Origin of the sequence: Gracilibacillus massiliensis, assembly GCF_001458115.1 — a bacterium.
In the GTDB taxonomy this organism is placed as follows: domain Bacteria; phylum Bacillota; class Bacilli; order Bacillales; family Amphibacillaceae; genus Gracilibacillus; species Gracilibacillus massiliensis.
This window is the reverse complement of record NZ_CZRP01000012.1, coordinates 922,744-978,933: the sequence shown is the minus strand read 5'-3', so window position 1 is coordinate 978,933 and position 56,190 is coordinate 922,744. Positions and strand designations below refer to the sequence as shown.

The window sequence follows — 56,190 nt, the reverse complement described above, 5'->3', positions numbered from 1 at the left end:
CTTTAAGCCGGTATTAGCCCCGGTTTCCCGGGGTTATCCCAGTCTTACAGGTAGGTTGCCCACGTGTTACTCACCCGTCCGCCGCTCGTTCCACGAACTTCCTCCCGAAGGATTCCGTTCGCTTCCCGCGCTCGACTTGCATGTATTAGGCACGCCGCCAGCGTTCGTCCTGAGCCAAGATCAAACTCTCAATAAAGTTGTCTTGCGCACAGTTTATCAAACTGGCTTGTTTCATGTTTCTATCATACTGGTTGTTTTGTTCAGTTTTCAAAGATCAATGTTGCTGTCTTTTGCGACAGCTTTTATATCATATCATCCTCATCGGTTGATGTCAACAACTTTTCTTTAAGAAGTTTTCCATTCATTTTGTTGTTTTTAAGATGATATTTTTTGGTGTGTCGTTTTCAGCGACGATTAATAATATACCACGTTTAGCAATATAGTGTCAACAACAAATTCAATATTAATTAATTTCACCAACAAAAGCAGTATATGCCTATTCTAATAGATAGGTGACACCTTTTTCAAAAATAAAAAAAAGCAGAAGCTGGATAGCTCCTACTTCTTATTTGCATCATTTACTTGATACTTTCTGTGACGTATTGTTTCACTTTTGGTTTCTTCCAATATAACTTCAATAATTTCTTTTGAAACAAGATATTCCACCATACTAACCAAATCATACTTATAAGGAGCTACATCAGGATGTGTCTTCAATTCACCAAATCCCCATGGTTCCTGACTTTCCTTCATTACATTAATTAAATGTGCTGCACATGTATCCGTTCGTTTGTTTATAGCAAAATCGATGGCAAGCAACATTAATTCTACTCTTTTTTTCGTTTCTTCTGTACTCCGAACGAGTTCTTCATATAACTTATATACTTCTGGATCAATTCGTTTCACCTGACTCCATACCATTACTTCGGGATGATAACCTTTTTCTAAAATAGCGATTCTTCCTAAATAATGTAACGAACGTAACAATCGGCTATAAGCATCCAGATAATGACCAGTTTCATATAGATTACGTGATTCACTATAACTTCTAGTTAATTTTGAGAATTCTATTGCTAGACGCAATTTTCGTTTTTCTAGAGGAAAGATTCGAAGTGTTTCTTTCAGTTGAGCAATATATTCATTACGATCATAGATAATTCTTCCATTAATGATCCATTCGACTGCTCTGCGGTATGTGCTTGTTTCTATCCATTCTTGTAACAAATCACAATCGATGACATGGAGTGCTGCTGATTGTTCTTTAAATTCATAATGTTTTACTAGCCATTTTTCTTCTAATTCCTTAACAATCACTAATAAAATCGAATCAAAATTATCCGTTTCAGGGCTAATCGTTCTCTTTTTTTCCATGATTAAAATCCCTAATGTATTTCGGTTACTTGCCCGTTCTTGATAAATAGGACGTAATAAATCTTCCAATAGCTTCTCCCCCTCTAAATACATATAATTATTATTTCGATAAAAATAGCCTATTCCCTCTAATTCAAAACACATTTTTTGCTTTTGTTACTTTTTACCCAAATCAGCACCATTAGAAACATAAGTGCTTTTCTCTATATACTTCGTGACAAGCAATTCCAATACAAATATGCTATACTACATTCATTAATAGATTACGTTTTTGGAGGAAGTTGTATGGCGGATATAACATATAAAAATAAAATAAATCGAATTAGAACCTTTGCTTTAGCATTAGTTTTTATCGGGTTCGTTATTATGTATGTAGGGTTAATCTTTAAAGATATTGAATGGTTAATGCTGATTTTTATGGTATTAGGGACTTTATCTATTGTGTTTAGTACGGTAGTTTATTTTTGGATCGGTTTACTATCGACAAGGGCTGTCCAGATTATCTGTCCAAATTGTGAGAAGCCGACTAAAATGCTAGGACGAGTTGACGCATGTATGCATTGCAAAGAACCTTTAACATTAGACAAGAGCTTAGAGGGGAAAGAATTTGATGAAAGTTATAATTCTAAAAGGAAACGTCGCTAACTAATTAGCGGCGTTTTTTTAGAAGTCCATAATTAATCAATAAAAAACACACGTGCAAATTTGCGACGTGTGTAAATATTTAAACGATTTGTTTTTTGTCTTTCTTGCATTCTTGGCAAACACCATAGACTTCCATTCGATGATGACTTACATCAAACCCTGTAATTTGCTCTGCCAATGATTCCACTTCATCAAGACTTGGGTAGTGAAAGTCAACGATTTTTCCGCAACTTTCACAAATAATATGATAGTGCTTTGAAGTATTACAATCAAAACGACTAGAAGAATCTCCATACGTTAATTCACGAACTAGGCCGATTTCTCGGAAGACACGTAAATTATTATATACGGTTGCAACACTCATATTAGGAAATTTTCCTTCTAACGCTTTATAAATATCATCAGCAGTAGGGTGAGTCTCAGCATTTAATAAAAACTCCAACACCGCATGACGTTGTGGTGTAATTCGAACGCCTGAAGATTTTAGTTTATCCACCGCTTCTTGCAGCATATGATCAGACACCGTCATGCACCTCACTTTCTCCTACTATATTGTAATAAACATATGTGTATCAACTGTTATTTACAATTGAAACAGTATTAACACAATTATTACTTTGTAATTCTTATAATTAGTGTACTCCTAAGATGCTTATTCTGTCAATATAAGTATACGAGTTCAAGACGATTTTATGCTTGATCGCTTAAATATCCGCTTTAAGATTAAGTTCATCCACTTTTAATTGATGATTCACTGTCCTTGCCACAACAAAAAGATAATCAGATAAACGATTTAAATATTTTATCGCTAATGATTCTCCTAATTCCTCTTGTAAATTAACCGCTATTCTCTCTGCTCTTCTTGTGATCGTTCGTGCATGATGAAGAGAACTTGCTGCGATATGTCCTGACGGTAATATAAAATTTCGTAATTCCGGTAAACTTTTTTGCCATTGGTCTATCTGATCTTCCAGTTGATCAATATGGCGTTGCTCCAATTTCCAGGTTACTTCTTTGCCTTTTGGTGTGGCAAATTCTGAACCTACATGAAATAAAATCGTCTGAACATAATGTAATTCTTCTATTAATTTTACTTTGTTTTGAAATTCCGTTTGCTCGATGTAACTAATTGCCTGCCCAATCACCGCATTTACTTCATCACACGTACCATATGCTTCGACACGCATGTGACTTTTAGGTACGCGTTGTCCATAAATAAGTGATGTTTCTCCTTTATCACCTGATCTTGTATATATTCGCATCTAATCCATTCCTTTCTATGAAAAAACACTTAGATTTTAATTTTACAAACGTGCAAAAAAAGTGCAAGCACTCCTAATGCTTACACTTTTCGTTCTATTTAAAGCTCTTCACGAATGTAATTTAATGCTTTTTCAACATGCCCTTTTACTTGAACATTGCGATATTCTTGCTTTAGTACACCATCTTTATCGATAATAAAAGTGGAGCGCACAATTCCCATATATTCTTTACCGAATTTGTTCTTTAATTGCCAAACACCGAATTGTTCTGCTACTTCTTTTTCTTCATCTACTAATAATTCGAATGGAAGATCGTGTTTGTCGATGAATTTTTTATGGCTTTCTTCAGAGTCAGGGCTTACGCCTAAAATTACAGCGTTTAGGTCTTGGAAGCTTTCGTAATTGTCACGGAAATCACATGCTTCTGTTGTACATCCTGGTGTGTCATCTTTCGGGTAAAAGTAAAGTACGACATGTTTACCTTTATAATCAGAGAGTTTTACGGTTTCACCTTGATTGTTCGTTAGCTCGAAATCTTGTACTGCTTGTCCTACTTCGACTGTCATTATTAAATCCCTCCATCAATCATTTGTTACCTTTAGCGTATATGAAATGAAGACAACTCTCAACTAATATACATCTCTTTCACCTTTTCCCTGCCATATTTTCAAGAAAAAGGCTGGTGGTAAAATATAACCAATCAAGGCTTCGATCAATGCTAACAACCGGCCCCATCCGACTGGTGTAATATCGCCGTAACCTACCGTCATTAATGTCACACCACTAAAGTAAAAGGAGTGTGCTAATGTTTCGAATGCTGGAAGCTCTTTTAATTTTCCATCATCCAACAGCAATACACCTTGAAACGACAGTACAAAATACAAACATGCAAAAGAAGTTAGCACTGTTAAGTAAACGGCAAGTAATGTATAAAAAATTTCATATGAAAAATAACTTCGTTGATGTGCTTTACCAAAGATAAAAGCATACAGACTGCCAGATAACAGGACGACAATGAGCAGAATCGAGATAACAGCAACCATGAGTTTCCTCCGCTCTTTCTTATTTATTTTTCCCTATTTTTAGTATACGATGGACAAGTAGGAGTGATGACTAAATGATGCGTATCTATATCGTAGAAGACGATCCAAAAATACGAGATATTCTAGAAGATTTCTTAGGGAAATATGATTATCAGCTAAAAACAGTTGAAGACTTTGACCAGATCTATCAGGAATTTTCTGAGTTTGAACCACACCTTGTCCTGTTAGATATTAATTTACCTAGATTTGATGGTTTTTATTGGTGCAGGAAAATTCGTACTGCCAGCAATTGTCCGATTATTTTCATTTCTGCTAGAGACAATGGCATGGATCAAGTGATGGCAATCGAAAATGGTGCAGATGACTACATAACCAAACCGTTTCAATTAGAAGTTGTCTTAGCTAAAATTAAAAGTTTGTTGCGCAGAGTTTACGGAGAGTATCGAACAGATAAAACGTCAACCGTTATCGATGTCGATGGGTTAAGTCTAGATCCTGCTACTTTCCTATTATCCTTTCAACAACAGCAAAGCTTGTTAACCAAAAAAGAATGTTTGTTAGCACAAGCCTTTTTAACACAAGTAGGACAAATTGTATCAAGAGAGTTTTTGTTAGAGCGGTTATGGGATGACCAGGATTTTGTCGATGATAATACTTTAAGTGTCAATATCACTCGCTTACGTAAAAAGCTTCTGGATCTTGGTATCGAAAATCCGATCAAAACCATTCGTGGCGCAGGATACAAACTAGAGAAAACATGGGAGAGTTAATCGATGAAAGCTTATCTCAAAGATCAAATAGGAATGATTCTTTTCTTTTATTCACAAATAGCCTTAGTGATGATTGTTGCTAGATTAGCTAGTGGTGTCAATGGAGCAGCAATTAGTAATAGCAACTTAGTATATATGCTTGTGATCGTTACTTTCTTTCTGATCATCTACCATATTTTCCGTTACAATAAATATCGAGATACGTATCACTATACAGTACAGGAAGAAAGTGAATCCGCTTGGTTACCAGAACCACCTGATCAATTAACCAGCCAGTTAAAAGATCATTACGAAAAACAATACCATAGCTATAAACAGCAAGTAGAAGAACTCCACGCCGAAAAGCGACAAGAAAATATTTTTATGCAGCAATGGATCCATCAGATGAAAACACCGTTATCAGTCTTGGGATTAACATTAGAAAAAGAACAACAAAACCTTCCCAACCATCTCAAACAATCAATGGAGGAAGAGTTGGATCGAATCAAACATGGACTACAGCTAGCTTTATATCAATCTCGGCTCCAACAGTTTGAGAGGGACTTCCATGTAGAAAAGATTTATCTGAAGGAACTTGTCCGTTCTCTCATTCAAGAATATAAATCAAGCTTTATTCGAAATAAAGTTTATCCTAAAGTAGAAATCGATCAGGATTTATATGTATATTCTGATCAAAAATGGCTTGGTTTTGTCTTAGAGCAAATTATCAATAATGCGATTAAGTATGCGAGTCAAACAAATAGTCATATTACCTTTTCTACTGATATATGGTACGGTGCGGTCAATTTAAGCATTAGTGATCAAGGTATTGGGATTCCAAAGCAGGATCTGACACGAATATTCGATCCCTTTTTCACCGGAGAAAATGGCAGGCATTATCGTGAGTCGACTGGTATGGGATTATTTTTGGCAAAACAGATTTGTAATTCCTTAGAACATAAGCTTGAGGTCACCTCAGAAGTTGAAAAAGGAACAACGATTTCGATCGAATTTAATCCTTCCTAACTGAAATCTTACAAAAATGTAAGATTTCTTTTTTATTTTGAAAGAATAATCAATATGTAATCGACAAATCAGGCTCTATAATAGAAGCATAGTATTCAATCAAGAAAGGGATGAACGAAATATGAGCCTTTTACAGGCAACAAACATTTCAAAAGTATATGGAAGTAAACGCGGGATTGAGCACAAAGCGATTGATAACATTTCGCTTTCAATAGAAAAAGGAGAATTTGTTGGGGTAATGGGACCTTCTGGTAGTGGTAAAACCACCCTGTTAAACATGCTATCGACGATTGATCGCCTATCTGCAGGCACATTGACGATTAATGACGAAGAAATCACTCGTCTTTCAAAAGGAAAACTTGCAAAATTCAGACGGAGAGAAATGGGTTTTATATTTCAGGATTTTAATTTATTAGATACATTAACGATTGCCGAAAATATAATGCTGCCGTTAACGTTAGATGGTTGGAAGGTAAAAGATATGGAAAATAAATTAGCGCATGTCGCCAATCAGCTAAGTATCGACACAATCTTACGAAACCGAAGTTTTGAAGTTTCCGGTGGTCAAATGCAACGTGCCGCTATTGCCCGGGCAATAATCCATGAACCAGCAATTATTTTTGCAGATGAACCGACAGGAAATTTAGATTCAAAGGCTTCTCGACAAGTAATGGAGGCTCTCGCTCATTTAAACCGTGAAAAGGAAGCAACAACGCTAATGGTATCGCACGACCCATTCGCTGCGAGTTTCTGTGAGCGCATCTTATTTATCAAAGATGGCAAAATATTTAACCAATTAAATAAAGGGGATAATCGCCAAACCTTTTTCCAAGAGATCTTAAACGTACAGTCGATGCTAGGAGGAGATAACGATGACCTTCAGACAGTTCGCGTTTAATAATGTAAAGCGAAATTCCAGGCAATATATGAGTTATTTCTTTAGTTGTATGTTCTCGGTTGCGGTCTTCTTTATTTATGCCGTAATTATGTTTCACCCGGAAATCGAAGGGCACGAATTTCGTGAGACGGTACAACGCGGGATAATAGCGGCCGAAATTATTATTTTCGCTTTCTCCTTTTTGTTTGTGATGTATTCAACAGGAGCTTTTGTTAAATCCCGCAAAAAAGAATATGGATTATTGATGACATTAGGGATTAGTAAAGGGCAACTGAACCGCTTATTAATTATTGAAAATACGATTATCGCGATTGTCTCCATTGTAGCAGGTGTGTTGGTCGGGATTTTGTTTGCCAATTTATTTATTATGGGCTTTTCTCAAATTTTAGGTTTGGATGGTTCATTAGGATTCTATATCGCACCTAAAGCTATCTTGCTGACCGTAATCGGGTATTTTATTATGTTTGAAGTTAATTCGTTGTTTGTGGTGTGGACATTACGTACAAATGCAGTGATCGATTTGTTCCGCGGAGCTCGTGCACCGAAACGAGTACCTCGATTTTCCTGGATTTTAAGTATTATTGGTCTTGGCTTAGTGGGGGCAGCCTATTATATCGCCTGGACCGCTGAATTATATAACATTTTCATGAGAATGTTACCAATCATTGGTTTGATTGTCCCTGGAACTTATTTGTTATATACACAATTCTCAGTAGCCTTTATGAATTTGTTAAAGAAACGAAAGTCACTCTATTTTAAACAGACGAACCTTTTAACAATTTCGGAACTAAGTTATAAATTAAAGGACCATGCCCGTTTATTATTCTTTGTGACGATATTGAGTGCCGTTGCTTTCACTGCTTCAGGGGTTTTATTTGGAGCATTAAAAAGCGCTGAAACAGAGGCTACTGCATTTGTACCTCAAGATATGACATTATTAAGTAAAGGCGAAGGAAATATTAGTAAGATGGATGGAGAAGTGCAAAAAGTAACCGATCATCTGGATGAAGAAAACATTAATTATACAACAGTCACGATCGATCGCACACAGGCGATGTTTACCGAGGATGGCAATGAGAAATGGCTTGACATGATTTCATATTCAGACTACAAAACGTTAGCAGAGTTGAATGGAACAGAGGTAACAAAAGCACCAGCTGATGACGAAATTTTCGTTATGCTACCAAATGTGGTTTTACCTGCTGATATGAATTTCCCGGAAACGATTGAGATGAGTTCTGAGAACAATCAACAACAAGTAGCCGTTCAAACAACGGAGGCTGTGTTCGCAACCAATAGACATACTACCTATTCTGGAGTGATATCCGATCAATTATATGAGAAATTCGCATCTCAAGCACAAGCGAATGAGCGTTATCGAACGGTTGTCTTTTCGATCGATAATTGGACACAAAACGCAGAGGCAATTGTCGAAAGTATGACAACAGTGGACCGTGAAATTATTTCTGGAAGAGATGCTAGTGCTGATTTCTATTTGTTGATGAAAAATTCGTTATCTCACGCGTTATTCTTTGGTTTATTTATTAGTGTGCTATTTTTCTTAGCCGCTGGATCAATTCTTTATTTCAAATTATACCAGGATCTTGATAAAGATGTGGCACAATACAAAGCGCTATACCGGATCGGCTTAACGGTGAAAGAAATGAAAAAGGTAGCGACAAAACAGGTAGCATACTTATTTTTCATACCATTTACTGTAGCCGTGATTCATGCGAGCTTCGCATTTAAGGCATTACAAAATATGTTGCAGTCTTCTATTATTTTACCAAGTGTCAGCTTAATCAGTTGTTATTTCTTGGTTTATGCCATCTATTTCTTTTTTATTAGAGGCTTATACATTTCTAAAATGAAGCAAGTGATGTAAGCCATTTTTCCCTCTATGATGGAAAATGCTATAATGTTGTAAGGTTCTTGTTATTGAGGATCATACTGAAGCATTTTCTATCATGGAGGTATTTTTTATGCAATTTACAAAGTCAGAAGCTTTACATAAAGAAGCACAGGAGCATATTGTAGGTGGGGTTAATTCGCCTTCACGTGCGTATAAAGGAGTAGGCGGAGGATCGCCAGTTTATATGGAAAGAGGAAAAGGCGCCTATTTTTGGGATGTAGATGGTAATAAATATATCGACTTTCTCGGTGCTTATGGTCCGATTATTACTGGGCACGCTCACCCTCATATAACAAAAGCGATTCAGAAGGCCGCAGAAACTGGTGTTTTATACGGAACGCCGACAAAACTTGAAAATATTTTTGCCCAAAAATTAAAAGAAGCGATTCCTTCGATGGATAAGGTCCGCTTTGTTAACTCAGGAACCGAAGCGGTGATGACGACGATTCGTGTCGCTCGTGCCTATACCGGTCGGGAAAAAGTGATCAAATTTGCCGGTTGTTATCATGGTCATTTTGATGCTGTGTTAGTTCAAGCGGGCTCTGGTCCAGCGACATTAGGTAATCCCGATTCAGCTGGGGTTACGAAAGCAACTGCGAAAGAAGTAATTACTGTCCCTTTTAATGATAAAGAAGCTTTCCGGGAAGCGTTGGATCAATGGGGAGATCAAATCGCTGCCGTATTAGTGGAACCGATTGTTGGTAACTTTGGAATTGTCGAACCTGTAGAGGGCTTTTTACAGGAAGTCAACGATCTTACACACGAAGCAGGTGCGCTTGTGATTTATGATGAGGTAATTACCGCATTCCGTTTCACCTATGGATCCGCGCAAAAAATCGTTGGTGTCAAACCAGATATGACTGCGCTCGGAAAAATCATTGGTGGAGGATTACCGATCGGGGCCTATGGTGGTAAAAAGGAGATTATGGAGCAAGTTGCCCCACTTGGCCCTGCTTACCAGGCTGGCACAATGGCAGGAAATCCTGCTTCAATGTCTGCCGGAATTGCCTGTCTGGAAGTATTAGCAGAAGACGGTGTCTATGAGAAGTTAGATCAGTTAGGTGCCATGCTTGAAAAAGGCATGTTGGAAGCTGCTGAAAAGCACGGAATCAAAATAACAGTTAATCGCCTAAAAGGAGCTCTTACTTTATATTTTGGTTCTGAAAAAATCACCAATTATGCACAAGCGGAAGCATCTGACGGTGAAAAGTTCGGACAGTTTTTTAAATTAATGTTGAAACAAGGTATCAATTTGGCACCATCCAAATATGAAGCATGGTTTTTAACCATTTCTCATACGGAAGAAGATATTAAAGAAACGGTAAAATGTATCGATCAAGCCTTTGCTGAAATGAAATAAAGTGTTTATCTCTTTGTTAGCATTGTGATAATTTTATAATATCGAGTAGGGACAAAGTGTGAACAATACGCTTTGTTCCTTATGCTAATTCACATGCCGACTTTTAAATAAATATCGGTGAAGAAAATATTCCACCAACGTTAATATAGCAGATAACACTAACGATACCACGAATGAAATATAAGCACCTTCCAGCATGTTTGAAATAAAGTAAAGTATAATAAATGATGCTAAAAAATCCAATATCACACTAAACCAAAACAGATTATTTTTTAATACAATATATTCTAATAATAAGCCACTTCCGATCAATAATAAAATAATGAATACAGGTTGCCATACTATCTCATATTGAATATGATTAGAGACGTTTATCGCTATAAACAGCACTAATGGAACATGTACTAATTTGACAATTAAACTATTCATAATACTCTCCTCCATCTTCTAGCATTTCTCCATGGTTGGTTTCTATACTTTTAATGAATACTTACAAAATTTTAACAAACACTAAAAAAGATAAAAAAAGGAGGAGAGTATAACATGGGAATTTTATCAGGAGACCCAAAAAAACAACCATTACATTACGGTGAAGTGTTTAGCATTTGGTCCTATCTGTTAGTAGCAAAAGGCAATTATGCTGCCTATCAAACATTTTTAAATCATAGTGGTGATCACGATTTGAAAAAGCAATTAGAGGATGGTATTTCTTTAATAAAACAGGAAAGTGAACGAATTGAAGAAATATTAAAAGTGAATGGTATTGCTTTACCGCCATCCCCACCTGAACGTTCTTATGCTACATTAGAAGATATTCCAGTGGGAGCAAAGTTTAATGACCCTGAAATAAGTGCTACTATATCTGCCAACATAGCGAAAAGCTTGGTAGCATGCAGCGCAATTATGGGTCAAAGTGGACGTGAAGATATTGCCATGCTCTTTGGACAATTCCATATGAACCAAGCGCAGGCAGGTGCAAAAATGTTGCGATTAAATAAAGAAAAAGGATGGCTTATCACTCCTCCCTTGCACACCAAAATACCTACACAACACTAAGAAAAGCGCAGAGCGCCTGCTTAGAAACGTAGCGACTTCAGAATCGTCTGAGATAAAGGAATCACGGTGAGTTTACGAACCGATGATGACTTTCACCTGAAGGCATAAGTGCGACTAAGCCTTTGGTTTCACCAATCGGCAAGTCTTCTTTATCGTAGGACAATTCGTGAATTCGCCTAGTTTCTAGGTGCTCGGAGCTAGACATCTGCGAATTCTTATACTTTCTTGTCAAATAAGAATAAAGGGGCTGTCGCAAAATGCAGAGTATGCATTAGACGACAGCTCTTTTTTCCATTGGATTGTGTATTTAAGGTCGATCCTTTTTATTTCGGTTGGGTTGTTTGGTAATAATAGGATAATAGAACGGTTTTTGACACACTTAAATAAGCCTCCACTTTTTCAAAAATTTTTAAGCTGTCTTTAATGGATGGTAATAGAGACGGATACGGTTCGATTGAATTTTTGTATGTATTTTATTGAGATTATAACCAAATGCCAGAATCATTAACTCATTTCGCACATTGTTTATTCCTCTTGAATGAAACTTTTTCAAATGATAATCTTCCTTTATGACACCAAAAGTTCCTTCTACTTGTATGGAACGATTCATGCGATAGAGCGTGCCTGTTTCTGTTTGAATATTTTCTTGCGCTGTTTCTCGGAACGCAAGAAATTGCTTTGCTACGTGTAGTTGTCGATTACCTTTCGCTTTTGTACATTTCTCCTTAAGTGGACAACCTGTGCAGTCTTCACATTCGTAGACGGTTACCAAAGATTGGTAGCCTGTCTGCGAGGTTCGTGTATAGTTTCGAATCGCATGTAACTGCTTGTCATTTGCGCACGTGTACGTATCGGTGCTTTTGTCGTAAGCCATATTTTCTCGGTGTTTGATTTCCTTTTGGAACGAAGCTTTTTTCTTTCGTTCATGATTTTGTGGCTTGATATAGGCCGTCTGCTCCTGCTTCTCTAAATACACATAATTTTCTTCGCTTTCGTATCCGGAATCCGCGACGATATGGCGATAGGTGAAAGGGAGATGTTCCTTTAGATAGCGAAGTAGCGGAATCAATGTCGTCGTGTCGTTACGATCTGAAAAAGCATCGATCCCCACGATGAATTCTGCATCCACGGCAGCTTGGACATTGTAAGCTGGTTTGAGTTGTCCGTTTCTCATATGATCGTCTTTCATTCGCATAAACGTGGCATCATGGTCTGTTTTGGAATAACTGTTCCGTTTTTCTCCCATAATCTGCTGGGAAACGTCATATTGCTTTTTGCGTTGAAGCATGTCCTTTACTTGTTCATGGTATCGTTGAAGGACGGTTTTTCTTTTCCCTTTACCATAAACAAACACGATTTGTTCTTCTTCCTGTCGTTCTTCTAGGAAGGCAAGAACCTTTTTTAAATCCTTATGAAATGTCTCATAAGAAGTGTGGAACATTTTACAGTAAGTTGTATTGATCTGTTCTAGGAGTGTTTGCCATTTCACGTACATGTTCGTTTCATATTTGGTGATGGCCTTTTTCCATACAAAGGAATACCGATTAGCATAGGCTTCGATTTTGGTACCATCAATATAGACGGTTTCTCCGGTAATCACTTCTTGTTGGTAGAGCCACTCGATTTGTTGGAAAAAGAGCTTTGCCATCACGTCATCTGTTAGGTATTTTTTCTTGAATCGACTGATGGTCGCATGGTCAGGAGCGGGATACCCTTGGAGAAGCCAATGAAAATGAATGTCCCGACGACACGCCTTTTCAATGGCGCGTGAAGACGTGATTTTTTGGGAAGCCGCGTACGTAATGATCTTAAATAAAATGACTGGATCGACTACCGGTTTTCTCCCTTTTGGAGAGTATGCCTGTAGTAATTCTCTGTAATCCATCCTTTCACATAAGAGGCAATGGAGTCGGACCGAATCATCTAATGGAATCATTACTTCCAGATCCATCGGCAGATATAGTTGATAATTTGTCGATGGTTGCGTATACTGAGTTTGTGTTATTAGTTTATTGGTCATAAGTTAATAATACACGAAAGCAGGCCCTTTGTGGTCTGCTTTTTTTGTCTTCACAAAAAAACTGTTGCACAATCTAAATTCTTGATTGTGCAACAGCCCCTTTATAAGTTAATTAGCTTCGTTCGCCTCTGGCTTAATTGCAAATAACGTTATTAAAATAGCTACTCCTCCAATACCAGCTAGAAAAAAATACATCCAATCTTCATTGTTATTCATTAAAATGGCAATTACAGGTGGCCCTGCAGCTACACCTAAAAAACGCATACTACTATATAACGATGTCACTGTTCCACGTACATCCTTTTCGATCCCTTCCGTAATCATAGCATCTAAGGTAGGTAAAGAAATACCAATACCAATTCCTGCAATCGACAACAATACGGATATATAAATCAAACTTATATCTGTTTTCACAAATAGCAGTGGCGCTGTTGCTATCACATTTCCAGCAAGGATGACCCATTTCATAACCACTTTATTTTCACCAATTTTCTTTCCTGCTGCATAGGAAGCAATACATAAGAATAATAATGGTATGGCGAGGATTAATCCTTTTATAATCCCTTCTTTATCATATTGTTTCTCTAATAGCGTCGAAAAGTGAAATAAGAATCCAAATAGGACAAACATATTGATACAGCCGATTACAAAGGTGGTAGTTAACCATCTACCATTATCATGAAATACTTGTTTAATAAATTGCAAAAATTCTTTGAACGTTTGTTTTTTTGTTTTTTGTTCTTTCGGACTCTTCACCATAAATAACACCATGACAACAGCAATCGCTGAAAAAATCGGAATAAAAACAAAAGGTAAAAACCAGATAAAAATAGCCAACCACGCACCAATAATTGGACTAAGCACTTTGCCGAATGTATTCGAGGTTTCAATTAAACCTAATCCTGCACTTACATCTTTTTCATCTTTAAACATATCGCCTACAGTTGGTATTACGACTGGAAAAGCACCAGCAGCTCCGATACCTTGCAAAAATCGTCCGATTAAGATGATCATAAATGGATTTTCCAGTTTCCAAGCAGCAAATGCAGAAACGAGTCCCCCTATCCCTGTAATAATTAGACTTGGCACAATAACTTTTTTGCGACCTATTTTATCTGATAGATAGCCTGCTATTGGTATTAACAGGATTGCTACAATCGAATAGACGGTAATAATCAAGCTGGATTGAAAAGGTGTAATACCTATTTTCTTTTCGATAATGGGCAATATCGGTATTAACATCGAATTTCCTAAAGTCATTACCAAAGGAATAGAAGCTAAAGCAATCAAATCTAATTTTTTTTCTTTCACGTTTTTCCCATCCATTCAAAAGTTATATAATATTATGTCTATCTTTCACTTACCGGTTATTTTCATACTTGTATTTTTCACCTGTTTGTTTCACGATCACTTTGGAACCTGTTATAATCATTATAGAAAAAGCGAGACTTCAATCAGAAAGTTAGCTTCGGTATACCTCTACTTAGTGGAATTACGAACGAATATACCGTTATGTCAAATTTTAGAAGGATGATTTATTTTATGAAGCTTGGTGCACGGATGCTTAAGACTGGTGTTGCGATAACTGTCGCACTATATGTTGCTCAATTAATTGGCCTTAATTCTGCAACATATGCTGGTATCGCCGCTGCTTTTGCAATCCAACCAAATATTTACCGGTCATTTCAGACCATGTTAGAACAAATTTATGCCAATATCTTTGGTGTAGGTATCGCAGCAATGGTTGTGTTCACCTTAGGAAACGATCCCGTAGTGATTGGTTTTACCACTGTAATTGTCATTGGGATTTGTATGACTCTAAAAATGAACGAGAACACAGTTGCTCTCGCTATTATTGCTGTTCTTGCTGTCATGGAAACCTCTGAATTAATGCTATTGAATTTAGCCGGTTTACGTTTTGCCGCCTTAACATTAGGTATTGTTTCCGCATTCCTAGTAAATATGTTATTTTTGCCCCCAAAATATGAATTGAGGTTATTTAAATCCATCGATCAATTAACTTCAGATATCTTGCAATGGTTACGCATCTCTACTCGCCATCTATCAGATGATCCGGCGTTACGGACTGAAATTGATCGGATTCAAACAGAATTAAGACATATTGATAATACTTATTTATTATTTAGCGAAGAACGCATTTACCGGAGAAAAACTAGAATGCCTAAAATGCGTAAATTGATTATCTTTAGGCAGATGATTCATACATCGAGAAAATCGTTAGAGACGTTAGAAGCATTTCATCAATATGACGATAAAGTCGAACATATCCCTAAAAAGTTTCAGAATGTTTTAGTCGATGAATTAGATAAAATCATTTATTCACATGAACGGCTACTTTTAAGTGCGATGGGAAAAATTAAAAAGAATCCAACCAAATCGATTGAGGAAATTACCGATCCAGATATTCCACACCTTGTCGAAACGTTAATACAAGTATATGAACAAGATGAAAAAGAACGTCTAGCTTTATTACCGCTTGCCTCTCGTTTAATGGAATATCATAAAGAGATCTTACATTTACAAAAGATTTTAAATAGTTACCAACGATTTCATGAGCATCTAGATTTTAATTTTAAGAAAAAGAGAAGGAAAATAATGCCTTTATAAGTTTTGGAATGTCGAAGGGGCTGTTGCACAATCAAGAATTTAGATTGTGCAACAGTTTTTTTGTGAAGACAAAAAAAGCAGACCACAAAGGGCCTGCTTTCGTGTATTATTAACTTATGACCAATAAACTAATAACACAAACTCAGTATACGCAACCATCGACAAATTATCAACTATATCTGCCGATGGATCTGGAAGTAATGATTCCATTAGATGATTCGGTCCGACTCCATTGCCTCTTATGTGAAAGGATGGATTACAGAGAATTACTACAGGCATACTCTCCAAAAGGGAGAAAACCGGTAGTCGATCCAGTCATTTTATTTAAGATCATTACGTACGCGGCTTCCCAAAAAATCACGTCTTCACGCGCCATTGAAAAGGCGTGTCGTCGGGACATTCATTTTCATTGGCTTCTCCAAGGGTATCCCGCTCCTGACCATGCGACCATCAGTCGATTCAAGAAAAAATACCTAACAGATGACGTGATGGCAAAGCTCTTTTTCCAACAAATCGAGTGGCTCTACCAACAAGAAGTGATTACCGGAGAAACCGTCTATATTGATGGTACCAAAATCGAAGCCTATGCTAATCGGTATTCCTTTGTATGGAAAAAGGCCATCACCAAATATGAAACGAACATGTACGTGAAATGGCAAACACTCCTAGAACAGATCAATACAACTTACTGTAAAATGTTCCACACTTCTTATGAGACATTTCATAAGGATTTAAAAAAGGTTCTTGCCTTCCTAGAAGAACGACAGGAAGAAGAACAAATCGTGTTTGTTTATGGTAAAGGGAAAAGAAAAACCGTCCTTCAACGATACCATGAACAAGTAAAGGACATGCTTCAACGCAAAAAGCAATATGACGTTTCCCAGCAGATTATGGGAGAAAAACGGAACAGTTATTCCAAAACAGACCATGATGCCACGTTTATGCGAATGAAAGACGATCATATGAGAAACGGACAACTCAAACCAGCTTACAATGTCCAAGCTGCCGTGGATGCAGAATTCATCGTGGGGATCGATGCTTTTTCAGATCGTAACGACACGACGACATTGATTCCGCTACTTCGCTATCTAAAGGAACATCTCCCTTTCACCTATCGCCATATCGTCGCGGATTCCGGATACGAAAGCGAAGAAAATTATGTGTATTTAGAGAAGCAGGAGCAGACGGCCTATATCAAGCCACAAAATCATGAACGAAAGAAAAAAGCTTCGTTCCAAAAGGAAATCAAACACCGAGAAAATATGGCTTACGACAAAAGCACCGATACGTACACGTGCGCAAATGACAAGCAGTTACATGCGATTCGAAACTATACACGAACCTCGCAGACAGGCTACCAATCTTTGGTAACCGTCTACGAATGTGAAGACTGCACAGGTTGTCCACTTAAGGAGAAATGTACAAAAGCGAAAGGTAATCGACAACTACACGTAGCAAAGCAATTTCTTGCGTTCCGAGAAACAGCGCAAGAAAATATTCAAACAGAAACAGGCACGCTCTATCGCATGAATCGTTCCATACAAGTAGAAGGAACTTTTGGTGTCATAAAGGAAGATTATCATTTGAAAAAGTTTCATTCAAGAGGAATAAACAATGTGCGAAATGAGTTAATGATTCTGGCATTTGGTTATAATCTCAATAAAATACATACAAAAATTCAATCGAACCGTATCCGTCTCTATTACCATCCATTAAAGACAGCTTAAAAATTTTTGAAAAAGTGGAGGCTTATTTAAGTGTGTCAAAAACCGTTCTATTATCCTATTATTACCAAACAACCCAACCGAAATAAAAAGGATCGACCTTAAATACACAATCCAATGGAAAAAAGAGCTGTCGTCTAATGCATACTCTGCATTTTGCGACAGCCCCTTTTTTTTTAGTCAAAAGTTAACACTCGCCCTGATAACATGACCTTTTCATAGTAAAAAATAATTTATCATGTTACACATATGCAGGATTATGCGACACAACTTGATGGTGATTTTGACATTTTATATGAGTGTGGAATCCGCTCCGGCTTGCCCAGGAGTAGCCGTCAAGGCTGAGAATCTAATGGAGTGAAAGTCTCCTGTCATCAATTGACCGGTTCGGATGACTAGTATATCCAATGCGTGGTGAGGTAACGAGTCACGTTCTGCTTGGAAGTAAAAGTCACTGCGGCTCAACTTTACGCAGAGAGAGTATGGGTCGGAACAGCTAGAGTGGCGAGCAAATCTAGAGGCTAGAAGGCTTTAACGAATACTGCAGCTCCGAAATCGAGCGCCCTTCAGAAGCTGTTGAAGGGATGTCTGTGATGCGCCGACCTGGTTGGGCAATGGGGAAGGCCGATGTTCTATGGGAAGTAACGGTCAAGAGCACCATAGAAGCAGCCGGAGTAGGGGTTCTGGCATCTAGAGAAAGATTTTCAGAGATAACGACGGGAAAGTCCTACTTCCAGCTGGGATGACAACAACCAGCAAAGACCAACCATATAAGTGACAAGCGAAAATGGTTAGGAGGATTTAGGATGGACGCATGAGGTCGTAGTAGCGAAGAGGAAAGGGTAATGCCTTTCTAAGCTTATGGAATGAAGCTTCTACAAAGGTAACACCAGAGTAGAGCGAAGGACCTCTGGGCGACTGGGCGTCCGTGTCAAAGAATAAACAGAACACAGAGTCTGTTGAATGATTGGCATAAGACTAGCATATAAGTAAACTTATGTATCAATGGGTGAACATGCGTGTCAGCATTTAAACCTGGGATACATAAGGAAGGCTTATATAGCGATAGAAACCCAGTGTCAGAACCGGACTCGGGAAATCCGACCGTCCGGGATCGTATGGGGGCTGCAGGAAACGTGGTTCTATTGAATGCGCGCGCCTGCCATCTACCCGACCTTCGCTTTCCAGGGGCGCGTCTTCAGCTAACTTTGTAAAGAAGATCACTTTACAAAATGGATCTTCAGATCGCGTTGATCCCCTAGGAGTCGAAGTGGACGCCTACGCTCAATGAGATTCTACATTTTTTGCAAATGCTAATATTTTGGATTATCTCTAAAAATATTTACCACAAAAACTAGTGTTTATAGCAAAAATGCATTCTCTTGCTTTAGTTGTAGAGTATAAATAAGCGCAGGCGTTGGCTTCCACTCGAGGCCACTGAAAAAGTCCAGTTTTTTTTATCATGATAAAAATGCATAATAAAAAGGAAGTCTTATACCTATTTTTTGGTGATATGACTTCCTTTTTATATGCTTATTTCTTCCTTTTTAGCTTTCTTTTCACCTAGTAAGGTGATAATTCGCTTGAGGTTTACCACGAATATCGTCATGGCGCTTTGTATTTCCATGCCTAATAGACCTGAGTTTGTGGCTTGTCCAAACCCGTGTCGATTCTTCATTTCGCCATATTTTGCTTCTATGATGTAGCGATCCTTGGCCAAGGTTTTAAATAGTTCTGTTTCTTGGAATTTTTCCTGTTCTGCATGTTCCGTTGATTTGATGGTAACGGAATAGGTTTTTGACTTGGTTCCTTTGTAACATCCTTCTCGAAGTGGGCATTTCTTGCATTTCTCTACATCAAAGTAATAACTTAGTTGTGTATTTCGATTATCACGGTCTGAGCGATGATGTTTTCTCTTCTTGTAGGCTAGTTGACCGGCTGGACATTGAAACATATCTGCATCTTTATTAAATATAAAGCCATCGTTTCTTTTCTTCGTATTCGTGATGATAGGATGAAGTTTCGAGATAAGTTGGAATCCTTCCTTTTTTGCTAACTTTAAATTATCGGTACCAGAATAAGCCATATCCCCAATGACCTTTTGTACATCTACTCCTGCCTTTTTTGTTTTTTCTACCAATCCGCCTAAATAACGGCCATCGCTTTTTTCCCCAGTTGTTAAAATAGCTGCCGTTATAATGCGATTGATGGCGCTACTCGTATGGTTTTTATAACCAAGAAAAGCGTGATCTTGTGATTTGTACCCGACGCGTGCATCAGGATCATTGGATCGGATATCCGCGTCTTCACAGTCCGATAATACTTCTCGCAAGAAATTCACCTTTTCTTTTACGGCAGGAAGGTGTTGAAGTTTCTCTTCACGCTCTATTGTTTCTAACAATTGTTCACCATAGGCACGAGTTTCGTTCACATCATGGCCCGTTGGTTTTTGGGGGAATTTTTCTTTCATGGATTCATCATATTGATACACGGTTTTACGTACTAGTTTCGCTTTTTCTTTGATGTATTGATCGGCACTTTGCGCACGAAAACGAGAGGTTGTATGGGAGGAATCCACGATAAGAGTTGTACCTTCCATGAGTCCATGAGCTACCGCAATTTCCACTGTTTTTTGAATGAGTTGATCCAAAAAATATTGTACGCGCTCTGTTTCTGATTCTTTCTCCTCTTCCCCGGTTTTTTTCATATATTCCGTAATGCGAAGTTTACGGAATTTGGATAAGGAACTCGCATCAATGACATCATCTTCTGGAGCGATATCTAAGAAAAACTTAAAGGCTAAATCCGTTTTCGCACGTTGGATTACATCTTCATCGGATAAGGAATAAAACTGTTTTAACATTAAGTATTTGAACATGCGAATCGGATGTACGCCATTGCGTCCATTATTCATACAATAGGTATCTAATAACATATCGGTAACAAAATGAAAATCGACTAATTCATTTATTTGTCTTAAAAAATGATCTTCTGGTATTAATTGATCATATAGCTCTGCATAAGGACTTAACATGAGGGACGTTTGTTGTTCTATCATCTCAATCACCGCTTCTATTTTTTATGTAAGTAACCTTATTATACTAAAAATAAAGCATCGTTTCATTACAATGCTTTATTTCCAATTATATGGGGGACTTTTTCAGTGGCCTCCTTCCACTCCTGCGGGATGTTTTTATCCGAAGATCCACTTTTTAAGCGCACTTTGCTTGAAAAGTTAGCTGAGGAGAAAAACCCGCGGAAAGGGAAGCCAACAAGCCGGAGCGATTACAATGCACATATAATATCTCATAATTACCACTACAATAGTGTCGCATAATCCTGCTTATGTGCATTCAATATGTGTTTTCTAATAAAATATCGGCTAAATATATAGTTGTTATTACAGTGTTTTTCTTTGAGTATTAAAGCGTTTACAATAAAATAGTTATTTTTTTGAAGTTTTAGTGGTGAAAAGTGGGGGAATGTGGTACGATAAAGTTAGAAAGTGGGGTGCTAGGGTATGTTCATGGGAGAATATCAACACAACATTGATACAAAAGGCCGTATTATTGTACCTTCTAAGTTCAGAGATGGACTAGGAGAACAGTTTGTTATAACACGCGGACTTGATCAATGCTTGTTTGCATATCCAATGAACGAATGGCACCAATTAGAGGAAAAACTAAAGAAATTACCCTTAACCAAAAAAGATGCACGAGCTTTCACCCGGTTTTTCTTCTCTGGAGCAGTTGAATGTGAACTAGATAAACAGGGAAGGATAAACATACCAGCGCCTTTACGAAAATATGCAAGCATAGAGAAAGAGTGTGCTGTAATAGGTGTTTCCAACCGTGTAGAATTTTGGGCAGATGATAAATGGAACGATTTTGTAGATGTTTCAGAAGAATCATTTGCAGAGATTGCAGAAAATATGATGGATTTTGATTTATAAAAGACAACAAGATCGGGGTGTGTCCATGTTTGGTCATTACACAGTACTAAAAACAGAAACAGTTGACGGACTTAACATAAAACCTGATGGGATTTATGTTGATTGCACGCTTGGTGGTGGGGGACACTCAGAATACATACTAGAAAAGCTAGAAAGTGGAGGAAGGTTGATTGCTTTCGACCAGGATCAAGATGCAATTGATGCTGCAAGAGAAAGACTACATAAACACGAAGAGAAAATTACATATGTTAAAAGTAATTTTAGATTCTTGAGGGAAGAGTTACAGAAATTAAATATTGATGAGGTGGATGGCGTTTTAATGGATCTCGGGGTCTCCTCTCCACAACTAGATCGTGGGGAGCGAGGGTTTAGTTATCAACATGATGCCCCGTTAGATATGCGCATGAATAAAGATGAAGAAATTAACGCATATGAAATTGTAAATAGTTGGTCTTATCAACAGTTAGTGTCTATCTTCTTTAAATATGGCGAGGAAAAGTTCTCAAAACAAATAGCCCGTAAAATTGAAGCAACAAGAGAGGCTAAGCCAATTGAAACTACCTTTGATTTAGTCGAGGTTATTAAAGAAGCGATTCCAGCGCCTGCTCGCAGGAAAGGTGGACATCCTGCTAAACGAATTTTTCAAGCTATTCGTATAGCAGTAAATGACGAACTACAAGCATTTGAAGATGTTCTAATTCAAGCAGGAAAATCGTTATCTATTGGGGGAAGGATTTCTGTCATTACGTTTCATTCCTTGGAGGATCGTATATGTAAGCAAACCTTTAAAAAATGGAGTACCGTTCCTCCATTGCCAAAAAATATTCCTGTCATACCTGAAGAATATAAACCAGCATTTCAATTAGTTAACAGGAAGCCTATTTTACCATCAGAACAAGAATTAGAAGAAAATAGACGTTCAAGGTCTGCTAAGTTAAGAATTATAGAAAAAGTAAAAATAGATGAAGAATAAATAAAATAGAAGGGTGGAAAAACAATGAGTAGTCAACACGCTAGAGTATGGCAAACAGAAGAACAACAAAGACAAGTTCAACAACCTAAAGTCGTTAGAAAGAAAGTAAAAGTTCAGAAACGATGGGTAACGCGTGGGGAGAAAATAATGTATATTATTTTTGCAGTGGTATTCCTTTCTATTTCTGCTTATATTGTTTCCTTTAGTTCTTCTGTAGACCAATTAAATCGTAATATAGAATCATTGAACACACAAATAGATCAACAAAAAGTACATAATCAAAATTTGGCGTATAAACAAAAAGAACTAAGTCAACCGGATAGAATAATAAAGACTGCAAAAAAGAATGGTTTGGAAGTAAAAAATACCCAAGTGAAACAAGCAACAGAATTAACAGATTAGGTGTTTAATCATGAAAAGTAAAATTACTCAAATAATGCCAACCGTTTGGATGGTGCTTTTTTCAATTGCATTCCTTGTTATTGCAGGAAGGTTCTTATATATTCAAGTTTCTGGAGAGGCCTCAGGGGTTTCCATACAAGAACTAGCTGATCAAAAAAGAACAAATCAATATACAATACCAGCCAGTAGAGGAACGATTTATGATCGAAATGGCATGTCTTTAGCGCAAGAACATGTAGTATATCGAGTTTATGCAATCATTGATGAAACACATACTGCAAACCCGCTAAACCCGAAGCATGTGAAAAATATTGACGAAACAGCCAAAAAGCTAGCTCCTATTCTTGAGCTCGAAGAAAGTGCTGTCGCAGAACGCTTAAATGAAGCAGTTAAGAATGGTAGATTTCAGGTTGAATTTGGTTCTGCAGGTCGTGAATTAAATCAAGAGCAAAAGGATGAAATCGAATCACTTGAATTACCAGGAATAAATTTTATTGAAGAACCTATCCGCTTTTACCCGAATGGTATGTTTGCTTCAAAGACTATTGGTTTAACTGATAAACAGGAAGATCAAATAGTGGGAATTAATGGTGTTGAAGGATACATGAATGACTTATTAACAGGTGTAGATGGGTCTATCTCTTATCAACGTGATAAGTTTAATTTTAAATTATTAAATCCAAAAGAAATAATGAATGAACCAGAAAATGGTGATGATGTATACCTTACCATTGATCAAAAAATACAGACATTACTAGAAGATGCGATGTCGGAAGTAGACGAAGAATATAATCCAGATCGAATGACGGCAGTTGTAATGAATGCAAAATCTGGTGAGGTTCTTGCGCTTAGTAATCGACCAAGTTACAACCCTAATAATCTAGGCGATGTTGATAACTGGTACAATGACGTGATAGCCACACCATTTGAGCCAGGTTCTACTATGAAAATATTTACTCTTGCTTCAGCGATTGAAGAAGGGGTATGGAATCCTGAAGAGACCTTTAAATCTGGCACATATAAAGCAGAAGAATATTCCCGTACTATAGGTGATCATAACCAACATAGAGGTTGGGGTACGATTAGTTATTTGGAAGGGATCCAAAGATCTTCAAATGTGGCAGCAGCAAGGTTAGCGTATGAGAAAATTGGAGCGGAACGTTTTTTAGAATATTTACAAGCCTTTGATTTTGACAAAAAAACAGAAATTGATTTACCAGGTGAAGTTGCAGGACGCATCCTTTATCAATATACAGATGAAAAAGTTACTACATCGTATGGTCAAGGTTCCACCACCACACCTATTCAATTGATGAAGGCTGCTACCGCAATTGCTAACAATGGTAAAATGCTTAAACCTTATATTATTGACAGAACGGTTGATCATGACACCAATGAGGTACTGATGGAAAATCAACCAGAGGTAGTAGGTGAACCAATTTCAGCCCAAACGGCATCAGAGACTTTAAAAGTTCTTGAAACAGTTATAACATCCGAAAAGGGTACAGCACACAATATTTATAATTTAAATGATTATACCGTAGCTGGAAAAACTGGAACTGCTAATTTTGTTGATCCAGAAACAGGTAAATATAAAACCGGAAGAGATAATTATACGTTCTCCTTTTTAGGTATGGCTCCAGCCGATGACCCTGAACTGATTATGTATGTATCTGTTAAAGAACCTGAACTGGAAGTGACAGAATCCGGATCTGCACCAGTTTCATTTATTTTTAAAAATGTAATGGAAAATAGTCTTAGGTTAATGGACATTGCCCCCGATAAGGAAGCAACAGAAGCAGTTCAAGTTGCTGAAATTCCTGAATGGGAAGGTAAAGGTACTGAGTCGTATGTGAATGAGTTAAAAGAGGAAGGCCTCCAACCAATCGTTATTGGTGATGGCGATACGATAACAGATGTAAATCTTGAAGTTGGAACGAAAGTAACCTCTAGAGAAAAGATATTTATCGCAACAGATAATTTACAAATGCCTAATATGGCAGGGTGGTCATTCCGAGATGCCTTATTATTCAAAGATTTTATGGATCTTGATGTAGAATGGCTAGGGAGTGGATATATTGTCAAACAAAGTGTCAAAAAAGGAGAAGCATTTGAAAAAGGCGATTATTTGATGCTGGAATTAAAAGAACCAAACAGTGACCGAGAAGAATCAGAGAGTGAAGAAACATCATAACAATGCCTCACAGTGTTCTATTCGAAATTTCACAATCATATATTGGGACAAACAGTTCTTGACTTAAAGGAGAAATGTTATGAAACGTATTACCAATATGATGGTGCAGCGCAGAATAGTCACTGTGTTTCTTTTTGCCTTTTTGGTTATGGCAGTTATTGTATTCCGACTTGGATATGTGCAATTTATTTGGTCTGATTTTTTAATTGCTCAAGCAGAGGAGTTATGGAGTAGAGATATTGTGTTTGAGCCTGAAAGAGGAAAGATTGTCGATAGGAATGAAGAAATACTAGCAGAAAATATTTCAGCACCTACTGTAATGGTCGTACCAAGACAAGTTATAGAACCAGAAGAAACAGCAAAAGCATTATCTGAAGTACTAGGTATGTCTTATCAAGATGCATTAACTGCCATTACTAAAAATGAACGTATTGTAAGGCTTCATCCAGAAGGTAGAAAAATTTCAGAAGAGAAAGCTATCGCCGTTCAAACTTTAAATTTAGCAGGTGTTTATATCGCAGAAGATTCTATTAGACATTATCCAAATGGAGCATATTTGTCACACGTCCTAGGATTTAGTGGTGTCGATAATCAAGGTTTAACGGGATTAGAACTCTATTATGAAGATTATTTAAGTGGAACCCCCGGGAGTTTATCATTCTATAGTGATGCAAAAGGAAAAAGAATGCCTCAAATGGCTGACAAATACACAGCTCCTGTGGATGGATACAATTTGCAATTGACAACTGATAATCGAGTACAAACGATTATTGAGAGAGAGTTAGACATTGCAGAGGAAAAATATAATCCTGATGGAGCAATTGCGATTGCCGTCAATCCTAAAGATGGCAGTGTTCTAGGGATGTCATCAAGGCCAAACTTCGATCCTGCTAATTATAAAGAATTAAGTGCGGAGGTTTATAATCGTAATTTGCCAATTTGGAGCACCTATGAACCAGGTTCCACCTTTAAAATAATTACTCTAGCAGCAGCATTAGAAGAAGGATTAGTTGACCTATTAGAAGATGAGTATACCGATGATGGTGACATTGAAGTTGGTGGCACACATCTTCACTGTTGGAAAAGTGGGGGACATGGTCATCAAACATTTCTTGAAGTCGTACAAAATTCTTGCAACCCAGGTTTTATTGTTTTAGGCCAGAAACTCGGAAAAGAAAAACTGTTTTCTTATATAGAAAAATTCGGTTTCGGAGAAAAGACTGGAGTTGATTTACAAGGTGAAGCTACTGGTATTTTATTTGATTTAGAAAATGTGGGCCCTGTTGAATTAGCGACAACTTCTTTTGGGCAAGGTGTATCTGTAACCCCTATTCAACAAGTTATGGCTGTTTCAGCAGCCATAAACGGTGGATATCTTTACGAACCTTATGTTGCAAAAGCGTTCTTAGATCCGATAACCGGTGAGGCAATCGAGGAGATGGAGCCAGTATTAAAGGATCGAGTCATTTCAAGTGAAACTTCAAAAGAAATACGTGAAACGCTTGAGTCAGTGGTGGCGGTAGGTACAGGTAGGAGTGCGTATGTCGAAGGATACCGTGTTGGAGGTAAAACAGGAACAGCACAAAAGGTGGGGGAAAATGGTAGATATTTAGAAAACAATCATATTGTTTCCTTTATAGGTTTTGCACCTGCGAATGATCCTGAGATAGTCGTATATGTAGCCGTTGATAACCCAAAAGATGTCGTCCAATTCGGAGGAGTGGTCGCTGCGCCAATTGTTGGTAATATTATTGACGATAGCTTACGAGCTTTAGGTGTACCTAAGCAGGAAGATGGACTTGAAAAAGAATACCAGTGGCCAGACACGCCTTTGGTGGAAGTACCCGATCTGATTGGTTTGAATAAAAAAGAATTACGGCAATATTTATTATCTTTACAAGTGGAGGTAGTAGGTGAGGGGAACTATATAATTGATCAGGCGCCTTCTGCTGGTGAAAAAATAGAAGAAGGAAGTAAAATTAGGCTCGTTTTAGGTAATAAATAGTAATAAATTATTATCGTAAAGTGCTTAAGCTTCTGCTATAATTATATAGTTGTTTTATCAATGTAGAATGTACGTAATACTTTAAAGATTCGAGTTTTACAAAGAAGCTAAGTGGGGGAACGGAAACTAATTTCTAGTTAATGTTCGCGAATTATGTTTTTAGGATCCCTCATTGATCAAATATTTCATTATATGGAATCAATTAATAACGAAAAGGTGAAAAAATGAATGCAAATAAGTTACTAAGTATACTTCCAGAATATAAGTGTGATCAAAAACTAGATAGGATTAACATAAAAAAAATTGAAATGGATCATCGAGAAATTGTGGCTAGTTCTATGTTTATTTGTATTAAAGGTTATACGGTTGACGGTCATCAATTTGCCCAGGCTGCAGCAGACAATGGAGCTACTCTAATTGTAGCTGAAAAAGAATTAGATGTTTCAGTCCCTGTAGTTGTTGTTCCTGATACATCTAGAGCACTTGCTCATTTGGCGAACGAATTTTATCAGCACCCATCCAAGGAATTGAATGTGATTGGTGTTACGGGTACGAATGGTAAAACTTCGGTCACACATATAATTGATGAGATACATCGGTATGTATCACAAAAAACCGCGCTTATCGGAACGTTGCAGATGGTAATAGGAGATCAAAACTATCCCGTGAAGAACACGACACCAGATTCATTGTTTTTACAGAAGAACTTACGGAAAATGGTAGACGAAAATACGGAAGTTGTCACAATGGAAGTATCTTCTCACGCATTAGATTTAGGGAGAGTACATGGTGTTGATGTTGATATAGCAGTATTTACTAATTTATCGCAAGATCATCTTGATTATCATCAAACAATGGACCATTATTTATTTGCAAAAAGTTTACTTTTTTCTCAATTAGGTAATAGCTTTAACCAGAAAAAAATGAAATACGCTATTATTAATCAAGACGATAAAAATGCCTCGTTTTTAAAAAGAGCGACGGCGCAACCTATCCTAACCTATGGTGTGAAAAGTGAAGCAACATTCCAAGCAACAGAAATAGAGTGGAAGGCAAGTGGTGTCTCATTTAAAATGCTCACTCCAGAAGGTGTTGTGGAAATTGACAGCAAATTAATGGGAATGTTTAGTGTTTATAATATTTTGGCTGCAGCAGCGGCTTCTTATGCCTCAGGAATTACGTTAACTGATATTCAAACGGTATTAAATCAAACAACAGGTGTAAAAGGACGCTTCCAGCCTGTGGAACATCAACATGACTTCAGTGTCATTATCGATTATGCTCATACTCCAGATTCATTGGAAAATGTGTTATCGACGATTCAACGTTTTTGTCAAGGTGACATACATGTGGTAGTAGGTTGTGGCGGTGATCGTGATCGTCGCAAAAGACCTCTGATGGCAAAAGTAGCTTGTCAATATGCCGACTATGCCATTTTCACATCCGATAACCCACGTTCTGAATCGCCTCAATCAATTATTGATGATATGGTAGAGGGAATAAGCTTTCAGAATTATCAAGTACAATTAGATCGAAAAAATGCAATTCAACAGGCCATTCAACAAGCGAAAAAAGATGATGTTGTGCTTATCGCTGGTAAAGGTCATGAAACATATCAAATAGTTGGAGATAATGTTTTAGACTTTGATGATGAAAAAGTAGCACTTGAATTTCTAAAGTAAATATAAAGAAACGACGCACCATTCGGATAGGAGATTGGAGAGAGAATAGATGAATGAATATACATTTTTAATTACAGTAGCGATCGCATTTTTGATTACTGTTCTACTATCCCCGATTTTAATTCCTTTTCTTAAAAGATTAAAATTCGGTCAGAGTATCAGAGAAGAAGGACCAAAATCACACCAAAAAAAATCAGGAACTCCTACCATGGGGGGAGTAATGATCATACTTAGTGTAACCATCACAAGTATATTAGTGATTGCGCGAATAAACCAAGGTGGATTAGGTTATGAGATCTATTTATTATTGCTTGTTTTAATTGGTTTTGGATTATTAGGATTTTTAGATGACTTTATTAAAGTAGTCCTTAAGAGAAATTTAGGTTTAACTTCCAAACAAAAACTGCTTGGGCAAATTGTGATTGCAGTTATTTTTTACATTGTATTATTACAGCAAGATTTTTCAACGAGCCTTGAGCTACCTGGAACCTCCATTTCATTTGATTTAGAATGGTTTTACCCTATCTTTATCATTGTTATGTTAGTTGGAGCATCTAACGCAGTAAATTTAACAGATGGATTAGACGGTTTATTAGCCGGAACAGCAGCTGTTGCGTTTGGTGCATTTGCTATTTTAGCGTGGTATGGGACTCCTGATTTAAATGTTACATTATTTAGTTTGTCTGTTGTAGGGGCTTTATTAGGCTTTCTGGTATTTAATGCCCATCCAGCTAAAGTCTTTATGGGTGATACAGGATCGTTAGCACTTGGTGGCGCTATTGCAGCTATAGCAATTTTATTAAAATTAGAAATCCTATTAGTTATTATTGGTGGCGTATTTGTTATCGAGACTTTATCCGTAATGATTCAAGTCATTTCTTTTAAAACTAGAGGTAAACGGATATTCTTGATGAGCCCACTTCATCATCATTACGAATTAAAAGGTTGGTCAGAGTGGCGTGTTGTCACGACCTTTTGGGCAGTGGGGGTATTATTCGCTATATTAGGCATTTATATTGAGGTGTTATCATCATGAGAAACTTAAAAAACTTTCCATTTCAAAGAGTGTTAGTTTTAGGGTTAGCAAAAAGCGGGACAGCTGTAACCAAATTGTTATTCGAAAATGGTATTGACGTTACAGCAAATGATTTAAAGGCCTCGGAGGATAACGAGAACGTACAGGACCTACGTTTTTTAGGGATTCCTGTAATTGTTGGGGAGCATCCACTCGAATTAATTGAGAATGTCGATGCGGTTATCAAAAACCCTGGTATACGTTATGAAAATATTTTAATAGAAAAGGCAATCGAAAAAGATATTCCAGTGTTAACCGAAATCGAGTTAATTGCATACTTTGGAATTGAACAACTAGTTGCGATAACAGGTTCAAATGGAAAAACAACAACGACAACATTAATCTATGAAATGTATAAAAAAGCAGACGTTCCTGCAAGTTTAGCAGGTAATATTGGTCATGTAGCCTCTGAAGTAGCAGCACAGATGGAAAATGATCAAACAATGGTGGCCGAATTATCTTCGTTTCAATTACTAGGGATTGATCGTTTCAAACCAAAAGTAGCGGTACTTTTAAATATTTTTGAAGCACACTTAGACTATCATCACACATTAGAACATTATCAAAATGCCAAAGCTAATATCTTTAAAAATCAAACAAGTCAAGACGTGCTTGTCTATAATTATGATGATGAAAGGGTTGCGAGGATCGTCACGAAAGCATCTTCAAGATTAGTACCATTCAGCCGAAAGCAAAAACTATTGAATGGAGCATATTGTAAAGATACTGCCATTTATTTCAAAGAGGAAAAAATAATTGATCTTGATTCTATTGCTTTAGTCGGTGAACATAATATTGAAAATATCTTAGCAGCTATTGCCGTAGCGAAAAGCGAAGGTATATCCAATCAAGCGATTTGTGAAGTGCTAACCACGTTTACCGGTGTAACTCATCGCTTGCAGTTTGTAAAAAGAGTTAATGGCATAGCCTTTTATAACGACTCAAAAGCAACCAATATTTTAGCAACTCAAAAAGCTTTGTCTGCATTTCAACAACCTACTATTCTATTAGCGGGTGGTCTTGATCGTGGAAATGAATTTGATGAATTAGGTGAAGTAATGAAAAATGTTAAAGCACTTGTATTATTTGGAGAATCAGCACCGAAGATAGAAAAAGTAGGAAAAAATATTGGTATCGAGACGATTCAATCGGTTGACTCAATGGAACAAGCGGTTCAAGAGTCTTTTCGTTTATCAGAAGAGGGTGATGTTGTTCTACTCTCTCCAGCTTGTGCGAGTTGGGATCAATATAAAACATTTGAAGAGAGAGGCAACATGTTTATGGAATCTGTGCATAAGTTATAATAGAGGGGCTTGTCTATTATAATACGCAGATACCTTTATTCGTAACTAGCCCCTAATTCACAAAAGAATTTGGGGGTTTTTTTATGCAATCAATCGTGAAAGATCATAAACCTGATTATTTATTAATTGCGATTATATTAGTTATTTTGGCAATAGGAACGCTAATGGTATATAGTGCTTCTTCCGTTTGGGCACTATATAAATTTGATGACTCTTTATACTTTTTGAAGCGACAATTACTTTTCGCAGGTGTTGGAGTTTTTGCCATGTTTATGGTTTCCAAAATTCCTTACTTTCAATGGATAAAATATCGAAAATGGATCTTTATCCTCTGTTTTTTGCTGTTAATTGCGGTCCTTATACCAGGTGTCGGAATGGTAAGGGGAGGAGCGAGAAGCTGGATTGGGGTCGGAGCTTTTAGCATCCAGCCGGCCGAATTTATTAAACTTGCATCCATTATGTTCCTAAGCGGATTTTTAGTTAATCATCAAGACAAAATAACAGAGTTTAAAAAAGGATTCTTACCACCGTTATTTTTTACGTTGCTTATTTTTTTATTTATCATGCTGCAACCTGATTTAGGTACTGGTATGGTGTTCTTATTAACTTGTTTTCTTCTTATTTTTGTAGCAGGTGCAAAAATCATTCATTTTCTCTTTCTAGCGGGATTCGGATTTATTGGATTTTTATTACTTATTATATCAGCCCCTTATAGAATGAATCGAATAACCGCCTTTTTAGATCCATGGCAAGATCCTTTAGGAACAGGTTTTCAAATTATTCAATCTTTATATGCAATAGGTCCTGGTGGTTTATTCGGAGTCGGTTTCGGTAATAGCCTACAGAAATACTTTTATTTACCTGAACCACATAATGATTTTATTTTTGCAATTATTGCAGAGGAATTAGGCTTTATCGGTGCGGGTTTTGTAATTTTATTATTCTTCCTATTTATTTGGAGGGGGATCTTAACGGCAGTTTACGCGCCAGATTTGTTCGCCAGATTATTAGCAATCGGTATTGTAAGTATGATCATGATTCAAGTGATGATCAACATCAGTGTTGTCATTGGATTAATACCTGTAACTGGAATTACCCTTCCTTTTTTAAGTTATGGAGGATCGTCTTTAACATTAACACTATGCTCAGTGGGGATATTAATCAATATTAGTAAATATAAACAATAAACTTGGGAGATTTGGATGATTACTTACGACTACTTACTGTGATATAATTTAAACTAGACAGCATACAATATTTAGTAACCGGATTAATAGAAAAGGAAGTTTTTTTATGGTACAAAAAAGAGTAGTTTCAATTGAAGATCGTATTCCAAAGCTAAAAAATGAAAGACGCAAAAAAGCAAATAGAAAGTTAATATTTTATTTGCTAATCTTTTTTGTATTAATCTTTATTGTTGTTTATTTACAATCACCAATGAGTTATGTGAAAAATGTGAAAGTAACTGGATTGAATTGGGTTGAGAGAGAAGAAATTATTCAACTAAGTGAAATAGAAAAAAATACTAACTTTTGGGGTGTTAATTCGAATGGCATGGAACAAGCGATTATTTCGCATCCACAGGTCACAGCAGTAGATGTCTCTAAATCATTCCCTAATACTATTGTCATAGAAATTGATGAACTAAGTCATATTGGGTATGTGGATATTGACGATAAATTGCACCCTATTTTAGAAAATGGAGATTTATTAACAGAAGTTAATTGGTCTACAGTAACCGGAGATGTTCCATTAATATTAGGATTTGAGGATGATCATTATTTACAGGAATTATCAGAAGAAATAGCAAGTTTATCAACCTATGTCTCTGTATTAATTTCTGAAGTACATTGGATTCCTTCCGATTCTAATCCATATAAAATTAAGCTTTATATGACAGATGGACAGCAAGTGGAGTCCTCTATTAGAAATTTATCTTCTACTTTAAATAGTTATCCCTCTATTGTTACACAGTTAGATCCAAAGAGTGAGGGTGTCATTAAGATTGATGAAAGTGGGGCTGTTTTTACTCCGTATAAAGTAGAAGAGCAGGAGGAGGATATGGTAGAAGAGGATGAAGAGTAAACAATTAATATTTGCTTTTGTATTTATGATACTAGGTTTTTTATTAACCTTTAGTTATCAACATACAAAGTCAACTGTAGAGATTGTACAAGTTAATGACCAAGAATGGGAAAGGGATTATTACTATCGAAAACAACTGATTGATATGGAAGAAAAGAATAAACAACTGAGAGGTGAACTCAATAACATTCGGCAAGAGGTTCAACAAACGGAACAAGAATTAGCAAATGGAGCAGATCAATTAAAAGACCTTGTGGATACAAAGTCAAATCTTCAAAAATTAACAGGTGAATTGCCGATTGTTGGAGAAGGAGTATCCATTACATTAAAGGATGCAAGTTATATTCCTACTGAAGATCACGCAAACCAGTATATTGTTCATGACCGGCATATTCATGAGACGGTGAACGAACTATATAGTGCAGGTGCCAAAGCAATTGCTATAAATGGTCAAAGAATATACCGTGATAGCTACATCTCATGTATTGGCCCAGTGGTTTCAGTTGATGGGACTGCTCATCCAGCCCCATTTGTTATTTCTGCCATTGGAGACCAGGAAATATTAGAAGTAAGCGTAAATTTAAAAAATGGCGTAATTGATATGCTTGTCCAAGATAATATTGAGGTAACTATTGAAAAAGAAGCAAATATTGAAATGTTCGCAAAGGATATGTGAGAGAAATGAAGAACGTCTTCACTAACCAAAAACTTATGATTGGTTTTGTCTGTTTGCTAATCGGATTTATGATTGCCATCTTGTTTAATACCAATCAACAACCAGATGAGCGTGAAACTAGAGATACATGGGAAATTAGAAGTGCATTACAAGAAGAACAAAAAATACAACAAAATTTATATCAAGAAATTGCTATAGCCGAAAAAATGTTACTTGAATATCAAGAGCAAACAGAGCTACAGCAAATAGATTCTTTAAAAGAATCTATAGAAACTCTACAAAAAGAAGCTGGAATAATGGAAAAGGTAGGAAGTGGTGTTATGCTTACCATCGAGCCATTATTTTTAGATAAAGAATATCAAGAATACCCATCATTAAATGCAGAATTGTTGCAGTTATTTATTAACGAGCTAAATGCATTTGGTGCAAATGATATGGCAGTTGGAAGTCAACGAATCGTTAACATTACACCAATTAGAGATGTTAATGGAGAAGTATATGTGAACAATAATCCTATAGGCAGTTTACCAGTAGAAATTCGTGTATTAACAAACGATACAGAGAGATTAATAAATCATATTGAAGTAAGTGAAATAAATGATTATTTTGCACTAGAAAATGTTACAATTAGTATCAGAGAACAAGAAAAGGTTAATCTTCCAAATTATGAAGGAACAATAAATTTAAACGATGTTCAACTTGGTGACGTCCCAGAAGAAGGTGAAAGTTAATGTTATTGCCTGCATTGTTTTTGATTATAGGTCTGTTTTTAGGCTTTATGACTAACTTCACAATACCAGATGTTTATTCAGATTACTTGTCCATTGCTGTACTAGCTGCTTTAGATACATTATTTGGCGGAATAAGAGCACAACTTGATTCAAAATTTGACCAGCAGGTATTTATTTCAGGTTTTTTCTTTAATGTTTCCTTAGCTGCATTTTTGGCATTTTTAGGTGTTCAGCTAGGTATTGATCTTTATTTAGCAGCAATCTTCGCTTTTGGTGTAAGACTTTTTCAGAACTTAGCGATCATAAGAAGGTTATTACTAGATAAATATTATCAATATAAAAAATTAAAGAAAAACAAAGAAATATCAACAAAAATGAATTCTTAATAAGTGAAAATTAATATTTTTCTGATAAATTTACATATATTCATGAAAAATATTGAGTTTTTTATTATAATAGTGTTTAATACAATTTATTATATGTAATGATTCTTAGATAAATGCATAGAAATAGGAGGTGCCTCATGGACAACGGTGAAATTTTAGTCAGCTTGGATATAGGTACATCAAAAATAAAGGTGATTATTGGGGAAATTCTTGGTGATTCTCTAAATGTTATTGGTGTAGGTACGGCTAAATCGTTAGGAATGAAAAAAGGTGCTATCGTTGATATAGATGAGACAGTTCATTCCATCCGTGCAGCAGTTGAACAAGCTGAACGCATGGTAGATATACATATTGATCAAGTATTAGTAGGCATTAACGGAAATCATGTGCAACTTCAACCTTGCCATGGTGTGGTTGCTGTATCAAGTGATAATAAAGAGATTGCAGAAGAAGATATACATCGTGTAATGGATGCAGCACAAGTAATGTCGATTCCACCTGAACGTGAGATTGTCGATGTAATACCGAAACAATTTATAGTAGATGGACTAGACGAAATTCGTGATCCACGAGGTATGATCGGCGTACGCTTGGAAATGGAAGGAACAATTATTACTTGTTCTAAAACAATGTTACATAATATTTTGAAATGTGTAGAAAGAGCTGGTTTAAGCATCATGGATATTTGCTTACAGCCATTAGCAACAGGTGAAGTTGCCTTATCTCAGGATGAGAAAAATTTGGGAGTAGCTCTATTAGATATTGGTGGTGGAAGTACTACTGTTTCTGTCTTTGAAGATGATGGCTTAGTAAGTACTCGTGTAGTTCCTCTTGGTGGCTATAATATTTCCAAAGATTTGTCGATTGGATTACGCACTACATCAGAAGAAGCAGAAGATATTAAATTGGATCATGGGCACGCTTTTCTAAATGATGCTAACGAAGAAGAGACCTTTGAGGTTAATATAATTGGTAGTAATCAGAGACAAACGTATAATCAGTTAGATTTAGCAGAGATAATGGAAGCGCGACTTGAAGAAATATTGATTTATAGTGCTCGCGAAATTCAAAAAATGGGGTATGATGAAATACCCGGAGGTCTTGTACTAACGGGTGGTTCTATGAGTATGCCTGGTGCAGCAGACTTAGCACAAGATATTTTTCAAAGCAATGTTAGAATTGCCATACCAGATTATATAGGGGTTCGCGAACCACAATTTACAGCTGGGATTGGTATCTTGAAATTTGCTTATAAGAATGCGAAAATACAAGGGAAAGAGTTTTCAAACGCAGTAACTGCTCAACAAAATAATGTAAGTCATGTCGAGAAAGAAAAACCAATCCGATCGAAAAAAACAAATACTCCGAAACAGAAAACAAAAGAAAAGAAAGAACCAAAATTAGCGAACTTCTTCAAATATTTCTTTGATTGAGAAAGTTGAAGTAATTAGAGACGTAGAAAAAGACAAACTATTAATCTTGCAAAATAGGAGGAAATGGCATGTTAGACTTTGATACAAATATGGATCAACTAGCTACGATAAAAGTAATCGGTGTCGGCGGTGGTGGAAGTAATGCTGTTAACCGAATGATAGAACATGGTGTTCAGGGTGTTGAATTTATTGCAGTAAATACAGATGCTCAAGCTTTAAATTTATCGAAAGCAGAAGTTAAAATGCAAATTGGAACTAAACTAACGAGAGGGTTAGGTGCAGGTGCAAACCCTGAAGTTGGTCGCAAAGCAGCGGAAGAAAGTAAAGAACAAATTGAAGAAATTTTAAAAGGTTCAGATATGGTGTTTGTTACTGCTGGTATGGGTGGTGGAACCGGTACGGGTGCTGCACCAGTGATTGCTCAAGTAGCAAAAGAATTGGGAGCATTAACTGTTGGTGTGGTAACTCGTCCATTTACCTTTGAAGGAAGAAAAAGAGCAACACAAGCCGTTTCAGGTATTGATGGTTTAAAAAGTAGTGTGGATACATTAATTGTTATTCCGAATGATCGCTTGTTAGAAATAATTGATAAAAATACGCCGATGTTGGAAGCTTTCCGTGAAGCGGATAATGTCCTTCGTCAAGGTGTGCAAGGTATTTCTGATTTAATAGCTACTCCTGGTCTAATTAATGTCGACTTTGCCGATGTAAAAACAATTATGGCAGATAAAGGCTCAGCACTTATGGGAATCGGTGTTGCCACAGGTGAAAGTAGAGCAGCTGAGGCGGCTAAAAAGGCCATTTCCTCTCCATTGCTTGAAACTTCCATTGACGGTGCTCATGGTGTCCTGATGAATATTACTGGTGGAACAAACTTAAGTCTTTATGAAGTACAAGAAGCTGCTGATATTGTAACGTCTGCAGCAGACCAAGAAGTGAATGTCATTTTTGGTTCTGTTATCAATGAAGACTTAAAAGACGAAATTGTTGTTACCGTGATTGCAACCGGATTTGATGAAACACAGATGAAAAATGCTCAAAACAAGCCGAAATCTGTTTTACAAGCTAACACGACAAAAAGAGAAAGACAACCAGAAAAATCTCAAGAATCACCACAAGCCTCTCCACAGTCTCAACCGAGACCAAAACAGGAAGAGGATACATTAGATATACCAACATTTTTACGTAATCGCAATAGAAGAAGATAGACAGAAAAGTTGCCAACTCCAATTGGCAACTTTTTTTATACCTTAAAATCCATGACCAAACGAAAGTAACATATCCCCGAGCAGCCTCACAAAAATACCTATAAATACGTATAAGCAGGATTATACGACATAACTCTAGTGGTAATTTTGAATGGATGTATGTGCGTAAAAACCGCTACGGCTTGCCCACTTCCCTTTCCATGGGCTTTTTCCTTCAGCTAACTTTTCCAAGCAAAAACCGCATGGAAAAGTGGATCTTCAGGAAAAAGAATCCCATAGGAGTGGAAGTGGCCGCCTACGCTTAGTGGGATTCTACAACTATTGCAAATGCTCATATTTTGGGTGGTTACACTTAGACAATAAATCAGCTTATATTGCTAACATTGGTAAGTAATCTAATGATAAATTGATGGAAAATAGAGAATAGGCCAACATGCTTATTCTCGCTTGAGTTGTAGCGCATTAAAAAGCGCAGGCGTTGGCTTCCACTCCTGCGGGATGTTTTTATCCGAAGATCCACTTTTTAAGCGTACTTTGCTTAAAAAGTTAGCTGAGGAGAAAAACCCGCGGAAAGGGAAGCCAACAAGCCGGAGCGATTACAAAGCACATATAATATCTCATAATTACCACTACAATAGTGTCGTATAATCCTGCTTATACGAAAAAAATATCTGAATTTTTTGTTTTGTAACTATTTGTTTTTGATTAAGTGTGAATGGATAGGTTTCTACATTATCTGTAGTTTTTTCTTAAAACTAGAGGGTTTTTGCATACAAACTGTGACAGACTTCTTTTCCATGTTTCTTTATACTTTACTTAGTAGACAAGTAAAGGTTATCAAGCAAGCAGAAAGGAAGGAACTGGTGGTAATTTATGTAGAAGTTATATGGCTACTAAATTTTATGATAGATTGGATGATTTTATTATTAACACAATCGGTTACAACGCGGCTTTCCAAATGGTATAAACTCATTCTAGCCAGTTTTTTTGGATCGCTAGTTGTACCCATCACATTTTTATTACCTGCATTTCCGATGGATTCTTGGTTAATAAAAATAACGCATTCGTTTATTATCATTTGGATTGCATTTGGCTTTCAAAACGTTGCCATCTATTTAAAAGTGCTATGTACCTTTTATTTTATGACATTCTCAATAGGTGGTGGCTTATTTGCTATTCATTTTTTATTTATAAGTGAGCAAAATTTCCTGTTAACAAATTCATTAGAAGTAACTCATATCCACGGTATATTTGTAATCATTTTCTTTCCCATCATTTTTCTATTTACGAAACATCGAATGGACAAGCACAAGATGCAACAGTTTCATCAAGAATTTCATTATAAAGTTGTGATCTTTTGGGAGAACAAAGAAGTGGAAACGACAGGATATTTAGATAGTGGTAATCATTTAGTCGATCCCTTTACACAAACTCCAGTAATTATTGTAGACGAAACAATCCTCAAGAATTGGTTCCATGATCAGGAGTTGGCACAGTTAAAGAGATCTTTTCAAAATATTTTACAAGGTAAAGAAGAAGAGTTAACGACTTCATTATTTCGGTTAATTCCTTATCAAGGAGTGAATGGTCATCAAGATTTTATGATGGCATTTAAACCTATATATGTTCGAATACATATGAAAGAGACACATGTGACCAATAAGAAGGTATTAGTTGGTATTCAATTCGGAAATTTAGTTTCAGATAATAGCTATCATTGTTTATTACACCCTAAGTTATTTCAAAAAACCGGGTGATATTATATTGGAGGAGTGGAAGGTATGTTAATTGTACAACAAAAATACAAAATGATATTTTACAAAATTTTAAAGAAATTGGGTTATAAAGTTGATGAAATTTACTATATTGGGGGAAGCGAAGCATTACCACCACCACTTTCAAAAGAAGAAGAATTTGAATTAATTCATCGATTACCAGTTGGTGATAAAGCTGCCAGAGCTATGCTGATTGAACGAAACTTAAGGCTTGTCGTCTATATTGCAAGAAAATTTGAAAATACCGGAATTAATATAGAAGATTTAATTAGTATTGGAACAATAGGCTTAATTAAAGCAATTAATACCTTTAATCCAGAAAAAAAAATCAAATTGGCCACATATGCATCCAGGTGTATCGAAAATGAAATTTTAATGTATTTACGAAAGAATAATAAATTAAAAACAGAGGTATCCTTTGATGAACCATTGAATGTCGACTGGGATGGGAATGAATTATTATTATCTGATGTCTTAGGGACCGATGAAGATATAACTTTTAAAGATTTAGAACAAAGTATTGATAAGTCATTATTACGTAAAGCGTTAGAACAGTTAAATGGGCGGGAAAAACAAATTATGGAATTACGATTTGGTTTAGCAAATCAAGAGGAAATGACACAAAAAGATGTAGCAGATATGCTTGGGATCTCACAATCCTATATTTCAAGATTAGAAAAAAAAATAATAAAAAGATTACAAAAAGAGTTTAATAAAATGGTGTAACTTTTAGTTTTTGGTAAATGATGGTTGATGCATAAAAAACTCTCGATTGGTGATACTTATTTTTGAGAAGGATCTCCAATTGGGAGGGTACAAAATGACAAGACATAAAGTAGAAATTTGTGGGGTAGATACAGCAACCTTACCAGTATTAAAAAACGAAGAGATGAGAATCCTATTTAGATCTATGCAGAATGGGGATCAATCTGCACGGGAAAAGTTAGTGAACGGCAATTTACGATTAGTATTAAGCGTTATTCAAAGATTCCATAATCGTGGTGAGTATGGAGATGATTTATTTCAAGTCGGTTGTATCGGATTACTAAAATCAATTGATAATTTTGATTTAGGCCAAAATGTAAAGTTTTCTACTTATGCAGTACCAATGATTATAGGTGAAATAAGACGCTACCTGCGTGATAATAATCCAATAAGAGTATCACGTTCTTTAAGAGACATTGCATATAAGGCACTACATGCAAGAGAAAAATTGTTAAATAAAACATCGAGAGATCCTTCTCCTATGGAAATTGCTGACGAACTTGATGTGCCAGTAACCGATGTTATTTTTGCACTAGATGCCATACAAGACCCGGTATCATTATTTGAACCTATTTTCAATGATGGTGGTGATCCAATTTACGTTATGGATCAAGTCAGTGATGAAAATGTAAAGGATAATGATTGGTTGAACCATTTATCTATTAAAGAGGGGATGCAACGGTTAAATCAACGAGAAAAGTTAATTTTAAATAAACGCTTTTTCCAAGGTAAGACACAAATGGAAGTTGCAGAAGAAATCGGAATATCACAAGCACAAGTCTCCCGATTAGAAAAAGCAGCAATTAAAGAGATGAATAAGGAAATGTTCGAATAAAAATGCAAAATATATCAATGACAATACACATCCCTAAAAATGATAATGAATGAACAAAATCAAGATTATACGACATAATCTGATGGAAATTTTGACATTATGTATAGTGTTGTATCCGCTTCGGCTTGCCCACTTCGCTTTCCAGGGGCGCGTCTTCAGGTGCGGCCGAGCATAGGTCGTAACATATAGCGGGTGGGATTCCCGCCAAGAAAGAACTAACCATTCACTTGTAGCGAGTCTTGGAGGGCAAGTGGTAACACATTGCCTTTAAGCGTAGACAGTTAGGTAACGGGCCGGAAAACCATAACGGTTGAGGGATAGAGCTCCGAAATGTCCCCAAAGATGAGAAGGTCGATGTGTTCTGAAGCATAGAAGACAACAATACGGTTCTCGTTAGAGGTGAGAGAATGCTATCTTCTCCGGAGTCGAAGACCCTGGCACGTTACACATTGATATGTTGCGGTAACTCGGGAGGTCCTTTAGGTCTTTCGGATAAAGAAAGTAATGACGAACAAGCGATAACAAAGTGAGGGCTGTCAAATGCCTAAAGGAAGTCGGATAACGGCGTAGTACTGATGAAGTTGGGTAATGCCGATGGAGGAAAGGCCGTTACCTGTCATCACCCTTGATAGGGAAACATAATCCATACCCAGAGGTGGAACGTATTATGGAAACGAAACTTAATAGGATAACAGAATTGGCGAAATCGGATAAAAAGCTTGTCTTTACCTCTCTTGTACATTTACTAAATGAAAGTAACTTGAAACAGTGCCATCACCAATTACCTAAAGGTAAAGCAACCGGTGTGAATGGCACTACCAAAGAAATGTACGAAGGGAATTTAGACCAAAATATCGAAGGCCTAGTGAAACGAATGAAGAAAATGGCTTATCGACCGGTACCGGTAAAGCGTACCTATATCGATAAGCCAGGTTCCAACAAGAAACGGCCACTAGGTATTCCCGAACATGAAGATAAAATCGTTCAAAAGGGTATTACGAAGATTTTGAATGCCATTTACGAAAATGATTTTCTCGATTGTTCCTTCGGTTTTCGTCCGAATAGAAACTGCCATGATGCATTAAAGATCTTAAATGTATACATGGAACAACGGAAAACCAATTATATAGTAGATGCGGATATCAAAGGATTCTTTGATCACGTGAGTCATGATTGGATGATGAAGTTCCTTCGCCATCGTATCAACGATCCCAACTTACTTCGCATTATAGCCCGATTTCTAAAAGCTGGCTATTTGGAAGAGGGGAAATATATCGATACAGACCGAGGAACCCCGCAAGGGGGCAACATTTCACCGGTTCTAGCGAATATTTATCTTCACTATGTGTTGGATCTATGGTTTGAGAAAGTTGTAAAGAAACAATGTAGAGGTCAAGCCTATATGGTTCGCTATGCGGATGACTTTGTGTGTTGTTTCCAATACAAAGAAGATGCCAACCGATTCTACACGAATCTGATTCAAAGGTTACGTAAGTTTCATCTAGAAATTGCAGAGGATAAAACGAAGATTATCTCGTTCGGTCCTTATGCCTGGAAAGATGCAAAGCGTAACGGACAGAGGAAACCATCGACGTTCGATTTTCTTGGCTTTACGCACTATTGTAGCAAAAGCAAGAAAGGTACGTTCCGTGTGAAACGGAAAAGTAGCAAGAAGAAAATCCGTGCCAAACTTAAACAACATAAAGCTTGGCTAAAGGCAAATCGAACGAGGGATATCCAAGACATCATGCGCCGAATCACACAATCGCTAGAGGGCTACTATAATTATTATTGTATCACGGATAACTATAAAGAAGTCCTCTACTTTCTGAACAGCATTGAACAACTACTATTCAAATGGATGAATCGAAGGAGTCAACGGAAATCATTCAGTTGGGAGAAGTTTCGATTATTCCTAGAGAAATATCCGTTGCCGAAACCGGTAATTAAAATGAGCATATATGATCTGAGATATCATATATCCTATATTCTGTGAATGATGATAGGAAGAGCCGTGTGCGTGAATAGCGCATGCACGGTTCTGTGAGGAGTGAGGAATACAATTTATTTCAAGCGTATTCCCGCTTACTCGACCTAACTTTGTAAAGAAGAACACTTTACAAAGTGGATCTTCAGATCGCGCTGATCCCCTAGGAGTCGAAGTGGACGCCTACGCTGAAAGAAGTTCTACAAAGATAGCTAGTGCTTGCATTTTGGATTGTTACCGATATGAACATATTTTGTTAATTAGGATAAGTAATCTAAAGAAAAATTCATAGGTGATATTGAATGACGCCAATATGATTATTCTTACTTTAGTTGTAGAGCATTAAAAAGCGCAGGCGTTGGCTTCCACTCCTGCGGGATGTTTTTATCCGAAGATCCACTTTTTAAGCGTACTTTGCTTAAAAAGTTAGCTGAGGAGAAAAACCCGCGGAAAGGGAAGCCAACAAGCCGGAGCGATTACAAAGCACATATAATATCTCATAATTACCACTACAATAGTGTCGCATTGTCCTTCTTATATGTATGCAATTAAAAATCCAAATGATGGCGAATTATTGGTTTAATTCGTGTGATCATTTGGATTTTGTTATTTATCAAATCACTTTTGTTCTAGTTTTTTTGCTCTTTTATCTGCACGTTCACTTCTATTCTTAGCCTCGATATCATTTGCATCCGCTAATTCAGAGGAGAATTCTACATCAATACCATCTGTCTTTTCATAATTAGGAGTTTGTGCTAAGAAATTTTTGCCAACTTTCTTTTTATGTTCATCTCTACCCATCACCATCCTCCTCTCTATTCGATATCATGATTAGTTTGTTTCGAAACATAAATTAGATACAGACATTTGTGTTTTTTTATGATCTTCTCCAACCATATTTTAAGACGATCTACATATATTGATAAAAAGGGGGATTAATTATTATGATCACATTATCGTCTTTGCAAATGAAGGACATTGTTTATATCGAGGATGGTACAAAAATAGGTAATTTAACGGATATTGAAATAAATGTTGATATTGGTAAAATAACAAACTTAGTTGTGGCAACAAAAACGAAAGTATTTGGCATGTTTGGTGAATCAAGAGAAATTGTTATTCCCTGGGAACATGTGATAAAAATAGGACATGACGTCATTTTAGTAAAGAAAAATGGTGCATTTCCTACCGTTCAAATTAGTCCTAAAGATGATGACACCGCCACATATCAACAATGATTGAGAATCTAATTGTTAAGATGTGCTAAAATATGATAAAATGATTTGAAATAGGAGGGGTATGATGAACGAACCTTTCTTCCAGAAAAATAACAACCCCATTTTGTGGATTAAACCATGGAAAGATGCAAATATTGTCGCTGGCTTTACAACAAGAGAAAATGGCATAAGTTTGCCTCCCTATAATAGTAATAATTTAGGTTTTCATGTTGAGGACAACCCTGATCATGTTCTGCAAAATCGTAAACAAGTAGCAGAGCAGATTAATATTCCGCTTAAACAATGGGTTATGGCAGATCAAGTTCATGATAACTATGTACAACTTATTAACGAAAACCATAAAGGTAGAGGTATCTATACAAAAGAAGATGCACTTGTAGCAACTGATGGTTTAATCACTTCGACTAAGAATGTGATGTGTACTGCTTTATATGCTGATTGTGTACCACTATACTTTTATGACAAAGTAAATTTCACTGTAGCTATAGCGCATGCAGGCTGGAAAGGTACCGTCGCAAATATTGCTAAAAAGACAATAGAAAATTTTAAGATATTATCTTCAAATATTGAGGACATCGAAGTGGTGATTGGACCAAGTATTTGTAAGACCTGCTATCAAGTTAACGACCATGTAATTCAACACATTGATCCGAAATATAACAATTGTTATCAAGGGAAAGACAATGACTACCACTTAGATTTAAAAATGTTAAATCAACAACTTTTGTTAGATGAAGGAATACCAGTAAATAACATACATATTTCAAATTATTGTACGTCACATCATTCTATGTTTTTCTCTCATAGGAGAGATCAACATCCTACAGGAAGAATGATGGGATTTATCGCTATTGTATAACAAAAGAAAGGGAGTCGATCATGACAGTTGCAAACAATCTAGCTAATATCAAACAAAATATCGAACAAGCTTGTAAAAATAGCAATAGAGACCCAGGTGATATTACAATAATAGGTGTTACAAAATATGTTACAATAAAGAGAGCAGAAGAGGCTTTAGCAGAAGGAATTAATCATTTTGGCGAAAATCGGATCGAAGGATTGATCGATAAATATCAATCAATTGGAACTGAAGCAACTTGGCATTTTATTGGTTCCTTACAATCAAGGAAAGTGAAAGAAATCATTGATAAAGTAGATTACATTCATTCACTTGATCGTAAATCACTCGCAAAAGAAATTAATAAGCGAACAAATAAAGCTTTAAAATGCTTTGTCCAAGTTAATGTTAGTGGAGAAGAATCAAAACATGGCTTAGATTTAAATCAAGTACAAGCTTTTGTCGACACATTAAGAAATTATCCGAATATTAAAGTCGTAGGTTTAATGACAATGGCTCCATTTATAAAAGATGAAAAACGATTGCGTGAGACCTTTCGTTCTTTACGAGAATTACGTGATACCATTCAGAGTGAGGGGTGGGAGCACGCTCCTTGTCATTATTTGTCGATGGGAATGAGTAATGATTATCAAATTGCAATTGAAGAAGGCGCCACCCACGTACGTATTGGTTCAAGTTTAGTGGGTCCATACGAAGAATAGAGGTGAAAATATGAGTATGAAAGGGAAGTTTCGAAATTTCTTCGGAATTGATGAAGATGAATACGAAATTGTCGAAGAAGAAGTGGAACAAGATGATTATACGCCTCCAACACGTAGTGGAAGAAAAGATGACAAAGGGAATGTGGTTAGTTTATCCTCTGTTCAAAAAAACAATAAAATGGTTTTGTGTGAACCACGCTCCTATGATGAAGTACAGGATATAGCGGACCATATTGTCAATCGAAGATCTGTTGTGATAAATCTGCAACGAGTCGATACCTTACAAGCAAGACAAATTATTGATTTTATGAGTGGTACTGTTTATGCTGTTTCAGGTCAAATCAAAAAATTAGGTTCTCAAACCTTTTTATGTACACCAGATAGTATTGAAATATCAGGTAATATTACTGAAATAATGGAAGAAATAGATCCAGAACAAAGGTGGTAAAGTAGACAATGGATTTGATCTATCAAATTTTAGCATACGGCATGATGCTATATTCGTATGCGATTATTATTTATATTTTAATGTCATGGTTTCCAGGAGCCAGGGAATCATCTATTGGCCAAATGCTTGGTTCGATTGTAGAGCCATACCTGGAACCATTCCGAAAAATCATACCACCTATTGGCGGGATGATTGATATATCACCTATCGTAGCTATTATTGTACTACAAATGGCGATGAGAGGTTTAGATTTTATATTCAGATTAATTTAGGTGATTATATGGATTTATACCAACATTTTAGAAAAGAAGAATATCCATTTATCGATCAGGTTTTATCCTGGCGTGACCATGTAACTACTCGTTACGAAAGTAAAGTAATTGATTTTTTACACCCACGGGAACAAAGGATATTTGATACGATCATTGGAAATGATGAAGAAATACAGCTGCATTTTTTTGGTGGTTGGGAACTTGCAGAAAGAAAAAGAGCAGTACTCGCCCCGTATTATGAAGAAATAAGTAATGATAGCTTTGAAGTCGTTTTATTACAAGCAACTTTTCCGCAGAAGTTTGTCTCCATTGAACACCCAGATGTATTAGGCTCATTTTTATCAGCTGGTATCAAACGAAAAAAAATTGGAGATATTGTTATTTATGAAGATACGATTCAGATAGTAGTTGCAGAAGATATTATGACATATTTAATTACTAATATTACTTCAATAAAAAAAGCAGGTGTCTCTTTTGAAAAGGTTCCTCTAACAAATAGGCTACCATCTCAAGATAAATGGCAAGAACTTACTACTACATGTGCTTCTTTAAGGTTAGATGTATTGATCAAAGAGATATACCAAATGTCTAGGCAACAAGCTTTAAATCTCATCAAAAAAGGTTATGTAAAAGTGAACTTTCAAACGATTGATCAGCCAGCCTTTCTGTTAGAGGATGGAGATCTTCTCTCGATAAGAGGGAAGGGTCGTTCACGTATCAAAGAATTACAAGGTCGAACAAAAAAGGATAAAATAAGAATCACTTATGAAAAATTATTATAATTTTTTGTAACTTTATATAGGGATTTGTCAACAAAGTATGATAATATAATGTATAAAGTATGATGACATCTATTAGGAGGTGGCCGATGTGCCTTTAACACCGCTCGACATTCATAACAAAGAGTTTGCACGAGGTTTTCGAGGTTATGATGAAGATGATGTAAATGAGTTTTTAGACCAAGTCATTAAAGATTACGAAACAGTTATGCGTGAGAAAAAAGAGTTGAAAGACAAAGTAGAACAACTAAATGAACGAGTTAGTCATTTTTCTAATATCGAAACAACTCTAAATAAGTCGATACTAGTAGCTCAAGAAACAGCTGAAGAAGTAAAAGAAAACGCAAAAAAAGAATCGAAATTAATTATAAAAGAAGCAGAAAAGAATGCTGACCGAATTATTAACGAAGCGCTACATAAATCCAGGTCGATTGCTTTGGAAGTAGAAGAATTGAAAAAACAAGCAAAAGTATTCCGTACTAGATTGAAGATGTTAGTGGAAGCACAACTTGATCTAGTAGAGAATAATGACTGGGACGGATTATTTGAGATGGATTTCGAAAATGAAGAAGAGGAATCGGAAAATCAAAGAAATCATTCAAATCAATATTAATCCTTGACGAAATTAGAATTATTACATATAATTCTAACAATAATCTTTTCATAGATAAATCAAAAATACAGCGAATGGGATAGTAAAATAAGCTTGACTAGCATAGCGAATTAGGGACGGTGAGAGCCTAATCTAGTACCTTATTTGAAGATCACCCAGAAGTAGTTACACTGAACTTAAAAGTAAGTGTAAACGTTCATTCACGTTACGAATCTCAAAGTGGTTAGCAACATAGAGCTAACTATAAGGGTGGTACCGCGAGTCCTTCTCGTCCCTTCCAGGGATGTGAAGGACTTTTTATATGCTATAATAATCGACTACCACTTAGTTACTAGGTATGATTCACCCAAAAGAATAGAAATAAGGAGGACATAGCAATGGAATATAAACAAACATTAAATATGCCAAAAACAAAATTCCCAATGCGTGGTAATTTGCCAAATAAAGAACCGCAATTACAGGAAAAATGGGAGAAAGAAAAGCTCTACGAAAAAGTACAAACTCGTACAGAAGGAAGACCGTTATTCGTACTACATGATGGGCCTCCATATGCCAATGGAGATATCCATATGGGCCACGCACTAAACAAGGTGTTAAAAGATTTTATTGTGAAGTACAAATCAATGGTTGGATTCCACGCACCATATGTGCCAGGCTGGGACACACACGGTTTACCGATTGAACAAGCACTTGCGAAGAAAAAAGTAAACCGAAAAAAAATGACAGTAGCTGAATTCAGACAGAAATGTGCAGAATATGCATTAAAACAAATTGACAACCAGCGTACACAATTTAAACAATTAGGTGTACGAGGTGATTGGGATAATCCATATATTACCTTAAACAAAGAATATGAAGCAGCCCAAATTAAAGTATTTGGTGAAATGGCGAAAAAAGGATATATCTATAAAGGACGTAAGCCTGTATATTGGTCACCATCATCAGAATCAGCACTTGCTGAAGCAGAAATTGAATATCAAGATAAACGATCTGCTTCGATTTATGTAGCATTTGATGTGAAAGATGGAAAAGGTTTATTAGAAGGTAATGAGAAATTTGTGATCTGGACCACAACTCCATGGACGATTCCAGCTAACTTAGCGATCTCTGTTCATCCTGATTTAGAGTATGCGGTTGTAGAAGTTGATGGTCAAAAATATGTGGTAGCACATGATATGCTTGAGAACTTAAAAGAAACATTTGAATGGTCAGAAACAAAAGTTGTAAAAACGTTTAAAGGTCAAGAAGCAGAGCATTTAGTAGCGAAACATCCTTTTTATGACCGAGATTCTTTAATTATCCTAGGTGAACATGTAACAACAGAAAGTGGTACAGGACTTGTACACACAGCACCAGGACACGGTGAAGATGACTTTATCATCGGTAAGAAATACGGCTTAGAGGTTTTATGTCCTGTTGATGAAAAAGGTTATTTCACGGAAGAAGCACCTGGTTTTGAAGGTTTATTCTATGATGCAGCTAATAAGCAAGTGACTGAAAAATTAGAAGAAAATAATGCGTTACTTAAATTGAACTTTATCACGCATTCTTATCCCCATGATTGGCGTACGAAAAAGCCAACAATTTTCAGAGCGACTAATCAATGGTTTGCATCGATTAAGGATTTTCGTGAAGAAATCTTGTCGGAAATTAAACGTATTAATTGGCTTCCAAATTGGGGAGAAACTCGATTATTTAATATGGTTCGTGATCGTGAAGACTGGTGTATTTCAAGACAACGTACTTGGGGTGTACCAATTCCAGTATTTTACGGGGAAGATAGAACACCAATTATTAATGATGAAACGATCTCACATGTAGCAAAATTATTTGAAGAACATGGGTCAAATATTTGGTTTGAATGGGATACGAAAGATTTATTACCTGAAGGATTTTCTTCTGAACATAGCCCAAGTGGAGAATTTACGAAAGAAACAGATATCATGGATGTCTGGTTTGACTCTGGTAGCTCCCACGAAGGTGTGTTGGAAAGTAGAGCAGAATTACAACGACCAGCAGATGTCTATTTAGAAGGTTCTGACCAATATCGTGGTTGGTTTAACTCTTCCATTTCAACTGCAGTAGCTGTAACAGGAAAATCTCCTTATGAAACAGTTATTAGTCATGGTTTTGCGTTAGATGGTCAAGGTCGTAAAATGAGTAAATCTGTCGGTAATGTAGTGGTACCATCTAAAATCATGAAACAATATGGTGCAGATATTTTACGTCTGTGGGTTGCATCTGTCGACTATCAAGCAGATGTAAGAATTTCAGATGAAATTATTAAGCAATCAGCTGAAGGGTATCGTAAAATCCGAAATACTTTCCGTTTTCTATTAGCAAACTTAGAAGACTTCACTGCAGAAAATCGTGTCAATGATGATGACTTAGAGGAAATGGATCAGTATATGTTATTACGATTACAACAAGTTATCGATAAATCTCGTAAAGCATATGATGCATATGACTTCTCAACGGTCTATCAAACCATTCATAATTTCTGTACGATTGATTTAAGTTCATTCTATTTAGATTTTGCTAAGGATATTCTTTACATCGAATCCGCTGATAACCCTAGAAGACGCAGTATTCAAACGGTATATTATGAAATTTTAACATCATTGGTTAAATTGTTAACACCTATTTTAACGCATACGATGGAAGAGGTTTGGAGCTATATTCCAGATGTAACAGAAGAAAATGCGCAATTAGCAGATATGCCTGACGCAAGAGAGATCAAAGGTCAGGATGCCTTAGCTAAGAAATGGTCTCACTTTATGGACGTACGCGATGACATTTTAAAAGCATTGGAAGAAGCACGTGCGGAAAAAGTAATTGGTAAATCATTAGAGGCAGCAGTCACTATTAAAGCGAATAATGAGCAAGTGGCTAATTTATTAAGCGAGGTGCCTCATTTACATCAATTATTAATTGTTTCAAATGTGCAATTAGTCGACAACTTGGAGGATGGCAAAACGTACGATCATGTCAGCTTAAAGATTGAGAAACATCAAGGCGAAACATGTGAACGTTGCTGGGTAATCTCTGATACAGTTGGCGAAGATAACGATCATCCAACACTATGTACACGATGTGCAACAGTAGTAAAAGAAAATTACGCACACTTAACCGAATAAACAACAAACCAAAAGCCATGTTCCTTCCAAGGAACATGGCTTTCCTAATAACAATTATAAGGAACCACATCAACAATACAATAGTATATCTAAACTGCGAAGTACCTGACAAACTATTATTGAAAAAGTATTCAGATGAGTGCTAATCCAACGCTACGGAAAAACACTTCCTTTCCGGGGGCACGGCTGAAGCTAACTTGGTAAAGAAAAGCACTTTACCAAGTGGATCTTCAGCTCGTGCTGTTCCCCCAGGAGTGTCGCATTTTTCCTCCGCTTTGAGCTGAATTCTGTTCAGGTACGATGAAATAAGCTGTGATATCAATATCCTAGCTGATACTTAATTTGTAGAACATTACTGAAGCGTAGTCCATTTACGAAGACTCCAGCGGGAACAGCGCGAGCTGAAAATCCCGCAGGAAAGCGACCTTTGCTTTCCGAGGAAGTTGAAGCCGTGCCCGCGGAAAGCGAAGTAAATGGACGGAGCTTTTGGTTAACACTTATCAAACTTTCAAAATTGTCACAGGTTCGCAATATATGTCTATTGTGTAAAAGATATAATTATCTACATTCTTTTTCAATTTTGATTTATAATGGTATAATGTGTAGGTAATTTATTGCATTTGAATTGAAAATGTTGGAGGTACGTTATGTGGCGTGTATATGTAATTGCATTAGCAGTAATCGTGATCGATCAAGTAACGAAATGGTTGATCGTGACCAATATGGAATTAGGAGAAAGAATAAGCCTTATTGAATCCTTTTTTTATTTAACATCACATCGAAACTCTGGAGCAGCATGGGGTATATTACAAGGACAAATGACCTTTTTCTATATTATCACCATCATTGTGATTGGATTTATTATTTTTTACATCCAGAAATACGCAAAAGAAAGTATGTTATTAGGTACTGCTCTAGCTTTTGTGCTAGGTGGAGCAATTGGAAACTTTATTGATCGTCTATTTCGGAAAGAAGTCGTTGATTTCTTTGATATTTACATTGGGACTTACAATTATCCAATTTTTAATATCGCGGATTCTGCACTAGTTGTTGGCGTGATCATTATTTTTATCTATACATTCATCGATGAAAGAAACAAAAAGAAGGAGCAAGCTAAATGAGTGAACCAGAATACATAGTTAATGAAGCAGAACAAGGGGTTAGAATTGATAAATTATTAGCAACCATTTCGTCTGATTATTCAAGGTCACAAATTAAAACATGGTTTGACAAAAACTTAGTAAATGTAAACGGCAAAACTGTCAAACCAAACTATAAATGTCAACCTGAAGACAAAATTGAATGGCTGATCCCTAAAGTAGAACCATTAGATGTGGTAGCAAAGAACCTACCAATTGATATTGTATATGAAGACAAAGATATTTTAGTGGTAAATAAAGCCAGTGGCATGGTTGTTCATCCTTCTGCAGGACATAAGGAAGACACATTAGTAAATGCTCTATTGTTTCATTGTGATGATTTATCTGGAATAAATGGGGTCAAACGACCAGGTATCGTTCATCGTATTGATAAAGATACGAGTGGTTTATTAGTGGTAGCTAAAAATGATTTGGCACATGAAAGATTGGCTGAACAATTGAAAAAGAAGACAATGAAAAGAGCCTATAAAGCAATCGTTCATGGTGATATTCCTCATGACTATGGTACGGTTGATGCACCGATAGGCCGTAGTGAAAAAAACAGACAACTTATGGATGTAACAGAAAAAGGAAAACCTGCCGTCACCCATTTTGAAGTGTTAGAGAGATTACATGAAAAATACTCTTTTGTTAAATGTATTTTGGAAACAGGTAGAACTCACCAAATCCGAGTTCACATGAAGTATATTGGTTTTCCGATAGTTGGAGATCCAAAATATGGTCAGCGCAAAAGCATTGATGTGGATGGCCAAGCTCTCCATGCATACCATTTACAGTTTGAACATCCTATAACAAAGGAAGCTTTGGAATTTGAAGCACCATTACCAACTAAATTTGCAAAAGTATTAGAAAATATCCGTAAAAGTTATTGACTTCACCTGCACTTTTTGTCATAATTAACTCAATATCATAAAGTCCTTTAAAAACAGTCCCGTGAGGCTGGAAAGGTATCGGATAAATTACTATAAGTATGTCCAAATCCTTATCTCCCACGGAGAATAAGGATTTTTTTATTACCAATTTTCCTACTCTTTGAGAAAAAAGTGAGGCGTTTATGATGAATAAAAAAGCAAATGTATTAGATGCAGCTGCGATGCGAAGAGCATTAACTAGAATAGCACATGAAATCCTCGAACGTAACAAAGGGGTAGACGGATTAATGCTTGTAGGTATTAAAACAAGAGGTGTGCCAATTGCAAGACGACTTCAAGAAAAAATTCAGGATATCGAACATGTAGAAGTACCTATTGGTGAGCTTGATATTACCTTATATCGTGATGATCTTTCACATGTAGATGAGCAACAAGAACCACAATTAAATGATACCAATCTTAAGGAACAAGTGACAGGTAAAAATGTTATTTTAGTAGATGATGTTTTATATACGGGCAGAACAGTTCGTGCAGCGATGGATGCCATAATGGATCAAGGCAGACCTTCGCAAATGCAACTTGCAGTTTTAGTGGATCGTGGTCATCGTGAGTTGCCAATTAGAGCAGACTTTATTGGCAAAAATATTCCGACTTCACAGAATGAAATTATCACAGTAGAATTAGCTGAAATTGATCAAAAAGATAGTGTAAGTATTTACGAAAAAGAATAAAAGACCTTTAACCAAGTACAGAGATGCTTATAAGGTCGCAGATTTAGGATACGTGCATTTAAATGACACGTCTACCTCTTTGCGACCAGCAAAGAGGTTTTTTATTTAGAAAAAGGGGAGAGCGACATGTCAGATAAAAATATGGAGTTAGGTATTAGAGACGTCCCAAAAATGTCAAAATGGATCTTGTTTAGTATTCAACATTTATTCGCAATGTTTGGTGCGACCATTTTGGTACCATTTTTAACAGAACTTTCACCAGCAATAGCACTGGTTTCCAGTGGACTGGGAACTCTAGCATACTTAGTTATAACAAAAGGACAAATACCAGCATATTTAGGGTCAAGTTTCGCCTTCATTGCACCGATCACTAGTGCGATGGCAATCGGTGGAACCGGTGGAGTGATGATCGGAAGCTTTTTGGCGGGGGTTGTTTACGGAATTTTATCACTATTGATCGCAACTTTTGGTACCGATTGGATTATAAAAGTATTACCTCCGATCGTAGTTGGGCCCGTAATAGTTGTTATTGGTTTAGGATTAGCACCAACAGCAATAGACATGGCCATGAATGTCGATGGTGAATATAGTGGCATTCATTTTAGTGCAGCCATTGTCACACTATTAATAACAGTAATAGGCTCCTTACTATTTAAAGGATTCTTCGGACTTATTCCGATTTTAATAGGGATCATTGGGGGTTATCTATATTCCTTAATCATAAGTGCAACTACATCTTCCAAAATATTAGATGCAAGTGGTGTCCAAGCTGCTTGGGATAAAATTATCAACGCTGGGTCCTTTGGAGAAGCGATACAATCGATTTTCTTAGTACCAGAATTCGTTATACCGTTTGTTCATTACAATCCCGCTGATTTGTTTAGTTTGAGTATCGTTGCAGTTATGGTTCCAGTAGCAGTGGTAACAGTAGCAGAACATATTGGAGATCAAATGGTTCTGTCCAAAATTGCAGGAAAAAACTTTATCAAAAAACCTGGATTACACCGTTCGATACTTGGTGATGGGGTGGCAACCATGATAGCGTCAGCCCTAGGTGGACCACCAAATACAACCTATGGTGAAAATATTGGGGTACTTGCCATTACTAGGGTGTTTAGTGTGTTTGTCATCGGTGGAGCAGCTGTTTTGGCTATACTGTTTGGTTTTGTAGGGATTATTACAGAATTGATTGCGTCGATTCCAACTGCGGTAATGGGTGGTGTCTCCATTCTATTATTCGGTATCATCGCTTCAAGTGGGCTAAGAATGCTTATTGATAATCAAATCGATTTAGGTATTAAAAGAAATTTAGTAATCTCTTCGGTCATTTTGGTAATTGGTATTGGTGGAGCCTATATAAATATACCGCTGGGAGATGTTGATGTAACCATAGCTGGAATGGCACTTTCCGCATTTATTGGTCTTATTTTAAACCTTGTATTACCTGATAAAGAGTCAGGGTATGGAAATGGACAAATGTTTGCTGAACCTGATGATCAAGAATAAGTAATACACTTCAAAAAGGGAGGACTAAAGATGAAGCATTTTGTATCAATGAAAGAAAAATCTGAAACAGAAATTCTCCAATTAGTAAAAAGAGCTAACGTTATTAGTCAGAAGGGTGTACAACCACTTAACGGACAATTTTTTGCTGCAAATCTCTTTTTTGAACCAAGTACACGGACAAAAATGAGTTTTGTGGTGGCGCAACGAAGGTTGGGAATGGAAGTATTAGATTTTATGTCGGATATTTCGAGTGTGACGAAGGGTGAGAGTATTTACGATACGGCACGAACGTTCGAATCCATTGGTGCAAATCTAATTGTGCTCCGACATCAACAAGAAAATATCGCCAATCAATTAGCTGAATCTTTATCTATCCCTGTTATCAATGCTGGCGATGGTACTGGCGAGCACCCGACCCAAAGCTTATTAGACTTAGTTACAATTTATCAGGAATTCCGCCAATTTAATGGATTAAAAGTAGTCATTGCAGGGGATATAAAGCATAGTCGAGTTGCCAGATCCAATGCGATTGCTCTTTCTACATTAGGGTGTCAGGTTTATTTAACCGGTATGAATGACTGGCAAGATAACACATTACCCTTTCCGTATATCTCGATGGACGATGCAGTTGAAATCGCCGATGTACTTATGTTGTTGCGAATTCAACACGAACGACATCAAGATCACCAGGCATTCACTGAAGCAGATTATC

At 36.6% G+C, this 56,190-nt stretch carries 51 protein-coding genes, 1 rRNA gene and 1 other annotated feature (1 of these 53 only partly in view); of the genes, 41 read left to right on the top strand and 11 right to left on the bottom strand.

Features of this window, described 5'->3' with window-relative positions; all coding sequences use genetic code 11:
- Both BN3107_RS12375 and BN3107_RS12370 read right to left on the bottom strand, forming a co-directional pair.
- Positions 1-196 (bottom strand): 16S ribosomal RNA (locus BN3107_RS12375); the annotation flags it as partial.
- Positions 197-558: 362 nt separating this feature from the next.
- Complete coding sequence (locus BN3107_RS12370; RefSeq protein ID WP_058307931.1) at positions 559-1,440, bottom strand: nucleotidyltransferase-like protein; 882 nt, start codon at positions 1,438-1,440, stop codon at positions 559-561.
- Positions 1,441-1,656: 216 nt separating this feature from the next.
- Here BN3107_RS12370 and BN3107_RS12365 point away from each other — a divergent pair, with 216 nt between their 5' ends.
- On the top strand, positions 1,657-2,016 hold the full coding sequence (locus BN3107_RS12365) for a YgzB family protein (protein WP_058307930.1): 360 nt from the start codon (positions 1,657-1,659) through the stop codon (positions 2,014-2,016).
- Between the two features lie 79 nt (positions 2,017-2,095).
- Here BN3107_RS12365 and perR read toward each other — a convergent pair whose 3' ends face one another.
- The 4 genes from perR to BN3107_RS12345 form a co-directional block, all read right to left on the bottom strand.
- Positions 2,096-2,545 carry a peroxide-responsive transcriptional repressor PerR gene (gene perR, locus BN3107_RS12360; protein ID WP_058307929.1) on the bottom strand — a complete coding sequence of 150 codons (450 nt, stop codon included), beginning with the start codon at positions 2,543-2,545 and terminating at the stop codon, positions 2,096-2,098.
- 175 nt (positions 2,546-2,720) lie between these two features.
- Entirely contained in the window at positions 2,721-3,278 is a 558-nt protein-coding gene (locus BN3107_RS12355) for a cob(I)yrinic acid a,c-diamide adenosyltransferase (protein ID WP_058307928.1), read from the bottom strand.
- Between the two features lie 98 nt (positions 3,279-3,376).
- Complete coding sequence (gene bcp / locus BN3107_RS12350; protein WP_058307927.1) at positions 3,377-3,844, bottom strand: thioredoxin-dependent thiol peroxidase; 468 nt, start codon at positions 3,842-3,844, stop codon at positions 3,377-3,379.
- A 63-nt stretch (positions 3,845-3,907) separates the two neighbouring features.
- Positions 3,908-4,321: a potassium channel family protein gene (locus BN3107_RS12345; protein WP_058307926.1), complete on the bottom strand. Its 414-nt coding sequence runs from the start codon at positions 4,319-4,321 to the stop codon at positions 3,908-3,910.
- 74 nt (positions 4,322-4,395) lie between these two features.
- On the opposite strand from BN3107_RS12345, the gene BN3107_RS12340 reads away from it, so the two are divergent.
- The 5 genes from BN3107_RS12340 (at position 4,396) to BN3107_RS12320 (ending at position 10,266) form a co-directional block, all read left to right on the top strand.
- Positions 4,396-5,091 (top strand): response regulator transcription factor, encoded by a 696-nt coding sequence (locus BN3107_RS12340; RefSeq protein ID WP_058307925.1) that lies wholly within the window; start codon positions 4,396-4,398, stop codon positions 5,089-5,091.
- A 3-nt stretch (positions 5,092-5,094) separates the two neighbouring features.
- Entirely contained in the window at positions 5,095-6,096 is a 1,002-nt protein-coding gene (locus BN3107_RS12335; protein ID WP_058307924.1) for a sensor histidine kinase, read from the top strand.
- Between the two features lie 121 nt (positions 6,097-6,217).
- Complete coding sequence (locus tag BN3107_RS12330; RefSeq protein ID WP_058307923.1) at positions 6,218-6,994, top strand: ABC transporter ATP-binding protein; 777 nt, start codon at positions 6,218-6,220, stop codon at positions 6,992-6,994.
- Complete coding sequence (locus BN3107_RS12325; RefSeq protein ID WP_058307922.1) at positions 6,969-8,879, top strand: FtsX-like permease family protein; 1,911 nt, start codon at positions 6,969-6,971, stop codon at positions 8,877-8,879. Before BN3107_RS12330 ends, BN3107_RS12325 begins: the two co-directional genes overlap by 26 nt.
- Positions 8,880-8,976: 97 nt before the next feature.
- The gene (locus BN3107_RS12320; protein ID WP_058307921.1) at positions 8,977-10,266 is read left to right on the top strand and encodes a glutamate-1-semialdehyde 2,1-aminomutase; all 1,290 of its coding nucleotides are present in this window, start codon (positions 8,977-8,979) and stop codon (positions 10,264-10,266) included.
- Between the two features lie 84 nt (positions 10,267-10,350).
- Here BN3107_RS12320 and BN3107_RS12315 read toward each other — a convergent pair whose 3' ends face one another.
- Positions 10,351-10,695, bottom strand: coding sequence for a DUF2512 family protein (locus tag BN3107_RS12315; RefSeq protein WP_058307920.1), 345 nt, complete (start codon positions 10,693-10,695; stop codon positions 10,351-10,353).
- Between the two features lie 114 nt (positions 10,696-10,809).
- On the opposite strand from BN3107_RS12315, the gene BN3107_RS12310 reads away from it, so the two are divergent.
- Entirely contained in the window at positions 10,810-11,322 is a 513-nt protein-coding gene (locus tag BN3107_RS12310) for a DUF3231 family protein (RefSeq protein WP_058307919.1), read from the top strand.
- A 409-nt stretch (positions 11,323-11,731) separates the two neighbouring features.
- Here the strand turns inward: BN3107_RS12310 and BN3107_RS12305 are convergent, their stop codons facing one another.
- The gene (locus BN3107_RS12305) at positions 11,732-13,342 is read right to left on the bottom strand and encodes an IS1182 family transposase (RefSeq protein ID WP_058306120.1); all 1,611 of its coding nucleotides are present in this window, start codon (positions 13,340-13,342) and stop codon (positions 11,732-11,734) included.
- A gap of 108 nt (positions 13,343-13,450) precedes the next feature.
- Positions 13,451-14,653 carry an MFS transporter gene (locus BN3107_RS12300; RefSeq protein WP_082631292.1) on the bottom strand — a complete coding sequence of 401 codons (1,203 nt, stop codon included), beginning with the start codon at positions 14,651-14,653 and terminating at the stop codon, positions 13,451-13,453.
- Positions 14,654-14,884: 231 nt separating this feature from the next.
- On the opposite strand from BN3107_RS12300, the gene BN3107_RS12295 reads away from it, so the two are divergent.
- Together BN3107_RS12295 and BN3107_RS12290 are read left to right on the top strand one after the other, a co-directional pair.
- On the top strand, positions 14,885-15,970 hold the full coding sequence (locus BN3107_RS12295) for an FUSC family protein (protein WP_058307917.1): 1,086 nt from the start codon (positions 14,885-14,887) through the stop codon (positions 15,968-15,970).
- 116 nt (positions 15,971-16,086) lie between these two features.
- A complete protein-coding gene (locus BN3107_RS12290) occupies positions 16,087-17,697 on the top strand; it encodes an IS1182 family transposase (protein ID WP_058306120.1) in 1,611 nt (536 codons plus the stop codon).
- 1,522 nt (positions 17,698-19,219) lie between these two features.
- Here the strand turns inward: BN3107_RS12290 and BN3107_RS12285 are convergent.
- Positions 19,220-20,752 (bottom strand): IS1182 family transposase, encoded by a 1,533-nt coding sequence (locus BN3107_RS12285; protein ID WP_058307916.1) that lies wholly within the window; start codon positions 20,750-20,752, stop codon positions 19,220-19,222.
- A gap of 462 nt (positions 20,753-21,214) precedes the next feature.
- Between BN3107_RS12285 and mraZ the strand changes: the two genes are divergently transcribed.
- The 19 genes from mraZ (at position 21,215) to ltrA (ending at position 43,171) form a co-directional block, all read left to right on the top strand.
- Positions 21,215-21,646 (top strand): division/cell wall cluster transcriptional repressor MraZ, encoded by a 432-nt coding sequence (gene mraZ, locus BN3107_RS12280; protein WP_058307915.1) that lies wholly within the window; start codon positions 21,215-21,217, stop codon positions 21,644-21,646.
- A 25-nt stretch (positions 21,647-21,671) separates the two neighbouring features.
- Positions 21,672-22,619: a 16S rRNA (cytosine(1402)-N(4))-methyltransferase RsmH gene (rsmH, locus tag BN3107_RS12275; protein WP_058307914.1), complete on the top strand. Its 948-nt coding sequence runs from the start codon at positions 21,672-21,674 to the stop codon at positions 22,617-22,619.
- A gap of 24 nt (positions 22,620-22,643) precedes the next feature.
- Positions 22,644-23,021: a cell division protein FtsL gene (gene ftsL / locus BN3107_RS12270; protein WP_058307913.1), complete on the top strand. Its 378-nt coding sequence runs from the start codon at positions 22,644-22,646 to the stop codon at positions 23,019-23,021.
- Positions 23,022-23,031: 10 nt separating this feature from the next.
- A complete protein-coding gene (locus tag BN3107_RS12265; protein ID WP_058307912.1) occupies positions 23,032-25,215 on the top strand; it encodes a penicillin-binding protein in 2,184 nt (727 codons plus the stop codon).
- Positions 25,216-25,294: 79 nt separating this feature from the next.
- Positions 25,295-27,220, top strand: coding sequence for a stage V sporulation protein D (locus BN3107_RS12260; protein WP_058307911.1), 1,926 nt, complete (start codon positions 25,295-25,297; stop codon positions 27,218-27,220).
- A gap of 224 nt (positions 27,221-27,444) precedes the next feature.
- Entirely contained in the window at positions 27,445-28,902 is a 1,458-nt protein-coding gene (locus tag BN3107_RS12255) for a UDP-N-acetylmuramoyl-L-alanyl-D-glutamate--2,6-diaminopimelate ligase (RefSeq protein WP_058307910.1), read from the top strand.
- A gap of 49 nt (positions 28,903-28,951) precedes the next feature.
- Complete coding sequence (gene mraY / locus BN3107_RS12250; RefSeq protein ID WP_058307909.1) at positions 28,952-29,938, top strand: phospho-N-acetylmuramoyl-pentapeptide-transferase; 987 nt, start codon at positions 28,952-28,954, stop codon at positions 29,936-29,938.
- On the top strand, positions 29,935-31,281 hold the full coding sequence (gene murD / locus BN3107_RS12245; RefSeq protein ID WP_058307908.1) for a UDP-N-acetylmuramoyl-L-alanine--D-glutamate ligase: 1,347 nt from the start codon (positions 29,935-29,937) through the stop codon (positions 31,279-31,281). The genes mraY and murD overlap by 4 nt, the downstream gene beginning before the upstream one ends.
- An 83-nt stretch (positions 31,282-31,364) precedes the next feature.
- Entirely contained in the window at positions 31,365-32,468 is a 1,104-nt protein-coding gene (gene spoVE, locus BN3107_RS12240; protein WP_058307907.1) for a stage V sporulation protein E, read from the top strand.
- Between the two features lie 106 nt (positions 32,469-32,574).
- The gene (locus BN3107_RS12235; protein ID WP_058307906.1) at positions 32,575-33,366 is read left to right on the top strand and encodes a cell division protein FtsQ/DivIB; all 792 of its coding nucleotides are present in this window, start codon (positions 32,575-32,577) and stop codon (positions 33,364-33,366) included.
- Entirely contained in the window at positions 33,356-34,042 is a 687-nt protein-coding gene (locus BN3107_RS12230; RefSeq protein ID WP_058307905.1) for a DUF881 domain-containing protein, read from the top strand. Before BN3107_RS12235 ends, BN3107_RS12230 begins: the two co-directional genes overlap by 11 nt.
- A 5-nt stretch (positions 34,043-34,047) precedes the next feature.
- Entirely contained in the window at positions 34,048-34,773 is a 726-nt protein-coding gene (locus tag BN3107_RS12225; RefSeq protein WP_058307904.1) for a DUF881 domain-containing protein, read from the top strand.
- Positions 34,773-35,159 carry a small basic family protein gene (locus BN3107_RS12220; protein WP_058307903.1) on the top strand — a complete coding sequence of 129 codons (387 nt, stop codon included), beginning with the start codon at positions 34,773-34,775 and terminating at the stop codon, positions 35,157-35,159. The genes BN3107_RS12225 and BN3107_RS12220 overlap by 1 nt, the downstream gene beginning before the upstream one ends.
- Before the next feature lie 137 nt (positions 35,160-35,296).
- Entirely contained in the window at positions 35,297-36,592 is a 1,296-nt protein-coding gene (ftsA, locus tag BN3107_RS12215) for a cell division protein FtsA (RefSeq protein ID WP_058307902.1), read from the top strand.
- A gap of 68 nt (positions 36,593-36,660) precedes the next feature.
- Positions 36,661-37,800, top strand: coding sequence for a cell division protein FtsZ (ftsZ, locus tag BN3107_RS12210; protein WP_058307901.1), 1,140 nt, complete (start codon positions 36,661-36,663; stop codon positions 37,798-37,800).
- Positions 37,801-38,663: 863 nt separating this feature from the next.
- Entirely contained in the window at positions 38,664-39,557 is an 894-nt protein-coding gene (spoIIGA, locus tag BN3107_RS12205; RefSeq protein ID WP_058307900.1) for a sigma-E processing peptidase SpoIIGA, read from the top strand.
- Between the two features lie 24 nt (positions 39,558-39,581).
- The gene (gene sigE / locus BN3107_RS12200) at positions 39,582-40,301 is read left to right on the top strand and encodes an RNA polymerase sporulation sigma factor SigE (protein ID WP_058307899.1); all 720 of its coding nucleotides are present in this window, start codon (positions 39,582-39,584) and stop codon (positions 40,299-40,301) included.
- Between the two features lie 94 nt (positions 40,302-40,395).
- Positions 40,396-41,175, top strand: coding sequence for an RNA polymerase sporulation sigma factor SigG (gene sigG / locus BN3107_RS12195; protein WP_058307898.1), 780 nt, complete (start codon positions 40,396-40,398; stop codon positions 41,173-41,175).
- Between the two features lie 667 nt (positions 41,176-41,842).
- Positions 41,843-43,171, top strand: a complete 1,329-nt coding sequence (gene ltrA, locus BN3107_RS12190) for a group II intron reverse transcriptase/maturase (protein WP_058307502.1) — start codon at positions 41,843-41,845, stop codon at positions 43,169-43,171.
- Between the two features lie 609 nt (positions 43,172-43,780).
- Here the strand turns inward: ltrA and BN3107_RS12185 are convergent.
- Positions 43,781-43,963: a YfhD family protein gene (locus tag BN3107_RS12185; RefSeq protein WP_058307897.1), complete on the bottom strand. Its 183-nt coding sequence runs from the start codon at positions 43,961-43,963 to the stop codon at positions 43,781-43,783.
- A gap of 143 nt (positions 43,964-44,106) precedes the next feature.
- On the opposite strand from BN3107_RS12185, the gene BN3107_RS12180 reads away from it, so the two are divergent.
- The 13 genes from BN3107_RS12180 to BN3107_RS12115 form a co-directional block, all read left to right on the top strand.
- Complete coding sequence (locus BN3107_RS12180) at positions 44,107-44,400, top strand: YlmC/YmxH family sporulation protein (RefSeq protein WP_058307896.1); 294 nt, start codon at positions 44,107-44,109, stop codon at positions 44,398-44,400.
- Positions 44,401-44,461: 61 nt separating this feature from the next.
- Positions 44,462-45,259 carry a peptidoglycan editing factor PgeF gene (pgeF, locus tag BN3107_RS12175; protein WP_082631291.1) on the top strand — a complete coding sequence of 266 codons (798 nt, stop codon included), beginning with the start codon at positions 44,462-44,464 and terminating at the stop codon, positions 45,257-45,259.
- Between the two features lie 20 nt (positions 45,260-45,279).
- Positions 45,280-45,960 carry a YggS family pyridoxal phosphate-dependent enzyme gene (locus BN3107_RS12170; protein WP_058307894.1) on the top strand — a complete coding sequence of 227 codons (681 nt, stop codon included), beginning with the start codon at positions 45,280-45,282 and terminating at the stop codon, positions 45,958-45,960.
- Between the two features lie 10 nt (positions 45,961-45,970).
- A complete protein-coding gene (locus BN3107_RS12165; RefSeq protein WP_058307893.1) occupies positions 45,971-46,408 on the top strand; it encodes a cell division protein SepF in 438 nt (145 codons plus the stop codon).
- An 8-nt stretch (positions 46,409-46,416) separates the two neighbouring features.
- Positions 46,417-46,680: a YggT family protein gene (locus BN3107_RS12160; RefSeq protein ID WP_058307892.1), complete on the top strand. Its 264-nt coding sequence runs from the start codon at positions 46,417-46,419 to the stop codon at positions 46,678-46,680.
- Positions 46,681-46,688: 8 nt separating this feature from the next.
- Positions 46,689-47,462, top strand: a complete 774-nt coding sequence (locus BN3107_RS12155) for a YlmH family RNA-binding protein (protein ID WP_058307891.1) — start codon at positions 46,689-46,691, stop codon at positions 47,460-47,462.
- A gap of 88 nt (positions 47,463-47,550) precedes the next feature.
- Complete coding sequence (locus BN3107_RS12150; RefSeq protein ID WP_058307890.1) at positions 47,551-48,072, top strand: DivIVA domain-containing protein; 522 nt, start codon at positions 47,551-47,553, stop codon at positions 48,070-48,072.
- A 61-nt stretch (positions 48,073-48,133) separates the two neighbouring features.
- Positions 48,134-48,351: a binding site (T-box leader), on the top strand.
- Between the two features lie 98 nt (positions 48,352-48,449).
- Positions 48,450-51,209 (top strand): isoleucine--tRNA ligase, encoded by a 2,760-nt coding sequence (gene ileS, locus BN3107_RS12145; protein WP_058307889.1) that lies wholly within the window; start codon positions 48,450-48,452, stop codon positions 51,207-51,209.
- Between the two features lie 647 nt (positions 51,210-51,856).
- Complete coding sequence (lspA, locus tag BN3107_RS12140) at positions 51,857-52,330, top strand: signal peptidase II (protein WP_058307888.1); 474 nt, start codon at positions 51,857-51,859, stop codon at positions 52,328-52,330.
- The gene (locus tag BN3107_RS12135) at positions 52,327-53,241 is read left to right on the top strand and encodes an RluA family pseudouridine synthase (RefSeq protein WP_058307887.1); all 915 of its coding nucleotides are present in this window, start codon (positions 52,327-52,329) and stop codon (positions 53,239-53,241) included. Before lspA ends, BN3107_RS12135 begins: the two co-directional genes overlap by 4 nt.
- Before the next feature lie 185 nt (positions 53,242-53,426).
- A complete protein-coding gene (pyrR, locus tag BN3107_RS12125) occupies positions 53,427-53,972 on the top strand; it encodes a bifunctional pyr operon transcriptional regulator/uracil phosphoribosyltransferase PyrR (protein WP_058307973.1) in 546 nt (181 codons plus the stop codon).
- A 126-nt stretch (positions 53,973-54,098) separates the two neighbouring features.
- Positions 54,099-55,478 (top strand): solute carrier family 23 protein, encoded by a 1,380-nt coding sequence (locus tag BN3107_RS12120; RefSeq protein WP_058307885.1) that lies wholly within the window; start codon positions 54,099-54,101, stop codon positions 55,476-55,478.
- A 30-nt stretch (positions 55,479-55,508) separates the two neighbouring features.
- Positions 55,509-56,190, top strand: the 5' portion of a protein-coding gene (locus tag BN3107_RS12115) for an aspartate carbamoyltransferase catalytic subunit (protein ID WP_058307884.1). It continues 248 nt past the right edge of the window; only the first 682 of its 930 coding nucleotides appear in the window; it begins with the start codon at positions 55,509-55,511; the stop codon falls past the right edge of the window.

Coding starts and splice junctions, on each gene's coding strand:
- ftsA (WP_058307902.1), top strand. CDS start 35,297: ATGGACAACGGTGAAATTTTAGTCAGCTTGGATATAGGTACATCAAAA.
- BN3107_RS12160 (WP_058307892.1), top strand. CDS start 46,417: ATGGATTTGATCTATCAAATTTTAGCATACGGCATGATGCTATATTCG.
- BN3107_RS12255 (WP_058307910.1), top strand. CDS start 27,445: ATGAATGCAAATAAGTTACTAAGTATACTTCCAGAATATAAGTGTGAT.
- ltrA (WP_058307502.1), top strand. CDS start 41,843: ATGGAAACGAAACTTAATAGGATAACAGAATTGGCGAAATCGGATAAA.
- mraY (WP_058307909.1), top strand. CDS start 28,952: ATGAATGAATATACATTTTTAATTACAGTAGCGATCGCATTTTTGATT.
- BN3107_RS12120 (WP_058307885.1), top strand. CDS start 54,099: ATGTCAGATAAAAATATGGAGTTAGGTATTAGAGACGTCCCAAAAATG.
- BN3107_RS12345 (WP_058307926.1), bottom strand. CDS start 4,321: ATGGTTGCTGTTATCTCGATTCTGCTCATTGTCGTCCTGTTATCTGGC.
- murD (WP_058307908.1), top strand. CDS start 29,935: ATGAGAAACTTAAAAAACTTTCCATTTCAAAGAGTGTTAGTTTTAGGG.
- rsmH (WP_058307914.1), top strand. CDS start 21,672: ATGTTTGGTCATTACACAGTACTAAAAACAGAAACAGTTGACGGACTT.
- pyrR (WP_058307973.1), top strand. CDS start 53,427: ATGAATAAAAAAGCAAATGTATTAGATGCAGCTGCGATGCGAAGAGCA.
- pgeF (WP_082631291.1), top strand. CDS start 44,462: ATGATGAACGAACCTTTCTTCCAGAAAAATAACAACCCCATTTTGTGG.
- BN3107_RS12290 (WP_058306120.1), top strand. CDS start 16,087: ATGACCAATAAACTAATAACACAAACTCAGTATACGCAACCATCGACA.
- ftsZ (WP_058307901.1), top strand. CDS start 36,661: ATGTTAGACTTTGATACAAATATGGATCAACTAGCTACGATAAAAGTA.
- BN3107_RS12285 (WP_058307916.1), bottom strand. CDS start 20,752: ATGATAGAACAACAAACGTCCCTCATGTTAAGTCCTTATGCAGAGCTA.
- BN3107_RS12165 (WP_058307893.1), top strand. CDS start 45,971: ATGAGTATGAAAGGGAAGTTTCGAAATTTCTTCGGAATTGATGAAGAT.
- BN3107_RS12365 (WP_058307930.1), top strand. CDS start 1,657: ATGGCGGATATAACATATAAAAATAAAATAAATCGAATTAGAACCTTT.
- BN3107_RS12180 (WP_058307896.1), top strand. CDS start 44,107: ATGATCACATTATCGTCTTTGCAAATGAAGGACATTGTTTATATCGAG.
- BN3107_RS12265 (WP_058307912.1), top strand. CDS start 23,032: ATGAAAAGTAAAATTACTCAAATAATGCCAACCGTTTGGATGGTGCTT.
- BN3107_RS12305 (WP_058306120.1), bottom strand. CDS start 13,342: ATGACCAATAAACTAATAACACAAACTCAGTATACGCAACCATCGACA.
- BN3107_RS12355 (WP_058307928.1), bottom strand. CDS start 3,278: ATGCGAATATATACAAGATCAGGTGATAAAGGAGAAACATCACTTATT.
- BN3107_RS12320 (WP_058307921.1), top strand. CDS start 8,977: ATGCAATTTACAAAGTCAGAAGCTTTACATAAAGAAGCACAGGAGCAT.
- BN3107_RS12340 (WP_058307925.1), top strand. CDS start 4,396: ATGATGCGTATCTATATCGTAGAAGACGATCCAAAAATACGAGATATT.
- BN3107_RS12225 (WP_058307904.1), top strand. CDS start 34,048: ATGAAGAACGTCTTCACTAACCAAAAACTTATGATTGGTTTTGTCTGT.
- BN3107_RS12295 (WP_058307917.1), top strand. CDS start 14,885: ATGAAGCTTGGTGCACGGATGCTTAAGACTGGTGTTGCGATAACTGTC.
- lspA (WP_058307888.1), top strand. CDS start 51,857: ATGTGGCGTGTATATGTAATTGCATTAGCAGTAATCGTGATCGATCAA.
- spoVE (WP_058307907.1), top strand. CDS start 31,365: ATGCAATCAATCGTGAAAGATCATAAACCTGATTATTTATTAATTGCG.
- sigG (WP_058307898.1), top strand. CDS start 40,396: ATGACAAGACATAAAGTAGAAATTTGTGGGGTAGATACAGCAACCTTA.
- mraZ (WP_058307915.1), top strand. CDS start 21,215: ATGTTCATGGGAGAATATCAACACAACATTGATACAAAAGGCCGTATT.
- BN3107_RS12335 (WP_058307924.1), top strand. CDS start 5,095: ATGAAAGCTTATCTCAAAGATCAAATAGGAATGATTCTTTTCTTTTAT.
- BN3107_RS12185 (WP_058307897.1), bottom strand. CDS start 43,963: ATGGGTAGAGATGAACATAAAAAGAAAGTTGGCAAAAATTTCTTAGCA.
- BN3107_RS12325 (WP_058307922.1), top strand. CDS start 6,969: ATGACCTTCAGACAGTTCGCGTTTAATAATGTAAAGCGAAATTCCAGG.
- BN3107_RS12235 (WP_058307906.1), top strand. CDS start 32,575: ATGGTACAAAAAAGAGTAGTTTCAATTGAAGATCGTATTCCAAAGCTA.
- ileS (WP_058307889.1), top strand. CDS start 48,450: ATGGAATATAAACAAACATTAAATATGCCAAAAACAAAATTCCCAATG.
- BN3107_RS12155 (WP_058307891.1), top strand. CDS start 46,689: ATGGATTTATACCAACATTTTAGAAAAGAAGAATATCCATTTATCGAT.
- ftsL (WP_058307913.1), top strand. CDS start 22,644: ATGAGTAGTCAACACGCTAGAGTATGGCAAACAGAAGAACAACAAAGA.
- bcp (WP_058307927.1), bottom strand. CDS start 3,844: ATGACAGTCGAAGTAGGACAAGCAGTACAAGATTTCGAGCTAACGAAC.
- BN3107_RS12310 (WP_058307919.1), top strand. CDS start 10,810: ATGGGAATTTTATCAGGAGACCCAAAAAAACAACCATTACATTACGGT.
- BN3107_RS12135 (WP_058307887.1), top strand. CDS start 52,327: ATGAGTGAACCAGAATACATAGTTAATGAAGCAGAACAAGGGGTTAGA.
- perR (WP_058307929.1), bottom strand. CDS start 2,545: ATGACGGTGTCTGATCATATGCTGCAAGAAGCGGTGGATAAACTAAAA.
- BN3107_RS12315 (WP_058307920.1), bottom strand. CDS start 10,695: ATGAATAGTTTAATTGTCAAATTAGTACATGTTCCATTAGTGCTGTTT.
- BN3107_RS12220 (WP_058307903.1), top strand. CDS start 34,773: ATGTTATTGCCTGCATTGTTTTTGATTATAGGTCTGTTTTTAGGCTTT.
- BN3107_RS12260 (WP_058307911.1), top strand. CDS start 25,295: ATGAAACGTATTACCAATATGATGGTGCAGCGCAGAATAGTCACTGTG.
- sigE (WP_058307899.1), top strand. CDS start 39,582: ATGTTAATTGTACAACAAAAATACAAAATGATATTTTACAAAATTTTA.
- BN3107_RS12330 (WP_058307923.1), top strand. CDS start 6,218: ATGAGCCTTTTACAGGCAACAAACATTTCAAAAGTATATGGAAGTAAA.
- BN3107_RS12230 (WP_058307905.1), top strand. CDS start 33,356: ATGAAGAGTAAACAATTAATATTTGCTTTTGTATTTATGATACTAGGT.
- BN3107_RS12170 (WP_058307894.1), top strand. CDS start 45,280: ATGACAGTTGCAAACAATCTAGCTAATATCAAACAAAATATCGAACAA.